Below are 56,207 nucleotides of genomic sequence, written 5' to 3'. Positions count from 1 at the left end.
CCGCCAGCAGATCGGCCGCCGGGCCGCTCAGCTTCGTACCGGCGGCGATGGGCCCTTCCTTCTCGGCCTTGCGCTTCTCGATCCGCTCGCGCAGTTCGCGCTGGGCGGCCAGCTCCGCCTCGGCCTCGGTGGGTGCCGCGGCAGCGGTGGCGTCGCCCCCGGTGCCCCCGTCCGCGGTGGCCTCCGCGGCGGCTTCCTCCTGGGGCGCGGGCCCGTCCGGCTCCTCCCCGGGTCCGTCGGCCGTCGCCTCGTCGGCACCGTCGTGGGCGGCCTCCGCCTGCTCGGCGGGTGCGGGCGCGGTGGCGGGCTCGTCCGCGACGACGCTGTCGTCGTCGGTGGCCGAGGGGCCGGGGGATTCCCCCCGGGGAAGCGCAGTCACAGCGTGCTCCAGTCCTGGTCGGGATAGCGGTGCACGGGCGCCGACACATCGTCGAGCGCCTGGCAGATCTCGTCAGGAAGACTAAGCGTCTCCACTGACAATGCCTCCGTGAGCTGCTGCGCGTTGCGCGCGCCGATGATCGGGGCCACCACTCCCGGCCGGTCCCGTACCCAGGCCAGGGCCACCTGGAGCGCCGTGGTGGCCAGCCCGTCGGCCGCCGTCGCCACCGCGTGCACGATGCGGCTCGCCGGGTCGTCGAGATACGGCTCGACGAACGGGGCCAGCAGCTCGGAGGCGCCGCGGGAGTCCGCCGGGGTCCCCGCGCGGTACTTGCCGGTCAGCACGCCCCGGCCCAGCGGGGACGACGGCAGCAGCCCCACGCCGAGGTCGAGCGCGGCCGGCAGTACCTCGCGCTCCACGCCCCGCTGCAGCAGCGAGTACTCCATCTGCGTACTGGCCAGCCGGGTCCGTACCCCGGGCGAGGCGAGCTGCCAGGTCGCGGCCTTCGCCAGCTGCCAGCCGCAGAAGTTGGACACCCCCGCATACCGGGCGCGGCCGCTGGAGACCGCGATGTCCAGCGCCTGGAGCGTCTCGTCCAGCGGGGTCATGGGGTCGAAGGCGTGGACCTGCCACAGATCCACGTAGTCCGTACCCAGCCGCGCCAGTGAGGCGTCCAGGGCGGCCAGCAGATGTCCGCGCGAGCCGTTGAACCTGCGGTACGGATCGGCCACGCTGCCGGCCTTGGTCGCGATGACCAGATCGTGCCGCGGCACCAGACCGGCGACGAGCTGTCCCAGCAGGTACTCGGCCTCCCCGCCGCCGTACACGTCCGCCGTGTCGACCAGGGTGCCGCCCACCTCCCAGAACGCCTTCAGCTGCTCGGCAGCGTCGTGCTCGTCGGTGTCCCGGCCCCAGGTGAGGGTGCCGAGCCCGATCCGGGACACTCGAAGGCCGGTGCGGCCGAGATGCCTCTGCTCCATGGGCGCTGAGGTTACTGGCCGGAGCCGCGCACATGGCAGGCCTGTGGACAACCGGGGCCCGGGTGGCCCCTGCCGCATCACCTTCCCGCGCGCTAGAGTCCGGAGCACAGGGACGTTACTGATCAGTAAGGGGAGCGGCTATGCGGCTCGGCATCAATCTCGGTTACTGGGGCGCGGGAATGGACGGCGACAACCTCGCCGTCGCGCAGGAGGCCGACCGGCTCGGCTACGACGTCTGCTGGGCGGCCGAGGCGTACGGCTCCGACGCGCCGACCGTGCTGTCCTGGGTCGCCGCGCAGACGGAGTCCATCGACGTCGGCTCCGCGATCATGCAGATCCCGGCCCGCCAGCCCGCCATGACGGCCATGACCGCGGCCACGCTCGACTCCCTCTCCGGCGGCCGCTTCCGCCTCGGTCTCGGGGTGTCCGGGCCGCAGGTCTCGGAGGGCTGGTACGGCGTCAAGTTCGACAAGCCGCTCGCCCGCACCCGGGAGTACGTCGAGATCGTCCGCAAGGCGATGGCCCGGGAACGGCTCTCGTACGAGGGACAGCACTGGACGCTCCCGCTGCCCGGCGGCCCCGGCAAGCCGATCAAGCTGACCGTGCACCCCGAGCGCGAGCACATCCCGCTCTACATCGCCGCGATCGGGCCGAAGAACCTGGAACAGACCGGCGAGATCGCCGACGGCGCCCTGCTGATCTTTCCGTCCGCGGAACATCTGGAGGACACCGCGATGCGGTACCTGCGGGCCGGGCGCGAGAAGGCCGGCAAGACCATGGACGGCTTCGACGTCTGCCCGACCCTGCCGCTCGCCGTGGGCGACGACGTCAAGGGCCTCGCCGACATGTTCCGGCCGTACACCGCGCTGTACGTCGGCGGCATGGGCAGCCCCAAGCAGAACTTCTACAACCAGCTCGCCCAGCGCATGGGGTACGAGAAGGAGGCCGCCGAGATCCAGGAGAAGTACCTGTCCGGCGACAAGGCCGGCGCCGCCGCCGCCGTGCCCCACCAGCTGATCGACCAGACCACCCTGCTGGGATCGGTGGAGCGGATCGCCGACCGGATGCAGGCCTACGCGGCAGCCGGTGTCACGACCCTGACCCTGGCCCCCGCGGGCTTCACGCTCGACGAGCGGATCGCCGCCCTGCGGGCCGGCACGGACGCACTGGAGCGGTCCGGGCTCGCCTAGGGCCTCTCGTCCGGGACCCGGCGGGGCTCGCCAGGTCCGGACGAAAGGCCACCGGTCCGTCTCCGCGACGGGCAGCACTACGGCCGTGGTGGGGGCTCGGGGATCCTCCCCGCCACGGCCGTCACCGGGAACAACGCGGGCGGGACGGTTGGGTTACGGGCCGTGCGGAAACCTTTCGCCAGTGGCGGGGCCGCGACGGGGCCGGTACCCCGTTCGGCCCAGTGCGGGAGCGCTCCTGTTGCCCGCCGGGACCGTGCGCATTTGACTGGCGCTCGGCAGACGCCGGCACGGAGGTGGCAGTGATGCTCTCGGCAAAGAACCTGTTCCAGGAGATGCTCGACGACGACGACGCGTTCCGGCTGTTCTGCTCGATCGCTGCCAGCGGGGAATCCCAGGGCGGCTGGGAGAACGGCCGCATCGCCGCGCTCGTGCCCGCGAGCCAGCGCGCGCTCGCCCCGAAGATCGCCAGGCACGGCGCCGACGAGGACAAGCACGGGCGGATCTTCAACGCCCTGCTGAGGAAGCGCGGTCTGACGGCGGTCCCGGTCCCGCACGAGACCGACTACACGATGCTGCTGGAGAAGCACGGCATCGGACTCGCCCACGAGCAGCTGGGGCGCGAGGAGCCGCTCACCGAGCGCGACATCATCACCTACCTCGCCCACAGCCGGGTCACCGAACAGCGCGCCTCCGAGCAGATGCGGCTGCTGCGCAAGCACTTCGCCGACCACCCCGAGCTGGGCCGCGCGGTCAGGATGATCTCCAACGACGAGGACAACCACCTCGCGTACTGCCACGAGGAGCTCCTGCGCTTCGCCGCGGCCGGGCACGGCCGGACCATCCAGCACATCCTGCGCGAGTGCGCCCTCGCCGAGATCGGGGTCTACCGCGATGTCAGCCTGGCCGTGATGGATCACATGGGCCGCGTCCTCGGATGGTCCCGGGCGAAGGCCGCGGTGCTCGCGGCGGGGATCCACGCCGTCCACGCGTACGAGCGGCTCGTCGGATGGCGGCGCATGGTCAGCCTGGCGCCTCCCGAGCGGCGGGACGCGCTGGGCGGGCCGGCCGTACCGGCACCCGAGTTCGCCTGAGCGGGCGGGTCCGTCCGCCCGGCCGTCAGAGCCAGCCGCGGCGCTTGAACTGGCGGTACAGGCCGATGACGGCGCCCGCCATCAGCAGGACGATCACCGGGTACGCCCAGACCCACCCCAGCTCGGGCATGTGCTCGAAGTTCATGCCGTAGATCCCCGCGACCATGGTCGGCACGGCCGCCATCGCCGCCCAGGCCGAGATCTTGCGCATGTCGTCGTTCTGCCGCACCCCCATCTGCGCGAGATGCGCCGACAGGATGTCCGAGAGCAGCCGGTCCAGCCCCTCCACCTGCTCGTTGGCGCGCGTCAGATGGTCCTGGACGTCCCGGAAGAACGGCTGCGAGTGCTCGTGGACGTACGGCACCCCCGCGCTTGCCAGCCGGGCCATCGGCGCCGCCAGCGGGACCGTCGCCCGGCGGAACTCCAGCACCTGGCGCTTGAAGGTGTAGATGCGGGCCGCGGTGTTCTTGGAATCGCCCGTTCCGCTCGGGGCGAAGACCTGCGTCTCCAGCTCCTCCAGGTCGACCTGGAGCTCACCCGCGACATCGATGTAGTGGTCCACGACCGCGTCGCTGATCGCGTACAGGACCGCCGTCGGCCCGTGCTTGAGCACATCGGCCTCGGCCTCCAGCCGGCGGCGGACCGCTGCCAGGGGCGCTCCCTCGCCGTGCCGGACCGTCACCACGAACGAATCGCCTATGAAGACCATCAGTTCGTCCGCACTGACCGTGTCGCTGTCGTGCTCGTACACGATCGGTTTGATCACCGCGAACAGCGAGTCGTCGTACACCTCCAGCTTCGGCCGCTGGTGCGCGGACAGCGCGTCCTCGACCGCCAGCGGATGCAGCCCGAACTCGCTGCTCACCAGGTCGAACTCCTTCTCCGTGGGCTCGTGCAGGCCGATCCACAGGAACGCGTCACCGCTGGCGCGCGCCTCGTCGAGGGCGTCGGAGAAGTCGGCGGGGCCCTCGGTGCGGCGTCCGTCCCGGTAAATGGCGCAGTCCACGATCACGCGCGCATTCTTCCCTGCTCCGGTCCCCGGCGCACCTTTGCGTACGCTGGCCGGTATGCCGACCCTGATCCTCGTACGCCACGGACGCTCCACCGCCAACACGTCCGGGGTGCTCGCCGGCCGCACCCCCGGTGTCGCACTCGACGAGCGCGGCACCGAGCAGGCCGCCGCGCTGCCCGGACGGCTGGCCGCCCTGCCCCTCGCCGCCGTCGTCAGCAGCCCCCTGCAGCGCTGCCGCGAGACCCTCGGGCCGCTCCTCGCGGCCCGGCCCGGACTGACGCTCCACACCGAGGAGCGGATCAGCGAGTGCGACTACGGGGACTGGTCCGGACGCAAGCTCGCCGAGCTCACCGACGAGCCGCTGATGAAGGTCGTGCAGCAGCATCCGTCCGCCGCGGCGTTCCCCGGCGGCGAGTCGATGCGGGCGATGCAGGCACGCGCCGTCGACGCGGTACGCGACTGGAACGCGAGGATCGAGGAGGAGCACGGCGAGGACGCCGTCTACGTCATGTGCTCCCACGGCGACATCATCAAGTCGCTGGTCGCCGACGCCCTCGGCATGCATCTGGACCTCTTCCAGCGCGTCCACGCCGACCCGTGCTCCGTCACCGCGATCCGCTACACCAGGCTCCGCCCGTTCCTGCTGCGCCTCGGTGACACCGGCGATCTGGCCTCCCTGGCACCCCGCGAACCGGCTCCCGACGCGAGCGCCGGGACGGGCGGCGGCGAGGAGGACGCGGCGGTCGGGGGCGGCGCTGGGGCACCGTGATCGCTCCGCGCAGTAGGGTGGACGCGCCGTAGGCGCCTTTCCGGGGGGACTCTCCCGGCCCGGCCCGGCCGACCCTCATATGCCGTCAATTTTCAAGGGAGACAGGACGTGTCCCGTCAGGTGTTCCTCTACGACCCCCCGGACCGTTTCGTGGCCGGCACGGTCGGGCTGCCTGGACGTCGTACGTTCTTCCTGCAGGCATCCTCAGGCGGACGTGTCACCAGCGTTGCCCTGGAGAAGACCCAAGTCGCCGCGCTCGCCGAGCGGGTCGACGAACTGCTCGACGAAGTGGTGCGGCGTACCGGCGGGAATTCGCCGGTGCCGGCCGTGGCCCCGATGGACGTCACCGACACCGCCCCGCTCGACGTCCCCGTCGAGGAGGAGTTCCGGGTCGGCACCATGGCGCTCGCCTGGGACGGCGAGGAACAGCGCATGATCGTCGAGGCGCAGGCCCTGGTCGAACTGGACGCGGACTCCGTCGAGGACCTCGCGGAGGCCGAGGAGCGGCTGCTCCAGGACGAGGAGAACGGCCCGCCGATGCTCCGGGTCCGGCTCAGCGGCGCCCAGGCCAGGGCCTTCGCCAAACGCGCCCTGGACGTCGTGAACGCCGGCCGCCCCCCGTGCCCGCTGTGCAGCCTGCCGCTCGATCCGGAAGGACACGTATGCCCGCGCCAGAACGGATACCGTCGCGGCGCCTGAGCGACGACGGGCTGATCACCCTGCTCGGCAAGGGGCAGCTCACGGTCCTCGGACAGGTCCGCGGGGCCTCCAACGCGGTGCTCTACTGCTCGGTCGACTACGAGGGCGAACAGGCGCACTGCGTCTACAAGCCGGTGGCGGGCGAGCAGCCCCTGTGGGACTTCCCCGACGGCACCCTCGCCCAGCGCGAGGTGGCCGCCTACGAGGTGTCCGAGGTGACGGGGTGGGGCCTGGTGCCCCCGACCGTGCTGCGGGACGGGCCGTACGGCCAGGGCATGTGCCAGCTCTGGATCGAGGCGGCGCCCGAGGACGAGGACGCCCCCGGCCTCCTCGCGCTCGTCGAGGACGAGGAGGCGGGCGAGGGCTGGAAACCAGTGGTCCTCGCCGAGGTGGGGGAGGGGAGGACGGCGCTGCTGGTGCACGCGGACGATCCCCGGCTGCGCCGCCTTGCGGTGCTCGACGCCGTGATCAACAACGGTGACCGCAAGGGCGGCCACCTGCTGCCCGCGCCCGACGGCCGGCTGTACGGCATCGATCACGGTGTGACCTTCAACGCGGACGACAAACTGCGCACGCTGCTGTGGGGCTGGGCGGGCGAGCCGCTGCCGGCGGAGGCCGTCGAGGTGCTGGACCGGCTGGCCGCGGAACTGGAGCCGGAGGCCGCGCTGGTCACCCGGCTGGGGGAACTGATCACCGCCGCGGAGATCGAGGCCCTGAGGGCCCGTGTGGCGGCGTTGCGGGGCACGGGGCTGCACCGCGAGCCGAGCGGCGAGTGGCCCGCCATCCCGTGGCCACCGGTGTGATCAAGCCCCGGTGACCGCCGCGGGGCCCCGGGAACCGCCGGGGCATGCATCTTCCGGGACGGGGCGCAAGAGTGCCTCTTCGGTCAGGATGCCCCCACCGGTTCGTATCCGGAAGCCGCGTCCGGTTACGCTCGTGGCATGCATGCCTGGCCCGCTTCTGAGGTCCCCGCCCTGCCTGGCAAGGGCCGCGACCTTCGGATCCACGACACCGCGACCGGCGGACGGATCACCCTTGACCCCGGTCCCGTCGCCCGCATCTATGTCTGCGGCATCACGCCGTACGACGCGACCCACATGGGTCATGCGGCGACCTACAACGCGTTCGACCTCGTTCAGCGCGTGTGGCTCGACACCAAGCGGCAGGTTCACTATGTCCAGAACGTGACCGACGTGGACGACCCGTTGCTGGAGCGGGCCGTGCGCGACGGACAGGACTGGACCGAGCTCGCCGAGCGCGAGACGGCCCTGTTCCGTGAGGACATGACTGCCCTGCGCATGCTCCCGCCGCAGCACTACATCGGAGCCGTCGAGGCGATACCCGGCATCGTGCCGCTCGTCGAACGGCTCCGGGACGCGGGCGCCGCCTACGAACTCGACGGCGATGTGTACTTCTCCGTCGACACCGACCCGCACTTCGGCGAGGTCTCGGGCCTCGACGCCGAAGCGATGCGGCTGCTCTCCGCCGAACGGGGAGGCGACCCGGACCGCCCGGGCAAGAAGAACCCGCTCGACCCGATGCTCTGGATGGCCGCCCGCGAGGGCGAGCCGAGCTGGGACGGTGCCTCCCTCGGCGCCGGACGGCCCGGCTGGCACATCGAGTGCGTGGCCATCGCCCTGGACCACCTCGGCATGGGCTTCGACATCCAGGGAGGCGGCTCCGACCTCGCCTTCCCGCACCACGAGATGGGCGCCTCGCACGCCCAGGTGCTGACCGGCGAGCACCCGTTCGCCCAGGCGTACGTGCATGCCGGCATGGTCGCCCTGGACGGCGAGAAGATGTCCAAGTCCCGGGGCAACCTGGTGTTCGTCTCGGTGCTGCGCCGCGACGGCGTGGACCCGGCGGCGATCCGCCTCGCGCTGCTCTCGCACCACTACCGCTCCGACTGGGAGTGGACCGACCAGGTGCTCGCCGACGCCGTGGCACGGCTCGCACGGTGGCGCGCCGCCGTCTCCCGGCCCGACGGGCTGTCCGCCGACGCCCTGGTGGAGGAGGTCCGGGCGGCGCTCGCCGACGACCTGGACGCCCCGGCCGCCCTGGCCGCCGTGGACCGCTGGGCCGAGCGGCAGACCGCCGGGGGCGGGACGGACGAGGGAGCGCCGGGACTCGTCTCGCGCACCGTCGACGCCCTGCTCGGTGTCGCGCTGTAACCGCCCGCCGTATTACGTCCGTTCACCGGCCCCGAACTTCTTGATGAAGTTCGGGGCCGGTTCCGTTTTGTCCATGGTCAAATGCTCGATGCTGCGCTAAAAGCGCTCTATGCAATCATCAACGCGCATCAGAGGGGCAGTAGTTGCAGCGCTGCTGGGCCTGCTCGCCGCGGTCTCGGGACCGGGCAGCGCACAGGCGGCGGACCCGGCCGAACCCGCCGGCACGACGGTCGGCGATCTCACCGGCTTCACGGCCGACGGACCGGTGTACCGGCTGAGTGCGGGGGCCGCGAAGGCCCGCGTCAGCTTCGTGTCCGAGGAGACCTTCCGTATCGAACTGGCCCCGGACGGCACGTTCGAGGACCCCGCGGGCGACGCCATCGTCCTGCCGCAGGGCGCACCGCCCCGCACCCGGTGGAAGGAGCGGAGCGACCGCTACGACCTCTCCACGGGAGACGTCACGCTGCGTGTCTACAAGTCGCCTCTGCGGTTCGCCCTGTACCGGGCCGACGGCAGCCAGGTCTGGTCCGAGGCGAAAGGGCTGAGCTGGGACGGCGACAAGACCACCCAGACGCTGGCCCGCGGCGCCGACGAGCAGTTCTACGGTGCCGGGATGCAGAACGGCCGCGGCAACACCTCGCACCGGGACAAGACCGTCGAGGTCGGCGTCGACTACAACTGGGACGACGGCGGGCACCCCAACTCGGTGCCGTTCTACCTCTCGTCGGCCGGCTACGGCGTCTTCCGCAACACCTTCGCGCCGGGCACCTACGCCTTCACCGACCCGGTGACCACAACCGAGCAGGAACAGCGCTTCGACGCCTACTACTTCGCGGGCGACAACGCCAAGGACGTCATCGGGCAGTACACGAAGCTGACCGGCAAGCCCTTCCTGCCCCCGGTGTACGGCATGGAGATCGGTGACGCCGACTGCTACCTGCACAACGCCAACCGCGGTGAGCGCCACACCCTGGACGCGCTGAAGGTCGCCGACGGCTACGTCGAGAACGACATGCCGAACGGCTGGATGCTCGTCAACGACGGCTACGGCTGCGGCTACGAGGACCTCGCCGAGACCGCGCAGGGCCTCCAGGACCGCGACATGCAGCTCGGCCTGTGGACCCAGGACGGCATCGAGAAGATCGCCGAGCAGGTCAAGGCCGGCCAGCGCGTCGCCAAGCTCGACGTCGCCTGGATCGGCGAGGGCTACAAGTTCGCCCTCGACGGATGCAAGGACGCCTACAAGGGCATCGAGGACAACAGTGACGCCCGCGGCTTCACATACGCCCCCGAGAGCTGGGCGGGCGCACAGCGCTGCGGTGTCCAGTGGTCCGGCGACCAGTACGGCACCTGGGACTACATCCGCTGGCAGATACCGACCTACGCGGGCGCCACGATGTCCGGCCTCGCCTACACCACGGGCGACGTCGACGGCATCTTCGGCGGCAGCGCCAAGACGTACACCCGTGACCTCCAGTGGAAGATGTTCCTCGGAACCACGATGACCATGGACGGCTGGGCCGCCAGCGACAAGCAGCCCTTCCGTTACGGGGAGCCGTACACCTCCGTCAACCGCGACTACCTCAAGCTCAAGGAGTCGCTGCTGCCCTACCAGTACTCCTACGCCCACGAGGCGACGAAGACCGGTGTCGGCATGGTCCGCCCGCTGGTGCTGGAGTACCCGGACGACCCGAAGGCCGCGACGGACGCCGCGAAGTACGAGTTCATGTCAGGCGAGGACTTCCTCGTCGCGCCCGTCTACCAGGACAGCACCGAGCGCGACGGCATCTACCTGCCGAAGGGCACCTGGACCGACTACTGGAGCGGCCGGACCTACCGGGGGCCGGTCACCGTCGACGACTACAGCGCCCCGCTCGACACGCTGCCGCTGTTCGTCAAGGGCGGCGCCAGTGTGCCGATGTGGCCGGGCATCCGCTCGTACAAGGACCGCACCGCCACCTCCCCGCTCGCCTGGGACATCTACCCGCAGGGCCGTTCCTCCTTCACGCTGTACGAGGACGACGGCGTGACCCGGCAGCACCGCGACGGCGCGTACGCCACCCAGCAGGCCGACGTCCGGGCACCGGTCGAGGGGGCGGGCGACGTCACCGTGGACATCGGTGAGAGCAAGGGGAAGTTCGAGGGCAAGCAGAGCAGCCGCCCGTACGAGTTCAGCGTGCACACCGGCTCCGCGCCCAGTGCCGTGAAGCTCGCCGGCAAGCTGCCCCGGCTGGACTCGGCCGCCGCCTACGCCTCGGCGAAGCAGGGCTGGTGGTACGACCGCGACGACCGCGGCGGCGTGGTGAAGATCAGGACCGCCCCGCTGTCCACGGGCAAGAAGTTCTCCGTGAAGCTGGAGAACACCAGCGCGGTCGGCGGCCGGAACGCGCCCGCGGCCGCCACTCTCTTCGCACCGCAGGGACAGGAGACCGGCGCCGGTGCCGCGAGCACCGTGGCCGTCGACGTCACCGCGGGCACGGCCGATGTGACGGACGCCGTGGTCTCGCTCGACGTCCCCGAGGGCTGGCGGGCCACGCCGGCCGCGGCCGTGGACCGGATTCCGGCGGGCACCACCCGGCGCGTCGAGGTGGAGGTCACCCCGGCGAAGGACGCCGAGGCGGGAGAGGCCCGGATCACCGCACTCACGCGCTACCGGTCGGCGGGCGAGTCCCGCACGGCCGTCCAGCGCTTCGCCACCGCCGTGATGCCGGCGCCGCCCACCGGTGAGGTGTGGGCGAGCGACCTCGAATGGCTGACCTCCGCCAACGGGTACGGACCCGCGGAGCGCGACCGCAGCAACGGAGAGTCGGGCGCGGCCGACGGACACCCGCTGACCCTGGCCGGGAAGGTGTACGAGAAGGGGATCGGCACCCACGCCGACTCCGACATCGAGGTCTATCTCGGCGGACAGTGCTCGAGGTTCACCGCCGACGCCGGGATCGACGACGAGATCAACGGCTACGGCGAAGTGGCGTTCTCCGTCGAGGCGGACGGCAAGGTGCTGTGGACCTCGCCGAAGGTGACGGGGGCCTCGGCGGCGGTGCCGGTCGATGTGCCGCTCGACGGCGCGCGGCATGTGCGTCTGAAGGTCACGGACACCAACGGGTCCAAGACCGGCGACCACGGGGACTGGGGCGCGGCGCGCTTCGTCTGTTCCTGAATGCCGGCAGCGACGCAGGGGAGCCGGGCGGGTACGCACCCGCCCGGCTCCCCGCTGCCCGGATCAGTCCTCCGAGGAGTCGTCCGGCGAGTCCTCCGACGAATCCTCCGGCTCCCCGCTGCCCGCGGAACCACCGGCCGGCGGGGAACCCCTCCCGGGGCCGGTCTCCGGCCTGGGCGGCTTCGGCGGCCTGGTCCGGCCGCTGCTCGACGGGTCCCGCAGGTACGAGCCGTCACCGCTCTCCGTGGCGTGCCCGCCCGGAGCCTGGCCGGGCCCGGGGTCCCGGCGCCGCAGATAGCGCTCGAACTCCCGGGCGATGGCCTCACCGCTCGCCTCGGGCAGCTCCGCGGTGTCCCGGGCCTCCTCCAGCGTCTGCACGTACTCCGCCACTTCGCTGTCCTCGGAGGCCAGTTGGTCGACCCCGAGCTGCCAGGCACGTGCGTCCTCGGGCAGTTCGCCCAGCGGGATGCGCAGCCCGATGAGGTCCTCCAGACGGTTCAGCAGTGCCAGCGTGGCCTTCGGGTTGGGCGGCTGGGAGACGTAGTGCGGCACCGCCGCCCACAGACTCACCGCCGGCACACCGGCGTGCGTGCATGCCTCCTGGAGGATGCCGACGATGCCGGTCGGCCCCTCGTACTTGGTCTCTTCCAGGTCCATGGTCCGCGCCAGATCCGGGTCGGACGTGACACCGCTGACGGGCACCGGCCGGGTGTGCGGGGTGTCGCCGAGCAGCGCACCGAGCACCACCACCATCTCGACGCCCAGTTCGTGGGCGAACCCCAGGATCTCGTTGCAGAACGAGCGCCAGCGCATCGACGGCTCGATGCCCCGGACCAGGACGAGATCGCGGGGCTTGTCGCCGCCGATACGGACCACGGAGAGCCTGGTGGTCGGCCAGGTGATCTTGCGTACCCCGCCGTCCAGAAAGACGGTCGGGCGGTTGACCTGGAAGTCGTAGTAGTCCTCGGCGTCCAGCGCCGCGAACACCTCGCCCTTCCACTCCCGGTCCAGATGCGCGACCGCCGTGGAGGCGGCGTCACCTGCGTCGTTCCACCCCTCGAACGCGGCCACCATGACCGGGTCGATCAGCTCGGGAACCCCCTCGAGCTCGATCACCCAGGCCTCCTTCCGAAGTTCCCTTGCGTACGGAACAACCTTACGGCTTCCGGCCACTCCCGCCGCAGCCCTTGCGCAGGGTGGGGCGAACCCGGCCGACGGGAAACGCGTCATTGGCCGCAGCGGGGTGTCGGTCTCGCCAGACATCCGAGCTGTGCGGGGTCAGTTTCCGCTCAACTCTGGACGTTGGGACCTTCAGGGCGCTATACATCGGATGACCACAGCAGAGGTCCGATGTTATTTCCCCTGGGGGCGCACATGAGTCAGACCGTCACGGACTTCGAGGTCCACGACATCCGTTTTCCGACCTCGGAACAACTGGACGGCTCGGACGCCATGAACCCCGATCCCGACTACTCGGCCGCCTATGTCGTGCTGCGCACCGATGGAGCGGACGGTGACGGCGGCGGCATCGAGGGGCATGGCTTCTGTTTCACCATCGGGCGCGGCAACGAGGTGATGGCGGCCGCCATCGAGGCGCTGCGGCCCTATCTGACCGGACGGCCGGTGCCCCGTACCGCGGCCGACCTCGGCGAGCTGTACCGGGACCTCACGCACGATTCCCAACTGCGCTGGCTGGGCCCCGAGAAGGGCGTGATGCACATGGCGGCGGGCGCGGTCCTCAACGCCGCCTGGGACCTGGCCGCCAAGCACGCGGGCAGACCCGTCTGGCAGTTCCTGGCCGGCATGACGCCCGAGGAACTCGTGTCCCTCGTCGACTTCCGCTACCTCACCGACGCCCTCACCCCCGAGGAGGCGCTCGCGATCCTGCGCGCCGCCGAGCCGGGCCGGGCCGAGCGCGCGGAGCGGCTGCGCGCCGAGGGATACCCGGCCTACACCACCTCGCCCGGCTGGCTCGGCTACTCCGACGACAAGCTGGTGCGGCTGGCGAAGGAGGCCGTCGCCGACGGCTTCACCCAGATCAAGCTGAAGGTCGGCGGTGACGTCGCCGACGACGTCCGCAGGCTCGCCCTCGCCCGGGACGCCGTCGGCGCCGGTGTACGGATCGCCGTCGACGCCAACCAGCGCTGGGACGTCGCCGACGCGGTGGAGTGGATGACCGCGCTCGCGCCGTACGACCCGCACTGGATCGAGGAGCCGACCAGCCCCGACGACATCCTCGGCCACGCCGCCGTGCGCGCCGGCCAGCCGGTCAAGGTCGCCACCGGTGAACACGTCGCCAACCGCGTCGTGTTCAAGCAGCTGCTCCAGGCCGGAGCCGTCGACTTCGTCCAGATCGACGCCGCACGCGTCGCCGGTGTCAACGAGAACCTGGCGATCCTGCTGCTCGCCGCCAAGTTCGGCGTGCCCGTCTGCCCGCACGCCGGGGGTGTCGGACTGTGCGAGCTGGTCCAGCACCTCTCGATGTTCGACTACGTGGCGGTCTCCGGCACCTGGGAGGACCGGGTGATCGAGTACGTCGACCACCTCCACGAACACTTCGTCGACCCCACCGTGATCGAGTCCGGGCGCTACACCGCTCCGGCGGCACCGGGCTTCTCCGCCCGCATGCACCCCGAGTCGATCGCCGCACACCGCTACCCGGAGGGCCCCGTATGGCAGGCCCGCCGCACCAACGAGGAGGACAGCCGATGACCGGCACACGCGACTTCGAGGGGATGAACGCTCTGGTGACGGGCGGCGCCTCCGGCATCGGGGCCGCCGTCGCGACCATGCTGCTGGAGCGCGGCGCGCGCGTCGCGGTACTCGACCGGGAGACCGCGGGGGCACCCGAGGGGGCCCTGGCCGTCAAGGCGGACGTCACCGACGACGCCGCCGTCCGCGCGGCCGTCGACGGGGCCGCCGCCGAACTGGGATCCCTGCACACGCTCGTGTCCAACGCGGGCATCGGCTCCATCGGCAGCGTCGAGGACAACGACGACGACGAGTGGGCCCGGGTCCTGGACATCAACGTCGTCGGCATGGTCCGCACCGCCCGGCACGCGCTGCCGCACCTGCGCAGGGCCGCGGCCGAGCGCCCCGGCGCCGTATCGATCACCCAGACCTGCTCGATCGCCGCGACCGCGGGGCTGCCCCAGCGCGCCCTGTACAGCGCGAGCAAGGGCGCCGTCCTGTCCCTGACGCTGGCCATGGCCGCCGACCACGTCCGCGAGGGCATCCGCGTCAACTGCGTCAACCCGGGCACCGCGGACACCCCGTGGATCGGCCGGCTGCTCGGTCAGGCGGGCGACCCGGCCGCCGAACGCGCGGCCCTCAACGCCCGGCAGCCGCTGGGCCGGCTGGTCTCCGCCGACGAGGTGGCCGCCGCGATCCTCTACCTCGCCAGCCCCGCCGCGGCCTCCGTGACGGGCACGGCCCTGGCCGTCGACGGCGGAATGCAGGGCCTGCGCCTGCGCCCCGCCGACAGCTGACCCGGGACGCGCGGTCCGGACGGGACGGTCGGGACCGCACCTCTCACAGCATCCGCACCACCTGTACCACGGACCCCCGCAACGCCGTCAGATCCTTCGAGCCGGTACTTCACAAAGGAACGGGACACCAATGAGAGTGCGTACGACGAGTGCGGCGGCCTGCGCCGTGCTGCTGGCCGTCACTGCCCTCGCGGGCTGCAACCGCGAATCATCGGACAAGGGCGCGGGCAGCGAGAAGATCGGCATCGACCTGCCGCGCAGTGACAGCGACTTCTGGAACTCCTACCAGAACTACGTCGAGAAGGGGGTGAAGGACGGAGACGTCAAGGCCCTGCCGCTGACCAACTCCCAGAACGACATCGGCAAGCTCGTCGCCAACGTCCAGACCTTCACCGACCAGGGCGCCAAGGCCGTGGTGATGGCCCCGCAGGACACCGGTGCGATAGCCGAGTCGCTCAACCAGCTGAACGACAAGAAGATCCCCGTCATCAGCGTCGACACCCGCCCGGACAAGGGCGACATCTACATGGTGGTGCGCGCCGACAACAAGGCGTACGGGACGAACGCCTGCAAGTACCTCGGCGAGCAGCTGAAGGGCAAGGGCAAGGTCGTCGAGTTCCAGGGAGACCTGTCCTCGATCAACGGCCGCGACCGGTCCGAGGCCTTCAAGGCCTGCATGGACAAGGACTACCCGGGCATCAAGGTGTTCGAGCTGGCCACCGAGTGGAAGGGCGACGTCGCGTCCGCCAAGCTCCAGTCCACCCTGGCCGCACACCCCGACATCAACGGCATCTACATGCAGGCCGGCGGCGTCTTCCTGCAGCCGACCCTCGCGCTGCTGGAGCAGAAGAAGCTGCTGAAGCCGGCCGGCACCCCGGGCCACATCACGATCATCTCCAACGACGGCATCCCGGAGGAGTTCGACGCCATCAAGGCCGGGAAGATCGACGCGACGATCTCCCAGCCCGCCGACCTGTACGCGAAGTACGCGCTGTACTACGCCAAGGCGGCCCTGGCCGGGAAGACCTTCAAGGAAGGCCCCACCGACCACGACTCGAACATCATCAAGATCCAGAACGGCTTCGAGGACCAGCTTCCCGCGCCCCTGGTGACCAAGGACAACGTGGACGACCCGAAGCTGTGGGCCAACCAGCTGGAGAAGAAGAGCTGATCATGGACCAGGCACCACCACCTGCCGTACAGGCGGAAGGCGTCGTCAAACGCTTCGGGCCGACCGTGGCGCTCGACGGGGTGAAGCTCACCGTTCAGCCCGGTGAGTCGCACGCACTCGTCGGACGCAACGGCGCGGGCAAGTCGACGCTGGTCAGCGTGCTGACCGGCCTCCACAAGGCGGACGCGGGCACGGTCACCTTCGGCGGGGAACCCGCGCCCGCCTTCGGGGACACCACGGCCTGGCAGTCGAAGGTCGCCTGCGTCTACCAGAAGTCCATGGTCGTCCCCGACCTGACCGTCGCGGAGAACCTCTTCCTCAACCGTTTCGACGAGAAGTCCCGCTGGATCAGCTGGGGGAGGCTGCGCAAACGCGCGGAGCAGCTCCTCGCCGATTACGGCGTCCAGGTCGACCCGAACACCCGGGCGCGCGATCTCGCCGTGGAGCAGCGGCAGTTCGTCGAGATCGCCCGCGCGCTGTCCTTCGGCGCCCGGCTGATCATCCTCGACGAGCCGACCGCCCAGCTCGACGCCCGGGGTATCGGCCGGCTCTTCGACAAGCTCCGGGAACTGCAGGACCAGGGAGTGGCGTTCCTGTTCATCTCCCACCACCTGCAGGAGGTGTACGAGCTGTGCACGGCGGTCACCGTCTACCGCGACGCCCGCCATGTCATGACCGCCCCGGTTGCCGACGTCACGAAGACGGAACTGGTGGCGGCCATGACGGGCGAGAAGTCCGCCGGTGCCACCGCCTGGCACGCGGCGGGCACCGCCACACCTCCCGACGCCTCGGCGGAGCCCATCCTGCGTACCGAAGGGCTCACCCTGGAAGGCCGGTTCGAACCGCTGGACCTCCAGGTACACCCCGGTGAGGTGCTCGGGCTCGCGGGCTCCGCGGCCAGCGGCAACACCGCGCTGGGCGAGGTGCTGGCGGGCATGCGCAAGGCGGACGGCGGCACGGTCCGGGTGCACGGCAAGGACGTGCGGTCGGGAAGCGTGCCGCACGCGCTGGACGCCGGGATCGGCTACATCCCCGAGGACCGGCACGACCAGGGGCTGGTCCTGGAGCGCAGCGTCGCCGAGAACGCCACGCTCACGGTTACCGACCAGCTCGGCCCATGGGGGACCGTACTTCCCTCCCGTACGCGGGAGTTCGCCCGGGGCATGATCGAGTCGCTGGACATCAAGACCCAGGGACCCGAGCAGCCCGTCTCCGGCCTCTCCGGCGGCAACCAGCAGAAGGTGGTGGTCGCCCGCGCACTGGCCCGCGAGCCCAGCGTGCTGGTGGCGGTCCGGCCCACCGCGGGAGTGGACGTCAAGTCCAAGGACTCGCTGCTCGGGGTCGTCCGGCGGGTCGCCGACGAGGGCAACGCCGCAGTCGTCGTCTCGGACGAGCTGGACGATCTGCGGGTCTGCGACCGGGTCCTCGCCCTGTTCCACGGCCGGGTCGTCGCAACATTCGCAAGTGGGTGGTCCGACGGGGAACTCGTCGCCGCCATGGAAGGTGTGGGGGAAAGGGAATGACCGGCACGATACGGCCGTCGACGGCCGACGACTTCAACGGGGCACTGAAGGGCGGTGCGGGCGACGACAGCCCGCTGAGCCGGCTCAAGCTGATCCGGTGGAGCGACTTCTCCCTGGTGCCGGTGATCCTGGTGCTGATGCTGATCGGCTTCATCGTCTCGCCGGTCTTCCTCACCTCCGACAACCTGATCAGCGTCGTCCAGCAGTCCTCCGAGCTGAGCCTGCTGGTCCTGGGCCAGGCGCTGATCCTCATCTGCGGCCGGATGGACCTCTCGCTGGAGTCGACGATTGGCATCGCGCCCGTCGTCGCCATGTGGCTGGTGCTGGACTCCGACGGCGGCCGCTTCGCCGGCCTCGGATTGTTTCCCAGCTGGTCGGCGATCCCGCTCTGTCTGCTGGTCGGACTCGTCATCGGAGCCATCAACGGCTTCCTGATGCTGAAACTGAGGGTCAACGGCTTCATCGCCACACTCGGCATGCTGACGATGCTGCGCGGCCTCCACATCGGCATCACCGAGGGCAAGTCCATCACCGACGTCCCGGAGTCCTTCCGCTACCTCGGAAAGGCCTCGTGGTTCGGTGCCCCGGCCGCCGTCTGGATCTGCCTGGTCCTCTTCGCGATCGGCGGCGCGGCCCTGGCCTGGCTCCGCCACGGACGCTCGCTGTACGCGATCGGCGGCAACCCGGAAGCGGCACGCGCCGCAGGCATCCGGGTCGACCGGATCACCTGGATCGTGCTCGCCATCGGCGGTCTGCTGGCAGCGTTCGCGGGCATCCTCTACACCGGCCACTACGGGGCGGTCGCCGCGACCCAGGGCAACGGCTGGATCTTCCAGGTGTTCGCCGCGGCCGTGATCGGCGGCATCAGCCTCAAGGGCGGCCGCGGCACGCTGTTCGGTGCGCTGACCGGCGTACTGACGCTGCAACTGGTGGTCAACGTGATGACGCTCGGCGGCGTCCCGGCGCTGTGGAACCAGTTCCTCAACGGCGCCATCATCATCGTCGCCCTGGTCATCTCCCGCTTCGCGAGCGGCGAGAAGCAGGACTGAACTTCTCGGTTCACTCACGCCGGACGGGCCATTCCAGCCCGTCCGGCGTTTGAGGACCGGGGTCCGGGGCGGAGCCCCGGTAGGCCCCGCACCCGCGGCTAAAGCGTCGACCGCAGCCACTGCTCCACGCTGGCGACGTGCACCGTCGCCCACGCCCGCGCAGCCTCCGCGTCGCGGTCCCGCAGCGCCGAGAGGATCGCCCGGTGCTCGTGGAGCGTGCGGCTCACCGCGTCCTCCTGGGTCAGACCGCGCCACACCCGCGCCCGGGTCGTCGGACCCGAAAGCCCGTCGAGCAGCGAGCAGAGCACCGAGTTGCCGGACGACTGCACGATGCCGCGGTGGAACTCCAGATCGCAGGCCACCAGCTCCTCGACCGAGGGGCGCTCGCCCAGCGCGTCCAGCTGGGCGCTCAGCACGTCCAGCTGCTCCTCACTGATCCGGGCCGCCGCCATGCCGGTCGCCGCCGGTTCCAGGATCCGGCGGACCGCCAGGAACTCCAGCACCGTGTCGTCGCGGTGGAAGTCCACCACGAAGCTCAGCGCCTCCAGCAGCAGCTGGGGGTCGAGACTGGTGACGTACGTACCGTCGCCCTGCCGTACGTCGAGAATGCGGATGAGCGACAGAGCGCGCACCGCCTCCCGCAGCGAGTTGCGGGACAGGCCGAGCTCCGCGGCGAGTTCGCTCTCCTTGGGGAGACGATCGCCGGGCCGTAGCGCACCCGAGACGATCATTCCCTTGATCTTCTCGATGGCCTCGTCAGTGACAGCCATGGGCGACCTCCAGACATCCGATGTATCGACCCATTATGCGTCCCCGAGGAGGGCCGTCGCGCCGTTCGGGCCGACCTTTGCCCTGCCTGTGCCGCGACGCCGAACCGCTTCGTCCGGTTCCGTGCGGCAGAGTCCGAAAGGCGCACGCGCGAACGGGGGCGGCGTCCGCCGGACGCCGCCCCCGTTCACCCGGGTCAGCCCTTCCGCTCGCCCAGCACCGACTCGACGCCGGCCCGGATCTCGTCCGTCGCCAGGCCCCGGATCGTCAGCGTCGTACGGCGCCGCAGCACGTCGTCCGCGGTCTCGGCCCACTCGTGGTCCCGCGCGTAGGCGACCTGCGCCCAGATCTCCGGTGCGTCGGGGTGGATGCGCTTCGCGAGCTCCGGGTTCTCGTTGGCCAGCCGGGCGATGTCGAAGGACAGCGAACCGTAGTGCGTGGCCAGGTGCCGTGCCGTGTCGGCGGACATCCGCGGCCCCGGCGTACCGCCGTCGACCAGCAGCCGGTGCGCCACCGCGTTCGGGTTGGCGATGCCGGGCAGCGGGAGCTTCCTCGGCAGCCGCGAGACCGGCTCCATGTCCTCACCGAGAGGATGTCCGGGGAGCGCGGCCAGCTTGTTCATCACCGTGCGGCCGATGTGGCGGAACGTCGTCCACTTGCCGCCCGCCACCGACAGCATCCCGCCGCGGCCCTCGGTCACCACCGTCTCGCGCTTGGCCTTGGACGTGTCACCGGGCCCGCCCGGCAGCACCCGCAGCCCCGCGAAGGAGTACGTGATCAGATCGCGCGAGAGCTGCTGGTCCCGGATCGAGAACGCCGCCTCGTCCAGGATCTGCGCGGTGTCCTTCTCGGTCACCGCGACGTCCGCCGGGTCGCCCTCGTACTCCTCGTCCGTCGTACCGAGCAGCAGCATGTCCTCCCACGGAAGGGCGAACGTGATGCGGTACTTGTCGATCGGCGTGGCCAGGGCGGCCTTCCAGGGGCGGGTGCGCTTGAGGACCAGGTGCGCGCCCTTGGACAGACGTATCGACGGGGCCGCGTCCGGGTCCTCCAGCTTCCGCAGGTGGTCGACCCACGGACCGGTGGCGTTCAGCACCAGCCGGGCGGTGACGCCGAACTCGGTGCCGTCCGTACGGTCCTCCAGGTCCGCACCCGTCACCCGGCCCCTGGTGAAACGCAGCCCGGTCACCGCCGCGTGGTTGAGGACGGTCGCCCCCGCCTCGACGGCCGCGCGGACCGTCATCAGCGCCATCCGCGCGTCGTTCATCTGGTCGTCGCCGTACACCGCGACGGCCTTCAGATTGTCCGTACGCAGCTCCGGCACATCGCGCTGCGCCTTCGCCGGGCTGATCACGTGGCCGACACCGTCACCGAAGGCGGACAGCGCCGAGTACGCGAACACGCCCGCGCCGAGCTTCGCCGCGCCGTGCGGCCCGCCCTTGTAGACGGGGAGGTAGAAGGTGAGCGGATTGGCCAGGTGCGGGGCCACCTGACGCGAGACCGCACGTCGCTCGAAGTGGTTCTCCGCGACCAGCTTCACCGCGCCGGTCTGCAGGTAGCGCAGACCGCCATGGAGCAGTTTGGAGGAGGCGGAGGAGGTGGCGCCGGCGAAGTCGCCGGCGTCCACCAGGGCCACCCGCAGCCCGGACTGCGCGGCGTGCCAGGCGGTGGAGATGCCCAGAATGCCGCCACCGATCACCAGGAGGTCGTACGTCGCCTTGGAGAGCTGCTCCCGTGTCTCGGCGCGGCTCGGAAGGGAGCCGGAGGCCGGGTGCGTCCCGAGGGCGGGGACGCTCTGCAGGGTGGTCATGTTTGTCTACTCCTCGTCGTCCAGCCAGCCCATGGTCCGTTCCACGGCCTTGAGCCAGCTCTTGTACTCGCGGTCGCGGGTGTCCGCGTCCATGCGGGGGGTCCACTCGGCGGCCCGGCGCCAGTTGGCGCGCAGCGCGTCGGTGTCGGGCCAGAAGCCGACGGCCAGGCCGGCGGCGTAGGCGGCGCCGAGGCAGGTGGTCTCGGCGACCATGGGCCGCACCACGGGTGCGTCCAGGAAGTCGGCGAGCGTCTGCATCAGCAGGTTGTTGGAGGTCATTCCGCCGTCGACCTTGAGCGCGGTCAGCTCCACGCCGGAGTCCTTGGTCATCGCGTCGCTGATCTCGCGGGTCTGCCAGGCGGTCGCCTCCAGTACGGCACGGGCGATGTGCGCCTTGGTGACGTAGCGGGTGAGACCGGCGATGACACCGCGGGCGTCGGGGCGCCAGTACGGGGCGAACAGCCCGGAGAAGGCCGGGACGAAGTAGGCGCCGCCGTTGTCCTCGACCGACGAGGCCAGGGTCTCGATCTCGGCCGCGGACTGGATGAGGCCCATCTGGTCGCGCATCCACTGCACCAGCGAACCGGTGACGGCGATCGAGCCCTCAAGGGCGTAGACCGGCTTCTCGTCGCCGATCTGGTAGCCGACCGTGGTCAGCAGCCCGTTGTAGGAGTTCACGGGCGTCTCGCCGGTGTTCATCAGCATGAAGGTGCCTGTGCCGTACGTGGACTTGGCCTCGCCCTCGGCGAAACACGTCTGGCCGAACAGCGCGGCCTGCTGGTCACCCAGCGCGGAGGCGACCGGCACGCCGTCGAGCACACCGCCCTTGGCGTTGCCGTACACCTCGGCCGAGGACCGGATCTCGGGCAGCAGGGCCGCCGGGATGTCCATGGAGGCGAGGATCTTGTCGTCCCACTCCATGCGGTGCAGGTTCATCAGCAGGGTGCGCGAGGCGTTGGTGACGTCGGTGACGTGGACGCCGCCCTCGGTGCCGCCGGTCAGGTTCCAGATGACCCAGGAGTCCATGGTGCCGAAGAGGATGTCGCCGCGCTCGGCGCGCTCGCGCAGCCCCTCGACGTTGTCGAGCAGCCAGCGGACCTTGGGACCGGCGAAGTACGAGGCGAGCGGCAGCCCGGTCTCGCGGCGGAAGCGGTCCTGGCCCACGTTGCGGCCGAGCTCCTTGCAGAGCGCGTCGGTGCGGGTGTCCTGCCAGACGAGGGCGTTGTGGACGGGCTCACCGGTGTGCTTGTCCCAGAGCAGCGTGGTCTCGCGCTGGTTGGTGATACCGATCGCCTTCACGTCGGCGGCGGTGATGCCGGCCTTGACGATGGCGCTCGCCACGACCTTCTGGACGTTCTCCCAGATCTCGGTCGCGTCGTGCTCGACCCAGCCCGGCTTCGGGAAGATCTGCTCGTGCTCCTTCTGGTCAACGGAGACGATCCGGCCGTCCTTGTCGAAGACGATGCAGCGGCTGGAGGTGGTGCCCTGGTCGATGGCCGCGATGAACGGCCCGGTGCCGTGGGTGCCGGTGGTGTGTGCGTCGGTCACGGTGTGCTCCCGGAAGTCTGTGTGGTCGTGGGGGTGACGGCTGTGAACCCTGCGGTTCACGCGAAGGCGAGGTTGTAGAGCCCGCCCGCGAGTGCGCCGCCGACGAGCGGTCCGACGACGGGGATCCAGGCGTAGCCCCAGTCGGATCCGCCCTTGTTCGGCAGCGGAAGCAGCGCGTGCACGATACGCGGACCGAGGTCGCGAACCGGGTTGATCGCGTAGCCCGTCGGGCCGCCGAGCGAGAGACCGATGGACACGACCACCAGCGCGGTGATCAGCGCGCCGAGCGTGCCGATCCCGTTGCCGTCGTTGTTGAGGCCCTGCGTGAGGATCGCCAGGACCAGCACCATCGTGGCGATGATCTCGGTGAAGACGTTCTGCACGGCGTTACGGATCTCGGGACCCGTGGAGAACACGCCGAGCACCGGTCCGGCCTTGGGGGCCGCGGCCTTGTCGACCATGCCCTCCTCACCCGTATGGGCGCTCAGGATCTCCGGATCGGTGAGATGGGCCCGGAACTGTCCGTAGTAGGCGAGCCAGACCAGCACCGCGCCGATCATCGCGCCGAACAGTTCGGAGACGAGATAGAGCGGTACGTCACTCCACTTGGTGCCGCCCTCGATCGCCAGACCGATGGTGACAGCCGGGTTGAGGTGCGCTCCGGATACGCCGCCGACCATGTAGGCGCCGGTGAGCACAGCGAAACCCCACCCGAAGGTGACGGCGAGCCAGCCGGCGTTCTGCGCCTTCGAGCGCTTGAGCGTGACGGCGGCACAGACACCGCCGCCGAGCAGGATGAGTACGGCGGTACCGATGGTCTCGCCGATGAAGATGTCGGAGCTGGACACCCGCGACTCCTTTGTCCTTCGTCCAGGGAAGCCGAACCCCGGGTCCCTCCGGTGGTCCGCGCCCTCATGTGAGGGCGTTGCCGGCCTTGGCTCTGCCACACCCTAACGCGTATTTCCGTTAGGCGTTCGACAATGCCGACCGATGAACGGCAGTGTTTCCCCCAGGTGAATGGGGCGTCAAGGGGTGTGTGTTCTATAACTCGATCGTTACCGATGATCCCGCAGGATGATCAGAAGCGCCTGGCGCCCAGATCCCGGGAGACCGCGCGGGCGCAGTCCCGTACCGCCGCCACCAGCTCCGGCCGCAGCTCCCCGTCCGCGCACACCCGCTCCACCGCGCCGGTCACGGCCACGGCTCCCACCGGCATCCGGCGCCGGTCGTGGATGGGGGCGGCCACCGCGGCCACGCCCTCCCAGGTCTCCTCCACGTCGGCCGCCCAGCCCCGCGCGCGGGTCAGGTCGAGCATCGACTCGAACTCCTCCGGATCGGTGACCGTGCGGGGCGTGAAGGACTGCCGCTCGGCCTCCAGGGCCTCCGTGTGGGCCACCGGGTCGTAGGCCGAGAGGACCTTGCCCAGGGCTGTGGAGTGCAGCGGCTGCATGGCCCCGACCTCCAGGACCTGGCGGCTGTCGTCGGGCCGGAAGACGTGGTGGACGATCAGTACGCCCTGCTGGTGCAGAACGCCCAGGTGGGTGCTCTCGCCGCTGGAACGGGCCAGGTCGTCCGTCCAGACCAGCGCCCGGGCCCGCAGCTCGTGGACGTCCAGATAGCTGTTGCCCAGCCGCAGCAGCTCGGCCCCCAGCTGGTAGCGCCCGGACGCTGCGTCCTGCTCGACGAAGCCCTCGTGCTGGAGGGTGCGCAGGATTCCGTGCGCGGTGCCCTTGGCCAGGCCCAGGGAGGAAGCGATGTCGGACAGTCCCAGCCGCCGCTCGCCGCCCGCCAGCAGACGCAGCATCGCCGCCGCCCGCTCCAGCGACTGGATGTTCTTGGCCATCGCGCCGTACTCCTCCACCTTGGTTCGACAATGCTGAACAGTATCGGTCGATGCCGACCCATGCTCGATCGCAAGAGAATTCTGCGGCACTCCGACACCCCGGACGAACGCCTGAACAGCATGCAGTCCGATTCGTGGGACAGAGTGACCGCCCGGGACGCCGCCCGGCTACCCTGGCCGGGTGCGCCTTCCGCCGAAGCCGCAAAGCCGACAGCCGTCGCATCCCAGGGAGTACATCCATGGCCTCGTCGCCGACCCCTTCCGCCGACAGCCGGAACCGAGCCGCAGCCCTCCGTGAGGCGCTCGCCACCCGAGTCGTGGTGGCCGACGGTGCCATGGGCACCATGCTCCAGGCACAGGACCCCACGCTCGAGGACTTCGAGAACCTCGAAGGCTGCAACGAGATCCTGAACGTCACGCGCCCCGACATCGTGCGCTCGGTGCACGAGGAGTACTTCGCCGTCGGCGTGGACTGCGTGGAGACGAACACCTTCGGCGCGAACCACTCGGCGGCCAACGAATACGAGATCGCCGACCGGATCGTCGAGCTTTCCGAGGCGGGCGCGCGCATCGCCCGCGAGGTCGCCGACGAGTTCACCGCGAAGGACGGCCGCCAGCGCTGGGTCCTCGGCTCCGTGGGCCCCGGCACCAAGCTGCCCTCGCTCGGCCACATCGCGTACGACGTGCTGCGGGACGGTTACCAGCAGAACGCCGAGGGCCTGCTCGCCGGCGGCGCCGACGCCCTCATCGTGGAGACCACGCAGGACCTGCTGCAGACGAAGTCCAGCCTCATCGGCGCGCGCCGGGCGATGGACGCCCTGGGCATCGACGTGCCGCTGATCTGCTCGCTCGCCTTCGAGACGACCGGCGTCATGCTGCTCGGCTCGGAGATCGGCGCCGCGCTGACCGCCCTGGAGCCGCTGGGCATCGACCTGATCGGGCTGAACTGCTCGACGGGCCCGGCCGAGATGAGCGAGCACCTGCGCTATCTGGCCCGGCACTCGCGTACCCCGCTGATGTGCATGCCGAACGCGGGCCTGCCCGTGCTGACCAAGGACGGCGCGCACTTCCCGCTCGGGCCCGAGGGGCTCGCGGACGCGCAGGAAGCCTTCGTGACCGACTACGGCCTGTCCCTGATCGGGGGCTGCTGCGGTACGACGCCCGAGCACCTGCGCCAGGTCGTCGAGCGGGCCCGCGACCTCACCCCCGCTGTCCGCGACCCGCGCCCCGAGCCCGGCGCCGCCTCGCTCTACCAGACCGTGCCGTTCCGCCAGGACACCTCGTACCTCGCGATCGGTGAGCGTACGAACGCCAACGGGTCGAAGAAGTTCCGCGAGGCCATGCTGGAGGCCCGCTGGGACGACTGTGTGGAGATGGCCCGCGACCAGATCCGCGAGGGCGCGCACATGCTCGACCTGTGTGTGGACTACGTCGGCCGCGACGGTGTCGCCGACATGAAGGAGCTGGCCGGACGGTTCGCCACGGCCTCCACCCTGCCGATCGTGCTGGACTCCACCGAGCTGCCCGTGCTGCGGGCCGGTCTGGAGAAGCTCGGCGGGCGCGCGGTCCTGAACTCGGTCAACTACGAGGACGGCGACGGCCCCGAGTCGCGCTTCGTCCAGGTCACCCGGCTCGCCGCCGAGCACGGCGCCGCGCTGATCGCCCTGACGATCGACGAGGAGGGCCAGGCCCGCACCGCCGAGCACAAGGTCGCCATCGCGGAGCGGCTCATCGAGGACCTCACCGGCAACTGGGGCATCCAGGAGTCGGACATCCTCATCGACTGCCTCACCTTCACCATCTGCACCGGGCAGGAGGAGTCCCGCAAGGACGGCATCGCCACCATCGAGGCCATTCGCGAGCTGAAGAAGCGCCACCCCGACGTCCAGACGACGCTGGGCCTGTCGAACATCTCCTTCGGCCTCAACCCGGCCGCCCGTGTCGTCCTGAACTCCGTCTTCCTCGACGAGTGCGTCAAGGCCGGTCTCGACTCCGCGATCGTGCACGCGTCGAAGATCCTTCCGATCGCCCGCCTGGACGAGGAGCAGGTCAAGGTCGCCCATGACCTGGTCTACGACCGCCGCGCCGAGGGCTATGACCCGTTGCAGCGGCTCATGGAGCTGTTCGAGGGCGTCAACATGAAGTCGATGAAGGAGGGCAAGGCCGAGGAACTCCTCGCCCTGCCGCTCGACGAGCGCCTCCAGCGCCGGATCATCGACGGCGAGAAGAAGGGCCTGGAGGCCGACCTCGACGAGGCCCTGCAGACCCGTCCGGCTCTGGACATCGTCAACGACACCCTGCTGGAAGGCATGAAGGTCGTCGGCGAGCTCTTCGGCTCCGGCCAGATGCAGCTGCCGTTCGTGCTCCAGTCCGCCGAGGTCATGAAGACCGCGGTGGCCCACCTGGAACCGCACATGGAGAAGTCCGACGCCGAGGGCAAGGGCACCATCGTGCTGGCCACGGTCCGCGGCGACGTCCACGACATCGGCAAGAACCTCGTCGACATCATCCTGTCCAACAACGGCTACAACGTCGTCAACATCGGCATCAAGCAGCCCGTCTCCGCGATCCTGGAAGCCGCGGACGAGCACCGCGCCGACGTCATCGGCATGTCAGGTCTCCTGGTCAAGTCCACCGTGATCATGAAGGAGAACCTCCAGGAGCTCAACCAGCGCAAGCTGGCCGCCGAGTACCCGGTCATCCTGGGCGGCGCCGCCCTGACCCGCGCCTACGTCGAACAGGACCTCCACGAGATCTACGAGGGCGAGGTCCGCTACGCCCGCGACGCCTTCGAGGGCCTGCGCCTGATGGACGCGCTCATCGGGGTCAAGCGCGGTGTTCCGGGCGCGGTCCTCCCCGAACTGAAGCAGCGCCGTGTGCCCAAGCGCGACACGGCCGTGCTGGAGGTCGAGGAGCCGGAGGAGGGCGTGCGCTCCGACGTCTCCATCGACAACCCCGTCCCCACCCCGCCGTTCTGGGGCAGCCGCGTCGTCAAGGGCATCCAGCTCAAGGAGTACGCCTCCTGGCTCGACGAGGGCGCGCTCTTCAAGGGCCAGTGGGGCCTCAAGCAGGCCAGGGCCGGTGACGGACCGACGTACGAGGAACTGGTCGAGACCGAGGGCCGCCCGCACCTGCGCGGCTGGCTCGACAAGCTGCACACCGAGAACCTCCTCGAAGCAGCGGTCGTCCACGGCTACTACCCCTGCGTCTCCAAGGGCGACGACCTGATCCTGCTCCACGAGGACGGCTCCGAGCGCACCCGCTTCACCTTCCCGCGCCAGCGCCGCGGCCGCCGCCTGTGTCTCGCGGACTTCTTCCGCCCCGAGGAGTCCGGCGAGACGGACGTCATCGGCCTCCAGGTCGTCACCGTCGGCTCGAAGATCGGCGGCGAGACCGCCAAGCTCTTCGAAGCCAACTCCTACCGCGACTACCTGGAGCTGCACGGCCTGTCCGTCCAGCTCGCCGAGGCACTCGCCGAGTACTGGCACGCCCGGGTCCGCTCCGAGCTCGGCTTCGCGGGTGACGACCCGGCCGACGTCGAGGACATGTTCGCGCTCAAGTACCGCGGCGCGCGCTTCTCCCTCGGTTACGGTGCGTGCCCGGACCTGGAGGACCGGGCGAAGATCGCCGACCTGCTCCAGCCCGAGCGGATCGGGGTCCACCTGTCGGAGGAGTTCCAGCTCCACCCCGAGCAGTCCACCGACGCGATCGTCATCCACCACCCCGAAGCCAAGTACTTCAACGCGCGGTAGGACTCCGTTCGACGCGCGGTAGCAGCACGAGTCGTACACTGGTCGGTCCAGTGCAGGCCGGTCGCCCTCCTCCGGGAAAGGCGGCCGGCCTTCTCGTCCCTCATGGAAGGTGTGCCGGATGACCAGTACGATCCCCGCGTCCCCGACCCGTACGGCCGAGGGCGCTGCCCTGCAGGCCGTGTTCCTCGACATGGACGGCACACTGGTCGACACCGAGGGCTTCTGGTGGGACGCCGAGGTGTCGGTCTTCGCCGATCTGGGACACCGTCTCGACGAGGCGTGGAAGGACGTCGTCGTCGGCGGTCCGATGACCCGCAGCGCCGGATACCTCATGGACGTCACCGGGGCGGACGTCACCCTCGACGAACTGACCGTGCTGCTCAACGACCGCTTCGAGAAGCGCATCGCCGACGGTGTGCCGCTGATGCCGGGAGCGGCCCGGCTGCTCGCCGAGCTCGCGAGACACGAGGTTCCCACCGCGCTCGTCTCCGCCTCGCACCGCCGGATCATCGACCGGGTCCTGGACTCGGTGGGCCGCCACCACTTCGCGCTCACGGTCGCGGGCGACGAGGTCACCCGCACGAAGCCGCACCCGGAGCCCTACCTCACGGCCGCGAGCGGCTTCGGGGCCGACCCCCGGCTCTGTGCCGTCATCGAGGACACCGCGACCGGCGTGGCCGCGGCGGAGGCCGCGGGATGCCGGGTGGTCGCCGTGCCGTCCGTTTCGCCGATCGCACCGGCCGCCGGCCGGGTCGTCGTCGGATCGCTCGAAGAAGTCGATCTCGCGTTTCTCCGGGGCCTGGTCACCGGAATGCGGTGATGTGCGCACCGAGAGTATTTCTGTGAATGTACGGAAAAGCTCTCGCGAAAAGGCGTGCGTTTTATGTCGCACCATGGTGTCGATAAGGCGGGGACACGTCAAAGCGGAAGCGTGTCCGCCGCGTGACTTTCGTCACTCATCGGATGGCCGGGGGGTGGCTGAAATCTGCCGGGCCGCCCACCGGGCGTACCCAAGTGTCCTGATTGATGAATCCGTGTACGAATCATTCCGGGAGATTCCGGGAGCGGGAAATTTACTCGCCGTTGACTTCCCGGGCTCTCTGATTGTCCGGGCCGCGGAACCGGTCCGGCCCCATCGGCGGCGGCTACTAATGTCGTTTTCTCCATGACCGCATGAGGGAGAACGTCCACGATGAACCGCAAGACTCTGGTGCTGCCGGCCGTCGTCGGCCTGCTCGCGCCCGTACTCGCCGCCTGTGGCGCGTCGGACGGCGGGAGCGGTGGCAACGGTGCCATCGTTGTCGGCACTACGGACCAGTTCGTCGCCTCCGAGGAAGCCCCGGCACCCCTCGACCCGGCCATCGGCTACGAGGCGGGCGTCTGGAACGTGCTGCGGCAGACGGTCCAGACCCTCATGCATGTCCCCCGGGGCGGCGGTCTGCCGGTGCCCGAGGCGGCCGAGAGCTGCGCCTTCACGGACACGGCCAACGAGAGCTACCGCTGCAAGCTGCGCGCGGGACTCGAATTCGCCGACGGCAGAGCGGTCACCGCCGAGGACGTCAAGTACTCCATCGACCGCGTCGTCCGGATCAAGTCCACCAACGGACCCGTGTCCCTGCTCAACAACATCGACACCGTCGAGACCAAGGGCGACCGAGAGGTCATATTCCATCTCCGGACCTCGGACGCGACCTTCCCGTACAAACTCTCCACGCCGCCCGCCGGAATTGTCCAGAAGGACAAATACCCGGCGACCTCCGCGCGCAGCGGTTTCCAGGTGGACGGTTCCGGCCCGTACACCATGAAGCCCGAAGTGAAGAACGATCAGGTCGTGAAAGTCGTCTTCACCAAGAACCCCCGTTACAAGGGCGACCTGAAGGTGCTGAACGACAAGGTCGAACTCGATCTCTTCCCCGACGCCACCGCCATGGGCAAGGCGCTCGACGAGAAGAAGATCGACATGATGACCCGCACCATGTCGCCCGGGCAGGCCCAGCAGATGCTGGAGAAGCCCAAGGAAGACGTCAAGCTCACCGAGATGCCCGGCCTCGCGATCAGCTACCTCGGCTTCGACACCGAGGACCCCGCCGTGAAGAACAAGGCGGTCCGCCAGGCCATGGCCCAGATCATCGACCGCGGTCAGATCGCGAGCGAGGTCTACGGGACGACGGCCGAGCCGCTGTACTCACTGATCCCGTCCAGCATCACCGGGCACACCAACTCGTTCTTCAACAAGTACGGCGAGCCCAGCGCCACCGAGGCCGCCGCCATCCTGAAGGACGCCGGGATCCACACGCCGGTGAAGTTCACCCTCCACTACACGACCGACCACTACGGCGAGGCCACCGCCGCCGAGTTCCGGACACTGAAGAAGCAGTTCAACGACACCGGACTGTTCGACATCACCATCGAAGGCACCCCCTGGGCGAAGTACCGCCCGGCCGAGGTGCGCGGCGACTACGCCGCCTACGGCATGGGCTGGTTCCCCGACTTCCCGGACCCCGACAACTACACGGCGCCGTTCCTCGACAAGGACAACTTCCTCAACTCGCCCTACCGGTCGACCGTGGCCCAGAAGACCCTCATCCCGCAGTCCCGCCGCGAGGACGACCGCAGCGCCGCCACCAAGACCTTCCAGCAGCTCCAGGACATCGTCGCCGAGGACGTCCCCGTCCTCCCGGTCTGGCAGGGCAAGCAGTACGTCGCCTCCCGCGAGGGACTCACCGGCGTCGAATGGGCGGTCAACTCCTCCGCCGACCTCCAGCTGTGGGAGCTCGGCCGCAGCTGACACGCGATGCCGCCCCGGCCCCGGCCCCGAAGGGTCACTGGGCGCCGGGGCGCACCAGTCCGCTCTCGTACGCGTACACCGCGGCCTGGACCCGGTCGCGCAGCCCCAGCTTCGTCAGCACATGACCCACATGCGTCTTGACGGTGGTCTCGCTGACGAACAGATCGGCGGCGATCTCCGCGTTCGACAGGCCGCGTGCCACCAGCTTCAGGACCTCCACCTCACGGTCCGTGAGCGTGTGCAGGGTGTCCGGGACCGGCTCCTCGCCGGACGGCAGATGGTCCGCGTACTTGTCGAGCAGCCGGCGCGTGATGCTCGGCGCGAGCATCGCCTCGCCACCGGCGACCACCCGGATCGCCTGCACCAGCTCATTGGCCGGGGCGTCCTTCAGCAGGAAGCCGCTGGCGCCGGCGCGCAGCGCCTCCACCACGTACTCGTCGAGATCGAACGTCGTCAGCACCAGCACCTTCGCCGGGCCGTCCCGGCCCGGACCGGTGATCTGGCGCGTCGCCTCGACGCCGTCCATCCGCGGCATCCGGATGTCCATCAGCACCACATCGGGCTGCAGCGCCCGCACCTGGTCGAGCGCCTGGAGACCGTCACCGGCCTCGCCCACCACCGCGAGGTCGCCCTCCGCCTCCAGAATCATCCGGAAGCCGGTGCGCAGCAGCGGTTGGTCGTCGACCAGTAGGACGCGGATTGCCACGGAATCTCCTCAATGTCCTTCAAGGGCACCGGGCCGGCCGGTGTCAGCCCGGACCGGGTCCATTCTGCCCTGGACATCCTGCGTCGACTCCGCCGGGCGCACCGACAGCGGATACACCGGGGGAGTCCCACCGAATTCGGGACAGAGTGCCTGATGGTCGCACCAGCCGCACAGCTTCGTCGGCCGCGGCCGCCACTCGCCCGTCTCCGTCGCCAGCGAGATCGCGTCCCACAGCGCCAGCAGCTTGCGCTCCACCCGCTCCAGGTCCGCCACCACCGGGTCGTACGTCATCACGTCGCCGCTGCCGAGGTAGACCAGCTGGAGCCGGCGCGGCACCACGCCCTTGAGCCGCCAGATCACCAGCGCGTAGAACTTCATCTGGAAGAGCGCGCCCTCCGCGTACTCCGGACGCGGCGCCTTCCCCGTCTTGTAGTCCACGATCCGGACCTCGCCCGTCGGCGTCACGTCGATCCGGTCGATCACCCCGCGCAGCCGCAGACCGGACTCCAGCTCCGTCTCGACGAACATCTCCCGCTCGGCCGGCTCCAGGCGCGTCGGATCCTCCAGCGAGAACCAGCGCTCCACCAGCCGCTCCGCCTCCGACAGCCATCGCGCGAGCCGCTCGCCCTCCGGGTCCTCGGCGAACAGCTCCGCCAGCTCCGGCTTCGACTCCAGCAGCCGGTCCCACTGGGCCGGGATCAACGAGGTGGCCCGCCCCGGCGTGCGCTCCGGCGCGGGATTGTCGAACAACCGCTCCAGCACCGCATGCACCAGCGTGCCCCGGGTAGCCGCCTCGCTGGGCTTCTGCGGCAGCTTGTCGATGACCCGGAAGCGGTACAGCAGGGGGCACTGCATGAAATCGCTCGCCCGCGACGGCGAAAGGGACGAGGGCGGCTGAGGCGGCCGCGGTACTGAGGTCATGACGAAGACCCTACGACCCGCCACTGACACCGATCGGCATACCATCGACCACAGACCCTCGAACACTGCATGATCGTGCCGAAACGGCACCGACCGAAGGGACCTCGTGGACGAGAGCGGCAACAGCGGGCGGCCGCAGCCCGGCCCAGGGGGTACGGGCCCCGGCGGCGGCCCCGACAAGGGCGCCCCGGGACACAAGGAGGATCCGGGAGGCGGCATCCTCATGGGCCGCCCCTTCGGAGTGCCCGTCTACGTGGCGCCCAGCTGGTTCGTCGTGGCGGCCCTGATCACCTGGGTCTTCGGCGGCCAGCTCGACCGTGTCCTGCCCGACCTCGGCGCGGCGCGCTACCTGGTCGCCCTCTTCTTCGCGATCGCGTTCTACGCCTCGGTGCTCGTCCACGAACTCGCCCACACGGTCGCCGCCCTGCGCTACAAGCTCCCGGTCCGCCGGATCCAGCTCCAGTTCTTCGGCGGCGTCTCCGAGATCGAGAAGGAATCCGAGACGCCCGGCCGCGAATTCGTCCTCGCCTTCGTCGGTCCGCTGCTCTCCCTGGTCCTGGCGGGCGTCTTCTACGTCCCGATGAAGTTCGTCGAGGCCGGCACCGTGCCCGGCGTGCTGCTCGGCGGACTGATGATCTCCAACCTCATCGTCGCCGCGTTCAACCTCCTGCCCGGCCTCCCGCTCGACGGAGGCCGGATGCTCCGCGCCGTCGTCTGGAAGATCACCGGCCGCCCGATGAGCGGCACCGTCGCCGCCGCCTGGGTCGGCCGCGCCCTCGCCGTCGTCACCCTCGTCGGCCTGCCCCTCCTCACCCACACCGACGTCCTCGGGAGCGGCAACCGAGAGATCAGCGGCATGGACACCGTCACCGACGCCCTGCTCGCCGCGATCCTCGCCGCCATCATCTGGACCGGCGCGGGCAACAGCCTGCGCATGGCCCGGCTCCGCGAACACCTCCCCGACCTGCAGGCCCGCGCCCTCACCCGGCGCGCCGTCCCGGTCGAGGCCGACACCCCGCTCTCCGAGGCCCTGCGCCGGGCCAACGAGGCAGGAGCCCGCGCCCTGGTCGTCGTCGACGGAACCGGCGAACCCCAGGCCGTCGTCCGGGAGGCCGCCATCGTCGCCGTCCCCGAACACCGCCGCCCCTGGGTCGCCGTCAGCGGCCTCGCCCAAGACCTCACCGACGGCATGAAGGTCTCCGCCGAACTGGCCGGCGAGGCCCTCCTGGACCGCCTCAAGGCCAGCCCCGCCACCGAGTACCTCGTCGTCGAGGACACCGGTGAGATCTACGGAGTGCTCTCCACCGCCGACGTCGAGCGTGCGTTCGTCGCCGCCATGGCCCGCCCCGCCGCCTGAAGGCCGTAGCCCCCGCCGGGGCGGGCGGTCGGAGGCCCCGCAAACACCGGTACGCTGGTCACATGTCTGAACCGACCGGTGCCGCCCGCCGACGTGGGCCCTTCAAGGTCGGGGACCAGGTCCAGCTCACCGATCCCAAGGGACGCCACTACACCTTCACGCTCGAAGCCGGAAAGAACTTCCACACCCACAAGGGTTCTTTCTCGCACGACGAGCTGATCGGTGCTCCCGAGGGCAGTGTTGTCCGTACCACGGGAAACGTCGTCTACCTGGCGCTGCGCCCCCTGCTCCCCGACTACGTCCTGTCCATGCCCCGCGGCGCCGCCGTGGTCTACCCCAAGGACGCGGGTCAGATCCTGGCGTTCGGCGACATCTTCCCCGGCGCCCGCGTCGTGGAAGCCGGCGTCGGATCCGGCGCACTGTCCACCTTCCTGCTCCGCGCCATCGGCGAGCAGGGCATGCTGCACTCCTACGAGCGCCGCGAGGACTTCGCCGAGATCGCCCAGCAGAACGTCGAGCGCTACTTCGGCAGCCCGCACCCCGCATGGCAGCTCACCATCGGCGACCTTCAGGACAACCTGACGGAGACCGACGTGGACCGCGTCGTCCTGGACATGCTCGCGCCCTGGGAGTGCCTGGACGTCGTCTCCAAGGCGCTCGTCCCCGGCGGCATCCTCTGCGCGTACGTCGCGACCACCACCCAGCTCTCCCGGACGGTCGAGTCCATCCGCGAGATCGGCTGCTTCGCCGAACCGCAGCCCTGGGAGTCGATGATCCGCAACTGGCACGTCGAGGGCCTCGCCGTGCGCCCGGACCACCGCATGATCGGCCACACCGGATTCCTGGTCACCGCCCGCCGGCTGGCCGACGGAGTCCAGCCCCCGCCGCGCCGCCGCCGCCCCTCCAAGGGCGCCTACGGCGATGACTACACGGGCCCGGGCAGCCAGAGCGGCTCCGCGACCCGCGACTGAGACCGCCCGCAGATCTGAGCCGGGGTGTGCCTTCGGCGCGCACCCCGACGTACCGGCGCCGCCGCCGGGTTCCCGGACCGACCCGGGAACCCGGCGGCGGCGCCTTTTCGTTGCCCATGAGTGCGCGTTGAACGCCGGGCGGGATCCGTGGCGACCCCACCGTTCCACTGCCGTGTGAGGTGTGGCACGATGCTGGCCACCCCCACCCCGCCGCCGACGTCCCGCCGACGGCACTGCCTTTCCGGCATTCCGCACCACAGGAACCACAGGAGACATCCCGCGTGCAGACCTCCGCGCTCCCGGACCTCGCGCACACCGACACCACGCCGATGCACTGGCTCGCCACGGCAGCAGCCATGGCCGCCGTCGTCGCGGCAGCCGGTCTGCTCCAGCCCGACGCGAGCGCCTCGGCCTCCACCCCCCACCGCACCGTGGCACAGCACGGCGCGTCCCCCGCCCTCGCGCCGCCCGACCCGGCGCATGCGGACTTCCCCCTCGAATGCGGCGGGGCAGGCCACACCGTGGCCAAACAGGCTCCCGGCGACCTCGACGGCGACGGCCGTCCGGAAACCGTCGCGGTGGTCCACTGCGCGGCCGGATCCGGTACCCCGCCCAGCGGCGTCTACGTCCTCACACAGGGAAACGGGGCCGCACCACGGATCGTCGCGACCCTGGTGGACCCCGTCCAGAAGATGAGCGTCGGTGACTTCGCGGTGCGTGACGGCGTCGTCTCCGCCACGCTCCTCGGCTACTCCTCGCCCTCGGTTCCCTCCTGCTGCCCGGACGAGCAGGAGCAGGTCACCTGGCAGTGGCGGAACGGCGCCTTCGTGCGCAGCAGCCGGCCGCAGGACCCCGCAGGCGCCGGAGTCTGACCGCCGGCACCCGGTGAGTCCGCCGCCCGGGCCGGCGGCCGGGCGGCCGGCACCGCGCGGTCAGGCCGCGTCGGGACCGAAGACCTCGACCCTGTCCGAAACGCGCCGTACATGAATACAGTCGCCAGGGCACTCCTTGGCCGAGTCGACCACGTCCTGAAGGATCGGCAGCGGGACCCGCGTGGTCGCGCCCTTGTCCTGGAGCAGCTCGTCCTGATCGCTCTTCACATACGCGAGTCCGTCGATGTCCAGCTCGAACACCTCCGGCGCGTACTGCACGCAGATGCCGTCCCCCGTGCAGAGGTCCTGGTCGATCCAGACCTCCAGATCCTGAGTCCCGCTACCGGTGGGAGCGTCCTGCTGCACGGTCATTTCTCCTGCCGTTCCTGCGTATCCGAACCAAAAAAAGCCACCCCTGACGGGTGTTGAACACTTCGACGATACAACCGGCCGCTTTCGGAGGTTGAAGGGTGGGTATTCACCTGACACGAGGGAGAGAGCGCAAGGGTGAAGATCGGACACGCCCCACAGTCTTTGTGATCTAGGGGTTTCAATCATCACCCACCCAGGTAGGGTCAGGAAGCGTCCAGCTCCCCTTGGAGGAGGTGAGGACCGTGGCAGCCCACGACGACGACATCAACCGCGGCATCCGGCCCGGGCGGGGGTCCGATGACCCAGCCGGCCAGGTCGCCTATCTTGAGCAGGAAATCGCCGTCCTGCGACGTAAGCTCGCCGACTCTCCGCGTCATACGAGGATTCTCGAAGAGCGGATCGTCGAGTTGCAGACCAACCTCGCAGGCGTGTCCGCACAGAACGAGCGGCTCGCCGGCACACTCCGAGAGGCCCGCGACCAGATCGTGGCCCTCAAGGAAGAGGTCGACCGGCTCGCACAGCCGCCGGCCGGCTTCGGTGTGTTCCTGCATGCGAACGAGGACGGTACCTGCGACATCTTCACCGGGGGCCGCAAGCTCCGGGTGAACGTCAGTCCCAGCGTTGAGCTCGAAGACCTCCGGCGCGGCCAGGAAGTCATGCTCAACGAAGCGCTCAACGTGGTCGACGCCATGGAATTCGAGCGGGCCGGGGACATCGTCACCCTCAAGGAGATCCTTGAGGACGGCGAACGAGCCCTGGTGGTCGGGCACACCGACGAGGAACGGGTGGTGCGGCTCGCCGAGCCGTTGCTGGACATCACCATCCGCCCCGGCGACGCCCTGCTGCTCGAACCCAGGTCCGGCTACGTCTACGAAGTCGTCCCCAAGAGCGAGGTCGAAGAGCTCGTCCTCGAAGAAGTCCCGGACATCGATTACAACAAGATCGGTGGCCTGGGCGACCAGATCGAGCTGATCCGCGACGCGGTCGAGCTCCCCTACCTCCACCCCGACCTCTTCAAGGAGCACGAGCTCCGGCCGCCGAAGGGCATCCTGCTCTACGGCCCACCCGGCTGCGGCAAGACACTCATTGCCAAGGCCGTCGCCAACTCCCTTGCCAAGAAGGTCGCCGAAGTGACCGGCCAGCCGGCCGGGAAGAGCTACTTCCTCAACATCAAGGGTCCGGAGCTCCTCAACAAGTACGTCGGCGAGACCGAGCGCCACATCCGCCTGGTCTTCCAGCGTGCCCGCGAGAAGGCGAGTGAGGGTACCCCCGTCATCGTCTTCTTCGACGAGATGGAGTCCCTCTTCCGCACCCGCGGATCCGGTGTCAGCTCGGACGTGGAGAACACCATCGTCCCCCAGCTGCTCGCCGAGATCGACGGTGTCGAGGGCCTGGAGAACGTCATCGTCATCGGCGCCTCCAACCGCGAGGACATGATCGACCCCGCGATCCTGCGCCCCGGCCGCCTCGATGTGAAGATCAAGATCGAGCGTCCCGACGCAGAGGCCGCGAAGGACATCTTCGCGAAGTACCTCACGCCCTCGCTGCCCCTGCACGCGGACGATCTGGCCGAGCACACGGGCTCCAAGGAGGCCGCGGCCCACGCGATGATCCAGTCGGTCGTCGAGCGGATGTACACCGAGTCCGAGGAGAACCGCTTCCTCGAGGTCACGTACGCCAACGGCGACAAGGAAGTCCTGTACTTCAAGGACTTCAACTCCGGCGCGATGATCCAGAACATCGTCGACCGGGCCAAGAAGATGGCCATCAAGGCCTTCCTCGAGCAGGGCCAGAAGGGCCTGCGCGTCTCCCATCTCCTCCAGGCCTGCGTGGACGAGTTCAAGGAGAACGAGGACCTGCCGAACACCACCAACCCGGACGACTGGGCCAGGATCTCCGGCAAGAAGGGTGAGCGGATCGTCTTCATCCGCACACTCGTCACCGGAAAGCAGGGCGCGGACACCGGTCGCTCCATCGACACGGTGGCGAATACCGGGCAGTACCTCTAGAACGCAGACCGGCTGCGGATGCCCGGCCGGGCATCCGCAGCCGGTTGCTTTCCGGACAGCTCCCACGACACCGCAGTAATGACGTAATTGATCTCCCCACCGGCACAGAGGCGCTCTAGGCTCTGGCGTACCGCCCGGTCGCGCAGTGCGGGAACGGGCAAACCGCGCACGCACCGGAAAAGCAGCGGTACTTGAGCGCCGCCCCGGAAGGGAGCGTCGCCGGGCAAGGAGGGCCGCATGACCGTACGGCGAGTAATGGGCATCGAGACCGAGTACGGGATCTCCGTGCCAGGTCACCCCAACGCCAATGCCATGCTCACCTCGTCCCAGATCGTCAACGCCTACGCGGCGGCGATGCACCGGGCGCGCCGCGCCCGCTGGGACTTCGAGGAGGAGAACCCGCTGCGCGACGCGCGAGGCTTCGACCTCGCCCGCGAGACCGCCGACTCCAGCCAGCTCACCGATGAGGACATCGGCCTGGCCAATGTCATCCTCACCAACGGCGCACGGCTCTACGTCGACCACGCGCACCCCGAGTACAGCTCGCCGGAGATCACCAATCCCAGGGACGCGGTCCTGTGGGACAAGGCCGGCGAACGGATCATGGCCGAGGCCGCCGAGCGTGCGGCCCAGCTCCCGGGCGCCCAGCCGATCCATCTGTACAAGAACAACACCGACAACAAGGGCGCCTCGTACGGCACCCACGAGAACTACCTCATGAAGCGCGAGACGCCGTTCTCCGACATCGTCCGCCATCTGACGCCGTTCTTCGTCTCGCGCCAGGTCGTCACCGGTGCGGGCCGGGTCGGAATCGGCCAGGACGGCCACGAGCACGGATTCCAGATCAGCCAGCGCGCCGACTACTTCGAGGTCGAGGTCGGTCTGGAGACCACCCTCAAACGCCCGATCATCAACACGCGCGACGAGCCCCACTCCGACGCCGAGAAGTACCGCAGGCTCCATGTGATCATCGGGGACGCGAACCTCTCGGAGATCTCCACCTACCTCAAGCTGGGCACCACCTCACTGGTCCTCTCCATGATCGAGGACGGCTTCATCAATGTCGACCTGGCCGTCGACCAGCCCGTGCGCACCCTCCACCAGGTCTCCCACGACCCGGACCTCCAGCAGCTGATCACGCTGCGCAGCGGCCGGACACTCACCGCTGTCCAGCTCCAGATGGAGTACTTCGAGCTGGGCCGCAAGTACGTCGAGGAGCGCTACGGGGCGGACGCCGACGAGCAGACCAAGGACATCCTGGTCCGCTGGGAGGACACGCTCAACCGGCTGGAGAACGATCCGATGAGCCTGTCCCGCGAGCTGGACTGGATCGCCAAGCGGGAGCTCATGGAGGGCTACCGCCGCCGCGACAGCCTGGACTGGGACGCGCCCCGCCTGCATCTGGTGGACCTGCAGTACGCCGACGTACGGCCCGAGAAGGGCCTCTACAACCGCCTGGTGGCCCGGGGCAGGATGAAACGCCTGCTGGACGAGAACGAGGTCGAGAAGGCCCGTACGGCGCCTCCGGAGGACACCAGGGCGTATTTCCGCGGTCGCTGTCTGGAGCAGTACGCGGACGACGTGGCCGCGGCCTCCTGGGACTCGGTCATCTTCGACCTGCCGGGCCATGACTCGCTGCAGCGGGTGCCCACCATGGAGCCGCTGCGGGGCACCCGCGACCACGTCAAGGCCCTCCTGGACCGATGCCGTACGGCGGAAGAGCTGGTCCGGGTGCTGCAGGGCGGCTGAAAGGGCCGTCGACTGGGAATCATTCCGATGACCTCCGGACGTTGAGACAAGTACCGGGCCAATGTCGGACCCCGTAGGTAGGGTCTGATCAAGTGCTTCGAACCGAGCGGGGTGAGCTATATGGCGACCAAGGACACCGGCGGCGGACAGCAGAAGGCGACGCGCTCCACCGAGGAGGCCGAGGAGCAGGCCCAGGAGGCGCAGGGCTCCGAGGACCTCAAGGAGCGACAGGAGAAGCTGAGCGACGACGTGGACGACGTCCTCGACGAGATCGATGACGTCCTCGAGGCCAATGCCGAGGACTTCGTTCGCTCGTTCGTCCAAAAGGGCGGGGAGTAACCGGCCCGGCGCCTTCACCGGTGACCGGCGTGCGGCACGGGCTTCGGCCCGTGCCGCACGACCGCCGGCTTCATTCGCGGGCTCGGACCGTGATCGATCCGAATGCCTCCGCCACACATGTGGATCACCGGCCCGGGGCGGGTAGGGTCCGTGGCATACGGTGCTTCAACTGCAATTCGGCCGTAGGCAAGTTGGGAGATGATCCTGACACCTTGCGCAGGGCCATCGCTTACCTGGAGGGAAACGCGTGGAAGCCAACACTCGTAGCACCGGGCGTCTACCAGCTGCCTTCCTGACGCCCGGGTCCTCTTCGTTCATGGACTTCCTGTCCGACCAGTCGCCCGGGATGCTCCCGGGCAATCGGCAGCTGCCGCCCATGAAGGGGGTCATCGAGGCGCCGCACGGCACCACGATCGTCGCGGCCGCCTTCCCCGGCGGTGTGGTCCTGGCCGGTGACCGGCGGGCGACCATGGGCAACATGATCGCGCAGCGCGACATCGAGAAGGTCTTCCCGGCCGACGAGTACTCGGCGGTGGGTATCGCCGGTACGGCCGGTCTGGCCGTGGAGATGGTCAAGCTCTTCCAGCTGGAGCTGGAGCACTTCGAGAAAGTCGAGGGGGCCCAGCTGTCCCTGGAGGGCAAGGCGAACCGGCTCTCCACGATGATCCGGAGCAACCTGGCGATGGCCATGCAGGGTCTCGCCGTGGTGCCGCTCTTCGCCGGCTACGACGTCGACCGCGAGCGGGGCCGGATCTTCAGCTACGACGTCACCGGCGGCCGTTCCGAGGAGCACGGGTACGCGTCCACCGGCTCCGGTTCGATCTTCGCCCGCAACTCGATGAAGAAGCTCTACCGCGAGGACCTGACGGAGGAGCAGACGCTCACGCTGGTCGTACAGGCGCTGTACGACGCGGCGGACGACGACTCGGCGACCGGTGGACCGGACGTGGGCCGTCGTATCTATCCGATCCTCACCGTCATCACCGACGAGGGCTTCCGGAAGCTGACCGAGACGGAATCCTCCGAGATTGCCCGCTCGATTCTGGAACGCCGGCTGGAACAGCCCGACGGCCCGCGCGCCGCGCTGCTCTGACCATCCGTTCCGAGGCTTCTTCGATGCTCCTGCCACTGACAGAAAGGGACGGATAGCCGGTGTCGACGCCGTTCTATGTCTCACCTCAGCAGGCCATGGCCGACCGGGCGGAATATGCCCGGAAGGGCATCGCCCGTGGTCGCAGCCTGGTTGTGCTGCAGTACGCCGACGGCATTGTGTTCGTCGGCGAGAACCCGTCCCGTGCGCTGCACAAGTTCAGCGAGATCTATGACCGGATCGGTTTCGCAGCCGCCGGCAAGTACAACGAGTACGAGAATCTCCGCATCGGCGGAGTGCGTTACGCCGATCTGCGTGGATACACCTATGACCGCGACGATGTGACGGCGCGTGGTCTGGCGAACGTCTACGCGCAGACGCTCGGCACCATTTTCTCCAGTGCGGCCGAGAAGCCGTACGAGGTGGAGCTGGTGGTCGCCGAGGTCGGCGACGGGCCCGAGGGCGACCAGATCTACCGGCTGCCGCACGACGGATCGATCGTGGACGAGCACGGCTCGGTCGCGGTCGGCGGCAACGCGGAACAGATCAGCACCTTCCTCGACCAGCGCCACCGGGACGGGATGTCGCTCGCCGAGGCGCTGAAGCTGGCGGTGCAGGCGCTGTCCCGCGATCCCAACGGCAGCGAGCGGGAGATCCCCGCGGAGCGGCTGGAGGTCGCGGTCCTGGACCGTACGAGGCCGCAGCAGCGCAAGTTCAAGCGGATCGTCGGCCGGCAGCTCGCCCGGCTGCTGGAGGCCGACGGCGCCGGTGCGACGCCGACGGACGCCCCTTCGGACACCGAGGACGCCGAGGGCGCGGACACTTCCGCGGCCACGACGGACACGGGCAAGCCGGGCGGGAAGAAGGCCGCGCCGGATTCCTCCGGTGCCGGAGACTCCACCGACTCCGGCGGCGACGTCGAGTAGCCGGTTCCGCGTGTTCCTCCTGTGCCCCGGTCCGCCTTCCCGGCGGGCCGGGGCACAGTCATGCGGTGGGGCCGGCGGGCGGCGGCGCGCTGGAGCCTCGCACGACGAGGTGTACGGGCAGGCTGCCGGGCTCGGCCTGCCGGCCTTCGAGTACGGCCAGCAGGGCGCTCATGCCCCGCTCGCCGACCTGCTCGGCGGGCAGCCGCACCGTGGTGAGTTCCGGCTCGACCGCCGTGGCCAGGGCCAGGTCGTCGAAGCCGGTGACCGAGAGGTCGTCCGGAACGCGCAGCCCGAGCCGGCGGGCGGCCTTGCAGGCGCCCGCGGCCAGGATGTCGTCGTCGCAGACGATGGCGGTGGGACGGGGCCCCGGGAGGGCCAGCGCGTGTTCCGCCGCCTCGCGGCCGGCCCGTACGTCCAGCGCGGCGGGCACGGTCCGGATGTGGGCGCCCGGGACGCCGCGCAGGGCATCGTGGAGGGCGCGGGCACGGACCGCGAAGGTCCAGGAGTCGACGGCCGAGGCGAGGTGGAGGAAGCGGCGGTGGCCGAGGGCGAGCAGGTGAGCGGCCACCTGGCGCATCCCGTCGGCGATGTCGAGGTTGACCATGGCCGCGGGGCCCGGCGCCGCGGGGTCGCTGTCGAGCATGACCAGGGGGAGCCCGGCGCCGCGCAGGGCTCCCAGGGCGTCGGCGGCCATCGAGGAGGCGATCACCCCGTCCAGGGCGGCGCGTGCCGAGGCGAAGGGGTCCCGGGCCGGCCCCGTGCCGTCGGGTGAGGGGTACAGGACGACGCCGAAGCCGTGCTCCGCGGCGACCGCGGCGGCGCCGGTGTAGACCCGGGCGAAGAACTCGTTGGTCAGGGCGGGGACGACCAGCAGCGCGGTCCTGGTGTGGCCGAGGCGCAGATTGCGGGCGGCGAGGTTGGGCCGGTAGCCGAGGTCGCGGGCGGCGTCGCGCACCCGGCCGGCGGTGCTCTCGGAGACCCGGCCGCGCCATTTGTCGCCGAGGACCAGGGAGACGGTGGCCTGGGAGACGCCTGCGGCCCGTGCCACGTCGCGGCTGGTGGGCCGGGGCGGGCCGGGTGGTGCTGGGCTGGTCACGCGGGCCTCCGGGCCGGTCGGGCAGGCGCGACGATGTGGACCTGCGGACTGGGCTCATGGTACGTATGAACCTGGAAGTTATACGTAAAACCTCGGGTGGCCGGAACGGCGCTCCAAGGAGAGGGGCGGGACATGGCCGCGGGATATCTGGACATCCTCCGGGCGCGGCATGCCGCCCGGCTGCTGACGGGCACCCTGGTGGGCCGGCTGCCGAACGGCACCGCGCACATCGCCATCGTGCTGTTCACCCGCGCGGAGGGCGGCAGCTACACCCTCGCCGGTGCGCTCGCCGCCGTGTACGGGCTGGCCACGGCGGTCGGACAGCCGCTGCTGGGCCGTGCGGTCGACCTCTATGGCCAGCCCCGGGTCCAGCTCCCCGCCGCCGTCCTCTCGGCGCTCGGCATGGCCCTGCTCGCCGTGGCGGGTTTCGGATCCCTGCCGCTCGCCTACGCGGCGGTGGTCGTGGCCGGAGTGTTCACGCCGCCCCTGGAGGGCGGCCTGCGGGCCCTGTGGCCGAGCGTGCTCGGGAGCGAGGACCGGGTGCACCGGGCCTATGCCATGGATGCGGTGGCCCAGGAGGTCATGTTCACGATCGGACCGCTGCTGGTGACCCTGCTGGTGTCCCTCTGGTCGCCGGCCGCCGCGCTGCTCGTCATCAACGCGATCGGGGTCCTGGGGGCGCTCTCCGTCGTCCTGTCCGAGCCGTCCAGGACCTGGCGCTCCGCGCCGCGCGAGGCGCACTGGCTGGGTGCGCTGCGCTCGCGCGGGCTGCTGGCGCTGCTCGGCTCGTTCTTCTTCGTCGGGATGGCGCTGGGCTCCATCACCGTGGCCGGTGTGGCGTACGCCGACGACCACGGCCGGGAGTCCGTCTACGGCTGGCTGATGGCGGCCCTGGGCCTGGGCGCGCTGATCGGGGGAGCGCTGTACGGGGCCCGGCAGTGGTCCGGGCCGCCCGAGCGCAGGCTCCGGGTGATCGTGGCGCTGCTGGCGCTGGGCTATCTGCCGCTGATGCTGACGCCGGGCGTGGTGGCGATGACCGTGCTGGCCGCCGTCGCCGGGGTGTTCCTGGCCCCGGCCATCGCCTGCTCGTTCATCGTCGTCGACCGGCACGCGCCGCGGGGCACGGTGACGGAGGCGTTCTCCTGGCTGGTGACGACGTTCGGCGTGGGCGCTGCGGCGGGAACGGCGGTGGCGGGCCCGGCCGTGGAGCTGGGCGGGACGGCTTGGAGCTTCGCCGTGGCGGGGGCCGGAGGCGTGGCCGCGCTGATCGTGCTGCTGTCCACCGGAAGGGTCCTCGCGGTCCCCGGGCACAGCGCTGTCGCGGTCCGCGGCCCGGGGGGCGACCGGGACGACGCCGTCGAACCCGGCTTGGGCCAGGGCCGGCAGGCGTGACGGAAGGCGCCGTGGCCGTGCGGGCGCGCCGCGGCCCCGCGCCGCGACGACGCCCTCGCGAGGGCCGGTGGAGTGGTGGCGCCGCCCGCTTCGCGGGCCACCGGAAAGGTCCTCGCAGCTCCCGGGCGTAGTGCTGTTGTGGTGCGAGGATCGGAAAATGATCGAAACGGTGCCGTCGAACCCGGTTTCAGCTCGGTCCATCAGGCGTAATGTTCAGTCATGGACCGCCGCATTTTCGGGCTGGAGAACGAGTACGGCGTCACGTGCACGTTCAGGGGACAGCGCCGACTGTCTCCTGATGAAGTGGCGCGCTACCTCTTCCGCCGTGTTGTGTCATGGGGCCGCAGCAGCAATGTCTTTCTGCGGAACGGCGCCCGCCTCTACCTCGACGTGGGATCGCATCCGGAATATGCAACCCCCGAATGCGACAACCTGACCGAACTGGTCACCCACGACAAGGCCGGCGAGCGCATTCTCGAAGGCCTGCTTGTCGACGCCGAACGCCGTCTGCACGAGGAGGGAATCGCAGGCGACGTCTATCTCTTCAAGAACAACACCGACTCGGCGGGAAACTCCTACGGATGTCATGAGAACTACCTCGTGGCCCGGCACGGAGAATTCTCCCGGCTCGCGGACATCCTCATTCCCTTCCTCGTCACGAGGCAGCTGATCTGCGGCGCCGGCAAGGTGCTGCAGACCCCGCGGGGCGCCGTCTACTGCGTCAGCCAGCGTGCCGAGCACATCTGGGAGGGCGTCAGCTCCGCGACGACGCGTTCCCGTCCGATCATCAACACCCGCGACGAACCGCACGCGGACGCGGAGCGCTACCGGCGCCTCCACGTCATCGTCGGCGACTCCAACATGTCCGAGACGACGATGCTCCTCAAGGTCGGCGCCACCGACCTGGTGCTCCGCATGATCGAGGCGGGCACGGTGATGCGGGATCTGACCCTGGAGAACCCGATCCGGGCGATCCGCGAGGTCAGCCACGACATCACGGGGCAGCGCAAGGTCCGCCTCGCCAGCGGCCGCGAGGCGTCCGCCATAGAGGTGCAGCGCGAGTACTACGAGAAGGCCGTGGACTTCGTGGACCGCCGCGGAATCCGCACGGGCAACGTCGAGAAGGTCCTCGAACTGTGGGGCCGCACCCTCGACGCGATCGAGGCCGAGGACCTCGACCGGATCGGCACCGAGATCGACTGGGTCATGAAGTACAAGCTCATCGAGCGGTACCGGGCCAAGCACAACATGACCATGTCGAATCCGCGGGTCGCCCAGATAGACCTCGCCTACCACGACATCCACCGCCGCCGGGGCCTGTACTACCTGCTGGAACGCAAGGGGCAGGCCGCCCGTATCTGCAACGACCTGAAGATCTTCGAGGGCAAGTCGGTGCCCCCGCAGACGACCAGGGCGCGGCTGCGGGGCGACTTCATCCGGCGGGCCCAGGAACAGCGGCGGGACTTCACCGTCGACTGGGTCCATCTGAAGCTCAACGACCAGGCGCAGCGCACGGTGTTGTGCAAGGACCCGTTCCGATCCGTCGACGACCGAGTGGAGAAGCTGATCGCGGGTATGTGAGCCGGCGCAGGACGCGCCTCGGCTCTCGTGCGACTCGGGCCCCGTACGTTCCTCGTACGGGGCCCTGCGCACGCCCTAGAGTGTCGGGGACCCCTGGGCTGTGTCCCAACAAATGTGCCGTCTGAGATCTGAGGAACCAGTGCGCCGAATTGCCGGCCTTCTCGTCGTCCCCCTGCTGCTGGTGTCAGCGGCCTGCGGCAGCGACGACAAGGGCTCCGACTCCGCTTCCGCCTCCGCTTCCGCCTCCGCCCCCACGGAGGGCGGATTCCCCGCCATCACCGCGGGCGCGAAGTTCGGCGAGAAGCCGACCCTGGCCAAGGGCACGGGAACCCCGCCCAAGGAGCTGAAGACCAAGGTCGTCAGTGAGGGCGACGGCGCGACGCTCAAGAACGGCGACGCGATCCAGGTCAACTACCTGGGGCAGGCCTGGGACTCCGACAAGCCGTTCGACAACAGCTTCGACCGCAAGCAGCCGTTCGATCTCACGCTCGGCGCAGGCATGGTCATCCAGGGCTGGGACAAGGGTCTGGTCGGGCAGAAGGTCGGCAGCAGGGTCGAACTCGTGATCCCGCCGGAGCTCGGTTACGGCGCGCAGGGCCAGGGCGACATCAAGGCGAACGCCACCCTCGTCTTCGTCGTCGACGTCCTGAAGGCGAAGCAGATCCCGGCGTCGGCCAAGGGCACCCCGGTCGCCCAGGACAACACCGACCTGCCGAAGGTGGGAACGAACACCGACGGCAAGGCGCCGACCCTCACGATCCCCAGCAAGGTCACCCCGCCCAAGAAGCTGGTCTCCAACTACGTGCTGGAGTCCAAGGGCGAGGTCGTCAAGGAGACCGACACGGTCGTAGTGAACTACGTGGCCAAGCTGTGGAAGGACGGCAAGGAGTTCGACAACACGTACACGACGGGCAAGACCGCCTCCTTCCCGCTGGCCCAGGTCACCCTCAAGGGCCTGAAGAACGGCCTGATCGGCAAGAAGATCGGCAGCCGCGTGCTGCTCGTCATCCCGCCGGACCAGGGCCTCGGTGACAAGGCGCAGCAGTCCATTCCCGCGAACTCCACGCTCGTCTTCGCCGTGGACATCCTCGCGAAGATGTAAGACTGTCCCGGTTGCCCAGTTCATCATTTAGAGGAGCAAGTCAGTGAGCATCGAGAAGCCCGAGATCGACTTCCCGGGTGGCGAGCCGCCGGCCGACCTGGAGATCAAGGAGATCTGGGAAGGCGACGGCGCCGTGGCCCAGGCCGGCCAGACGGTCTCCGTCCACTACGTGGGCGTGGCCTTCTCCACCGGTGAGGAGTTCGACGCCTCCTGGAACCGCGGTACGCCGCTCAAGTTCCAGCTCGGTGCCGGTCAGGTCATCAAGGGCTGGGACCAGGGCGTGCAGGGCATGAAGGTCGGCGGCCGTCGACAGCTGACCATCCCCGCGCACCTCGGCTACGGTGACCGCGGCGCCGGCAGCGCGATCGCCCCGGGCGAGACGCTGATCTTCGTCTGCGACCTGATGGCGGTCTGATCCAGCGCCCCTGCGCTCCGAGGGCCCGTACCGCAAGGTACGGGCCCTCTGCCGCGGCAGGCGACGTTTGCCCCGTCGCGACGCCCGGCACGCACTCTCGCCGCACCGGTCGAAAGCCCGGGTACGTCCAGTACGCGGACTTCCGGCCGGCACACCGAGAACACGCACCGGACGCCGCTCCTTCACGGGCAAACGTTGCCCGCCGCGGCACGAGCTTTTGTCCGGACACCCCGGAGCGGTACGGTCGAGGGTCGTAGAGCAAAACAGAAAGGGCGTCGATGGCGATTGCCAAGGCCGAGCGGCTGATGAACCTGGCACTGTGTCTGCTGGGGACCCGGCGCCCGCTCAGCAAGCGCGAACTGCGCGGTTCCATCGAGGCCTACCTCGAGGCGGGATCCGACGACGCCTTCAACCGGATGTTCGAGCGCGACAAGGACGATCTGCGCGAGCTCGGTCTGGTCATCGAGACCGTGGAGAACCTGGACGGGGACACGGGCTACCTCGCCCGCCGTGACAGCAACCGCCTGCCCCCCATCACGCTGGACGCCGAGGAGGCCGCCGCCCTCGGGCTGGCCGCCAAGGTCTGGCAGCAGGCCCGCCTCGCCGGCGCCGCCAGCGGAGCCCTGCAGAAGCTGCGGGCCGCGGGCATGCCGGAAGCCGAGGACGCCTACGAGGTGCACAGCGCCCTCGAACCCCGCATCCCCGTCCACGAGGCCGCGTTCGAGCCGCTGATGCTGGCCTGCCGCGACCGCCGGCCGGTGACCTTCGACTACCGCAAGGGCAACGCGGCACGCCCCGAGCAGCGGCAGGTCGAACCGTGGACGCTGGAGTGCTGGCGCGGCCACTGGTACCTGGCCGGCTGGGACCGGGAGAGGGGTGCCGAGCGGGTGTTCCGGCTCTCCCGGATCACGGGCAAGGTGCGTTCGCGCGCCGGAGCCTTCACCGCCGAGGTCCCCGACGTGGTCACCGTCCGCGAGACCGTCGAGAGCTGGGCGGGCGAGACGGCGACGCGTACCGCGCTGATCCGGCTGCGGGCCGACTCCGGCTACCCGCTCCGGGCCCGGGCGATATCGGTCCGGGAACTCGGGGACGGGTGGGAGGAGTTGGAGATTCCGTACGGACACGGCCTGGACGCCTGGCTCGTCGAGTTCGGACCGGACGTCGTCGTCAGTGAACCTGCGGATCTGCGGGCCGACGTGGTGGACCGGCTGCGCGCCGTGGCCAAGGACTGAGGGGACCGTATTCATGGCCACGAACGCCATCGACCAGACCCGCCGGATGCTCTCCCTGGTGACGTATCTGCGTGAGCGCCCCGGCGCCCATGTCCAGGACGTCGCGCGGGCCTTCGGGATCACCGAGGACGAGCTGATCTCGGACCTCGACGTCCTGCCCATGTGCGGGACGAGCTTCCGCGGCGGTGATCTGCTCGACATCGACACCGACGGCGACCGCATCTGGTGGCACAACCCGGACGACGTCGCGGAGCCGCTGCGGCTCGCGGCCGACGAGGCGACGGCCCTGCTCGTCGCCGCCCGCGCCGTCGCGACGCTGCCCGGACTGCGCGAGAGCGACCGGCAGGCCCTGCTGCGGGCCACCGCCAAGCTGGAGGCCGCCGCCGGTGAGGTGGGGGCCGCCAGTTCTCGGCTCTCGGTCACCTTCGAGTCCGAGGGCGGCGTCTTCGCCGATGTGGACCGGGCGATCTCCGAGCGCCGCCGCCTCTGGCTGCGCTACTACTCACCCGCGCGCGACGAGCTCACCGAGCGCGAGGTGGACCCGATCCGGCTGTTCGCCGTCGGACACACCTATATGGAGGCCTGGTGCCGGTCCTCCGAGGACCGGCGCACCTTCCGCCTCGACCGGGTCGCCGAGATCCGGCTGCTCGACGAACCGGCCGCGCCGCCGGAGCTGGAACTCCGGGATCTGTCCGAGGGGCTGGTCCAGCCTGCCGCGGAGGACCCGGAGGTCGTGGTCGAGGTCGGTCCCGGCGGACGCTGGGTCGCCGAGTACTACCCGCACGACAGCGCCGAGGAACTGCCCGACGGCGGCCTGCGGATCACTCTGCGCACACCCGACCCGGCATCGCTCCGAAGACTCGCGCTTCGGCTAGGCGGGGAGGGCCGCATCGTCTCGCCACCGGAACTGGCGCACAGCGCACGGACCGCGGCCCGTGCGGCGCTCGCCGCGTACGACGGCCTGGCCTGAGGGGATACCCGAGGAGATATGGGCAATATGTCTGTAGTGTCCGGTGTTTCGGATGTGCCGACCGTGGTCGTTCCCGATTCTGTGCGGTTCAAGGCCGCCTGTCCGGATTGCCGGGCGCGGTTCGAACTGGCGGCGGCGGAGTTCCGGCTGGCGATCGGCGCGAGCAGCCGGACCACCTTCTACTCCTTCACCTGCCCCGCGTGCGGCGTGTCCGTCCGCCGGCCCGCGGGGGAGCGGATAGTGGAACTCCTCACCGGCGGCGGCGTGCGGACGCTCCGCCTGCACACGGGTGCCTGAGGCATCACTCCGGACCTCCGGGACCGTCGGAACCTTCGGACACGAGACACATCGAGGCACTGCGCATGTTCTGGCCCATGCTCGCCATCGCCCTGGGATTCCTCGGGATCGCCGTTCTGGGCGTGCTGGCCGTCAAGGTCTTCATCGAGGCCCAGCGCCTCGGCCATCAGGTGACAAGCACCACTGAGCGCATCAACCGGGCAGCCGAGGACCTGGAGCGCGCCGCCACGAACCTCACGGCCACGGGCGAAACCCTGCGCTAGGACCGCTGTTTGATCCGCCCGGGCGCGGCCTCCTCTTTCATAGTCTCGGGGGGTACGCTGCTGGTGACGGCCCTGGTGGAGGTGCGGGCCGCAGCGAAAGTATGCATAGGCATTGCCTCGCGTTTACTCCCGCGGGTTACGATCGCTCCCAGCGAAATGGTCGGACGTGTGTCCGGTCCAAGGGCAGCGAGCCCACCTCCAGCCGCCTCAGCGAGAAGGAAGCACATCATGGGCAATCTGAAGCCTCTCGAGATCGTTCTGATCATCGCTGTCATCCTGCTGTTGTTCGGTGCCAAGAAGCTTCCCGACATGGCGCGTTCCCTCGGCAAGTCGGCCCGCATCCTCAAGAGCGAGGCCAAGGCGATGAAGAAGGACGACGAGCCCGCGGCCACGACGGACACGGTCGCCGACCAGGCTGCCCAGCAGCCCGCCGCCGCGCGCACGATCCAGGCCGCTCCCGGCGACGTGACGAGCTCCCGCCCGGTGAACGAAGCGAAGCCCACCACCCAGAGCTGATCGCTGACGGGTCCTCCCGACAGCTGTCGCACGAGACGAGGGAAGTGGGTTGCTCAAGTCTGCCCGCAAGCAGGAGAAGGACGGCGAGGGGCGGATGCCTCTCGCTGATCACCTGCGTGAGTTGCGTAACCGACTGCTGATCGCGGTCGTGGCGGTCATCGTGATCACGTCGATCACGGCCTTCTTCTACAAGGACCTGATCGATTTCCTGATCCGGCCCATCCTGGAGTCGGTCGGCTGCACCGACGGCCGGAAGGTGCAGGACAACGGCAAGCCCTGCGCCGAGATGACGGTGAACGGTCTGGTCGCTCCGTTCTCCATCGCCCTCAAGGTCTCCCTCATGGCGGGTGTGCTGTTCTCCACGCCCGTCTGGCTCTACCAGCTCTGGGCGTTCCTGGCTCCGGGTCTCCACAGGAACGAGAAGAAGTACGCACTGAGCTTCGTCGGCGCCGGTGTGCCGCTGTTCTGCGTGGGTGCTGCGCTCGCGTACATCCTGATGCCCCAGACCGCGGCGGTGCTGCTCGACTTCACACCGGACAACACGACGAACCTGCTGCCCGTCGACGACTACCTCGACATCGTCACGCGCATGGTGATCGTGTTCGGTCTCGCCTTCGAGCTGCCGCTCCTGCTCGTCCTGCTGAACTTCACCGGCGTCCTCACGGCCAAGCGGCTCGCGTCCTGGTGGCGCGCCATGGTCATGGGCATCACGGTCTTCGCGGCAGTGGCGACCCCGACCGGTGACCCGCTGACGATGATCTCGCTGGCGGCGCCGATCGTGCTGCTCTACTTCATCGCGCTCGGCATCTGCATCGCCAACGACCGGCGGAGGCGTCGCAGCAACCCCGACGCCGACCTCGACGACGACGAGGCGTCGGACCTGGATCTCACGCCCGGGGACATCGGCGAGATGGAGAACGTGTCTGCCTCGCTGCCCGCACAGGCGGACGGGGAACAGGACGGCGGACGATCGTCCCGGCGAGACGGTTACGACGACATCACCTGACCTTGTAAGGTCCCCCGGGTGACCAGCGAGATCACCCTTTTCGTCAATCCCACCGCAGGACGCGGCCGGGGCGCGCACGCCGCGCAGCCGGCCGCTTCCGCGTTGCGGGACGCCGGATTCTCCGTCCGTACGGTGCTCGGTGAGGACGCCGACGACGCGTTGCGGCGGGCCCGGGAGGCGGTGGCCGCGGGGACGGGCGCGCTCATAGCCGTCGGCGGCGACGGGATGATGTCCCTCGCCCTCCAGGCGGTAGCCGGAACCCTGACCCCGCTCGGCGTCGTCGCCGTCGGCACGGGCAACGACTTCGCCCGCGCCCTCGGTATGCCGATACGGGATCCGGCCGCGGCGGGGCGGCTGGCCGCCGAGGCGCTCAAGGGCGGTGCCCTCCGTGAGATCGACCTCGGACGGGTCGGTGAGCGCTGGTTCGGTTCCGTGCTCGCTTCCGGCTTCGACTCCCGAGTCAACGACCGCGGCAACCGGATGCGCTGGGTCGGCGGCCGGTTCAAGTACGACCTGGCGATCCTCGCCGAACTCGCCGCCTTCAAGCCGATCACGTACCGCATGAGTCTGGACGGCGGACCGTTCCGAGAGATCGAGGCGACGCTCATCGCCGTCGGCAACGGCTCGACCTACGGCGGCGGCATGCGGATCTGCGCGGACGCAGTCATGGACGACGGTCTCTTCGACGTGACCGTCGTCGGTGACTGCAGCCGCGCCACGCTCCTCAAAGTGTTCCCCAAGGTCTACAAGGGAACGCACCTCGGCCACCCCGTCGTCACCGTGCACCGGGTCTCCTCCGTCGCGCTGGAAGCGGTCGGTGTCACCGCGTACGCGGACGGTGAACCACTCGGCGCGCTCCCGCTGACCGCCACCTGTGTACCGGGCGCCGTCCGGGTGCTGGGGGCTCGTTCCACCACGGGCGATTAAAGATCGAGTGACTGTCGGAGGCGGCGGGTAGGCTCGTGGACAAGATGACAGAGGACCTCTCACCAGCTGAGCGATACCAGGCTTCCCGGATCCGAGCCGCCGAGCAGGCGACCGCGCTCGGACCGTTCCGAGAGATGTACGAGTTCGATCTGGACCCCTATCAGATCGAGGCCTGCAAGGCGCTGGAGGCCGGCAAGGGCGTGCTCGTCGCGGCCCCGACGGGTTCGGGCAAGACGATCGTCGGCGAGTTCGCCGTGCACCTCGCCCTGGCCCAGGGCCGCAAGTGCTTCTACACCACGCCGATCAAGGCCCTCTCGAACCAGAAGTTCGCCGACCTGGTCAAGCGCTACGGCGCGGACAAGGTCGGCCTGCTGACCGGGGACAACAGCGTCAACGCCGATGCGCCGGTGGTCGTCATGACCACCGAGGTGCTGCGGAACATGCTGTACGCGGGCTCCCCGGCGCTGACCGGCCTCGGCTACGTGGTGATGGACGAGGTGCACTACCTCTCCGACCGCTTCCGGGGCGCCGTCTGGGAGGAAGTGATCATTCACCTCCCCGAATCCGTCACCCTGGTGTCGCTGTCGGCGACCGTGTCCAATGCCGAGGAGTTCGGCGACTGGCTGGACACCGTCCGCGGCGACACGCAGGTGATCGTCTCCGAGCACCGGCCTGTGCCGCTCTGGCAGCACGTGCTGGCCGGCCGCCGGATGTACGACCTCTTCGAGGAGGAGAGCGACCACGGCGGCCGCGGGTCCGGACGCCGTGAGGTCAACCCCGACCTGGTCCGGCTCGCCCGCATGGAGAACCAGCGCGGATACAACCCGCGCGAGCGCCGCCGCGGGAAGATGGTGCGCGAAGCGGACCGGGAGCGCGAGCGGCGCCAGCGCAGCCGGATCTGGACTCCGTCGCGGGCCGAGGTCATCGACCGGCTCGACGCCGAGGGACTGCTGCCCGCCATCACGTTCATCTTCAGCCGGGCCGGCTGCGAGGCCGCCGTGCAGCAGTGCCTGCACGCCGGACTGCGGCTCAACGACGAGGACAAGCGCCGGCTGGTCCGGGAGATCGTCGAGCAGCGCACGGCGTCCATCCCCACCGAGGACCTTCACGTCCTCGGGTACTACGAGTGGCTCGAAGGCCTGGAGCGGGGCATCGCCGCACACCACGCCGGAATGCTGCCGACGTTCAAGGAGGTCGTCGAGGAGCTCTTCGTACGCGGGCTCGTCAAGGCGGTCTTCGCGACGGAGACCCTCGCGCTCGGCATCAACATGCCCGCACGCTCGGTGGTCCTGGAGAAGCTCGTCAAGTGGAACGGCGAGCAGCATGCCGACATCACTCCCGGCGAGTACACCCAGCTGACCGGCCGGGCAGGCCGGCGCGGCATCGACGTCGAGGGCCACGCCGTCGTGCTCTGGCAGCGCGGTATGGACCCGGGCGCGCTGGCCGGACTCGCGGGCACACGTACGTATCCACTGCGCTCCAGCTTCCGGCCCTCGTACAACATGGCCGTCAATCTGGTGCAGCAGTTCGGGCGGCACCGTTCCCGTGAGCTGCTGGAGACCTCCTTCGCCCAGTTCCAGGCGGACCGCTCGGTCGTCGGGATCTCCCGCCAGGTCCAGAAGAACGAGGAGGGCCTGGAGGGCTACAAGGAGGGAATGACCTGCCACCTCGGTGACTTCGAGGAGTACGCGCAGCTGCGTCGCGACCTCAAGGACCGGGAGACCGAGCTCGCCAAGCAGGGTGCCTCGCACCGGCGAGCAGCGGCCGCGGCGTCCCTGGAGAAGCTCAAGCCGGGCGATGTCATTCATGTGCCCACCGGCAAGTTCGCCGGTCTCGCACTCGTCCTCGACCCGGGGCTGCCGGCCGGGAGGACCAACGGGCACGGGCACCGGGGGATGGAGTACCACGACGGGCCGCGGCCCCTGGTACTGACGGCCGAGCGCCAGGTGAAGCGGCTGGCCTCGATGGACTTCCCGGTTCCGGTGGAGGCGCTGGAGCGGATGCGCGTCCCGAAGTCGTTCAACGCGCGCTCGCCGCAGTCACGTCGGGACCTGGCGTCCGCGCTGCGCACCAAGGCCGGGCACATCGTGCCGGACCGGCACCGCCGGGACCGGTCCGTCGCCGCCGACGACCGCGAGATCGCCCGCTACCGGGCCGAGTTGCGCGCCCACCCGTGCCACGGGTGCGACGAGCGCGAGGACCACGCGCGATGGGCCGAGCGGTATCACCGGCTGCAGCGGGACACACAGCAGCTGGAGCGGCGGATCGAGGGGCGGACGAACACGATCGCCCGCACCTTCGACCGGATCGTGGCGCTGCTCACCGAGCTCGACTACCTCCGGGGCAGCGAGGTCACCGAGCACGGGCGGCGGCTGGCCCGGCTGTACGGCGAACTGGACCTGCTGGCGAGCGAATGCCTGCGCGCGGGCGTGTGGGAGGGCCTCAGCCCGGCCGAACTCGCGGCGTGTGTCTCGGCGTTGGTGTACGAGGCGCGACAGGCCGATGACGCGGTGGCCCCGAAGCTGCCGTCCGGTCCGGCGAAGACCGCGATGGGCGAGATGGTCCGCATCTGGGGGCGCCTCGACGCCCTGGAGGAGGACTTCAAGATCAACCAGGCGGAAGGGGTCGGTCAGCGTGAACCCGATCTCGGCTTCGCCTGGGCGGTGTACATGTGGGCCTCAGGCCGGACGCTGGACGAGGTGCTGCGCGAGGCGGAGATGCCGGCGGGGGACTTCGTGCGGTGGTGCAAGCAGGTGATCGACGTGCTGGGGCAGGTGGCTGCGGCGGCTCCTCGTGAGGGGAGTTCTGTGGGGCGGAATGCGCGGAAGGCGGTTGATGAGGTGTTGCGGGGAGTGGTGGCCTACAGCTCCGTGGGGTGAGGTCCTGTGGGGTGAGGCCCTTTGGTGC

The 56,207-nt window shown here is 69.8% G+C and carries 47 protein-coding genes and 2 pseudogenes; 36 read left to right on the top strand and 13 right to left on the bottom strand.

What is annotated here, in order from left to right:
* Together JGS39_RS12855 and JGS39_RS12850 are read right to left on the bottom strand one after the other, a co-directional pair.
* Positions 1-379, bottom strand: a pseudogene (locus JGS39_RS12855) (DNA helicase RecD); the annotation flags it as partial.
* Positions 376-1,359, bottom strand: coding sequence for an aldo/keto reductase (locus JGS39_RS12850; RefSeq protein WP_219568997.1), 984 nt, complete (start codon positions 1,357-1,359; stop codon positions 376-378). The gene JGS39_RS12850 and the pseudogene JGS39_RS12855, both read right to left, overlap by 4 nt.
* A 140-nt stretch (positions 1,360-1,499) precedes the next feature.
* On the opposite strand from JGS39_RS12850, the gene JGS39_RS12845 reads away from it, so the two are divergent.
* Both JGS39_RS12845 and JGS39_RS12840 read left to right on the top strand, forming a co-directional pair.
* A complete protein-coding gene (locus JGS39_RS12845) occupies positions 1,500-2,549 on the top strand; it encodes an LLM class F420-dependent oxidoreductase (RefSeq protein ID WP_219568996.1) in 1,050 nt (349 codons plus the stop codon).
* A gap of 302 nt (positions 2,550-2,851) precedes the next feature.
* Entirely contained in the window at positions 2,852-3,640 is a 789-nt protein-coding gene (locus JGS39_RS12840; RefSeq protein ID WP_219568995.1) for a ferritin-like domain-containing protein, read from the top strand.
* Between the two features lie 25 nt (positions 3,641-3,665).
* Here JGS39_RS12840 and corA read toward each other — a convergent pair whose 3' ends face one another.
* Entirely contained in the window at positions 3,666-4,652 is a 987-nt protein-coding gene (gene corA / locus JGS39_RS12835) for a magnesium/cobalt transporter CorA (protein WP_219568994.1), read from the bottom strand.
* A 55-nt stretch (positions 4,653-4,707) separates the two neighbouring features.
* On the opposite strand from corA, the gene JGS39_RS12830 reads away from it, so the two are divergent.
* The 5 genes from JGS39_RS12830 to JGS39_RS12810 all read left to right on the top strand — a co-directional run bounded on the left by JGS39_RS12830 (position 4,708) and on the right by JGS39_RS12810 (position 11,451).
* Positions 4,708-5,421, top strand: coding sequence for a histidine phosphatase family protein (locus JGS39_RS12830; RefSeq protein ID WP_219568993.1), 714 nt, complete (start codon positions 4,708-4,710; stop codon positions 5,419-5,421).
* A 108-nt stretch (positions 5,422-5,529) separates the two neighbouring features.
* Complete coding sequence (locus tag JGS39_RS12825; RefSeq protein ID WP_020207450.1) at positions 5,530-6,120, top strand: DUF3090 domain-containing protein; 591 nt, start codon at positions 5,530-5,532, stop codon at positions 6,118-6,120.
* Positions 6,084-6,923: an SCO1664 family protein gene (locus JGS39_RS12820; protein ID WP_219568992.1), complete on the top strand. Its 840-nt coding sequence runs from the start codon at positions 6,084-6,086 to the stop codon at positions 6,921-6,923. The genes JGS39_RS12825 and JGS39_RS12820 overlap by 37 nt, the downstream gene beginning before the upstream one ends.
* A 138-nt stretch (positions 6,924-7,061) precedes the next feature.
* Positions 7,062-8,291: a cysteine--1-D-myo-inosityl 2-amino-2-deoxy-alpha-D-glucopyranoside ligase gene (gene mshC, locus JGS39_RS12815; RefSeq protein ID WP_219568991.1), complete on the top strand. Its 1,230-nt coding sequence runs from the start codon at positions 7,062-7,064 to the stop codon at positions 8,289-8,291.
* Positions 8,292-8,400: 109 nt separating this feature from the next.
* The gene (locus JGS39_RS12810) at positions 8,401-11,451 is read left to right on the top strand and encodes an NPCBM/NEW2 domain-containing protein (protein ID WP_219568990.1); all 3,051 of its coding nucleotides are present in this window, start codon (positions 8,401-8,403) and stop codon (positions 11,449-11,451) included.
* A 63-nt stretch (positions 11,452-11,514) separates the two neighbouring features.
* On the opposite strand, the gene JGS39_RS12805 is transcribed toward JGS39_RS12810, so the two are convergent.
* Complete coding sequence (locus JGS39_RS12805) at positions 11,515-12,567, bottom strand: PAC2 family protein (protein WP_219568989.1); 1,053 nt, start codon at positions 12,565-12,567, stop codon at positions 11,515-11,517.
* A gap of 258 nt (positions 12,568-12,825) precedes the next feature.
* Here JGS39_RS12805 and JGS39_RS12800 point away from each other — a divergent pair, with 258 nt between their 5' ends.
* From JGS39_RS12800 to JGS39_RS12780, 5 genes are all read left to right on the top strand, one after another.
* A complete protein-coding gene (locus JGS39_RS12800) occupies positions 12,826-14,163 on the top strand; it encodes an enolase C-terminal domain-like protein (RefSeq protein ID WP_219568988.1) in 1,338 nt (445 codons plus the stop codon).
* A complete protein-coding gene (locus tag JGS39_RS12795) occupies positions 14,160-14,939 on the top strand; it encodes an SDR family NAD(P)-dependent oxidoreductase (RefSeq protein ID WP_219568987.1) in 780 nt (259 codons plus the stop codon). Before JGS39_RS12800 ends, JGS39_RS12795 begins: the two co-directional genes overlap by 4 nt.
* A 130-nt stretch (positions 14,940-15,069) precedes the next feature.
* A complete protein-coding gene (locus tag JGS39_RS12790) occupies positions 15,070-16,110 on the top strand; it encodes a sugar ABC transporter substrate-binding protein (protein WP_219568986.1) in 1,041 nt (346 codons plus the stop codon).
* Positions 16,111-16,112: 2 nt separating this feature from the next.
* Positions 16,113-17,633, top strand: a complete 1,521-nt coding sequence (locus JGS39_RS12785; RefSeq protein ID WP_219568985.1) for a sugar ABC transporter ATP-binding protein — start codon at positions 16,113-16,115, stop codon at positions 17,631-17,633.
* Complete coding sequence (locus JGS39_RS12780) at positions 17,630-18,682, top strand: ABC transporter permease (protein ID WP_219568984.1); 1,053 nt, start codon at positions 17,630-17,632, stop codon at positions 18,680-18,682. Before JGS39_RS12785 ends, JGS39_RS12780 begins: the two co-directional genes overlap by 4 nt.
* A 98-nt stretch (positions 18,683-18,780) precedes the next feature.
* Here JGS39_RS12780 and JGS39_RS12775 read toward each other — a convergent pair whose 3' ends face one another.
* The 5 genes from JGS39_RS12775 to JGS39_RS12755 form a co-directional block, all read right to left on the bottom strand.
* Positions 18,781-19,452, bottom strand: coding sequence for a FadR/GntR family transcriptional regulator (locus JGS39_RS12775; RefSeq protein ID WP_219568983.1), 672 nt, complete (start codon positions 19,450-19,452; stop codon positions 18,781-18,783).
* Between the two features lie 194 nt (positions 19,453-19,646).
* Entirely contained in the window at positions 19,647-21,260 is a 1,614-nt protein-coding gene (locus tag JGS39_RS12770) for a glycerol-3-phosphate dehydrogenase/oxidase (RefSeq protein WP_219568982.1), read from the bottom strand.
* A gap of 6 nt (positions 21,261-21,266) precedes the next feature.
* On the bottom strand, positions 21,267-22,808 hold the full coding sequence (gene glpK / locus JGS39_RS12765; protein WP_219568981.1) for a glycerol kinase GlpK: 1,542 nt from the start codon (positions 22,806-22,808) through the stop codon (positions 21,267-21,269).
* 56 nt (positions 22,809-22,864) lie between these two features.
* A complete protein-coding gene (locus tag JGS39_RS12760) occupies positions 22,865-23,656 on the bottom strand; it encodes an MIP/aquaporin family protein (RefSeq protein WP_219568980.1) in 792 nt (263 codons plus the stop codon).
* Between the two features lie 230 nt (positions 23,657-23,886).
* Positions 23,887-24,651, bottom strand: a complete 765-nt coding sequence (locus tag JGS39_RS12755; protein ID WP_236063397.1) for an IclR family transcriptional regulator — start codon at positions 24,649-24,651, stop codon at positions 23,887-23,889.
* A gap of 239 nt (positions 24,652-24,890) precedes the next feature.
* Between JGS39_RS12755 and metH the strand changes: the two genes are divergently transcribed.
* The 3 genes from metH to JGS39_RS12740 all read left to right on the top strand — a co-directional run bounded on the left by metH (position 24,891) and on the right by JGS39_RS12740 (position 31,191).
* Entirely contained in the window at positions 24,891-28,403 is a 3,513-nt protein-coding gene (gene metH / locus JGS39_RS12750) for a methionine synthase (RefSeq protein ID WP_219568978.1), read from the top strand.
* A gap of 118 nt (positions 28,404-28,521) precedes the next feature.
* Positions 28,522-29,223: an HAD family hydrolase gene (locus JGS39_RS12745; protein WP_219568977.1), complete on the top strand. Its 702-nt coding sequence runs from the start codon at positions 28,522-28,524 to the stop codon at positions 29,221-29,223.
* Between the two features lie 372 nt (positions 29,224-29,595).
* The gene (locus tag JGS39_RS12740) at positions 29,596-31,191 is read left to right on the top strand and encodes an ABC transporter substrate-binding protein (protein ID WP_219568976.1); all 1,596 of its coding nucleotides are present in this window, start codon (positions 29,596-29,598) and stop codon (positions 31,189-31,191) included.
* A gap of 34 nt (positions 31,192-31,225) precedes the next feature.
* Here the strand turns inward: JGS39_RS12740 and JGS39_RS12735 are convergent, their stop codons facing one another.
* Together JGS39_RS12735 and JGS39_RS12730 are read right to left on the bottom strand one after the other, a co-directional pair.
* Positions 31,226-31,897, bottom strand: coding sequence for a response regulator (locus JGS39_RS12735; protein WP_148016141.1), 672 nt, complete (start codon positions 31,895-31,897; stop codon positions 31,226-31,228).
* Between the two features lie 9 nt (positions 31,898-31,906).
* On the bottom strand, positions 31,907-32,752 hold the full coding sequence (locus tag JGS39_RS12730) for a RecB family exonuclease (RefSeq protein WP_236063405.1): 846 nt from the start codon (positions 32,750-32,752) through the stop codon (positions 31,907-31,909).
* A gap of 172 nt (positions 32,753-32,924) precedes the next feature.
* On the opposite strand from JGS39_RS12730, the gene JGS39_RS12725 reads away from it, so the two are divergent.
* The 3 genes from JGS39_RS12725 (at position 32,925) to JGS39_RS12715 (ending at position 36,018) form a co-directional block, all read left to right on the top strand.
* Entirely contained in the window at positions 32,925-34,175 is a 1,251-nt protein-coding gene (locus tag JGS39_RS12725) for a site-2 protease family protein (protein ID WP_219568974.1), read from the top strand.
* A 62-nt stretch (positions 34,176-34,237) separates the two neighbouring features.
* A complete protein-coding gene (locus tag JGS39_RS12720; RefSeq protein ID WP_219568973.1) occupies positions 34,238-35,146 on the top strand; it encodes a tRNA (adenine-N1)-methyltransferase in 909 nt (302 codons plus the stop codon).
* Positions 35,147-35,427: 281 nt separating this feature from the next.
* Positions 35,428-36,018: a hypothetical protein gene (locus JGS39_RS12715; RefSeq protein ID WP_219568972.1), complete on the top strand. Its 591-nt coding sequence runs from the start codon at positions 35,428-35,430 to the stop codon at positions 36,016-36,018.
* 60 nt (positions 36,019-36,078) lie between these two features.
* On the opposite strand, the gene JGS39_RS12710 is transcribed toward JGS39_RS12715, so the two are convergent.
* Positions 36,079-36,390 carry a ferredoxin gene (locus JGS39_RS12710; RefSeq protein WP_219568971.1) on the bottom strand — a complete coding sequence of 104 codons (312 nt, stop codon included), beginning with the start codon at positions 36,388-36,390 and terminating at the stop codon, positions 36,079-36,081.
* Positions 36,391-36,632: 242 nt separating this feature from the next.
* Here JGS39_RS12710 and arc point away from each other — a divergent pair, with 242 nt between their 5' ends.
* From arc to prcA, 6 genes and pseudogenes are all read left to right on the top strand, one after another.
* Positions 36,633-38,399, top strand: coding sequence for a proteasome ATPase (gene arc, locus JGS39_RS12705; protein WP_219568970.1), 1,767 nt, complete (start codon positions 36,633-36,635; stop codon positions 38,397-38,399).
* 237 nt (positions 38,400-38,636) lie between these two features.
* Positions 38,637-40,148 (top strand): depupylase/deamidase Dop, encoded by a 1,512-nt coding sequence (gene dop / locus JGS39_RS12700; RefSeq protein ID WP_219568969.1) that lies wholly within the window; start codon positions 38,637-38,639, stop codon positions 40,146-40,148.
* Between the two features lie 120 nt (positions 40,149-40,268).
* Positions 40,269-40,487 (top strand): ubiquitin-like protein Pup, encoded by a 219-nt coding sequence (locus JGS39_RS12695; RefSeq protein ID WP_219568968.1) that lies wholly within the window; start codon positions 40,269-40,271, stop codon positions 40,485-40,487.
* A gap of 104 nt (positions 40,488-40,591) precedes the next feature.
* Positions 40,592-40,783: pseudogene (locus JGS39_RS12690) on the top strand (endonuclease domain-containing protein); the annotation flags it as partial.
* On the top strand, positions 40,735-41,580 hold the full coding sequence (gene prcB, locus JGS39_RS12685; protein ID WP_219568967.1) for a proteasome subunit beta: 846 nt from the start codon (positions 40,735-40,737) through the stop codon (positions 41,578-41,580). The pseudogene JGS39_RS12690 and the gene prcB, both read left to right, overlap by 49 nt.
* Positions 41,581-41,639: 59 nt before the next feature.
* Positions 41,640-42,503 carry a proteasome subunit alpha gene (gene prcA / locus JGS39_RS12680; protein WP_306081579.1) on the top strand — a complete coding sequence of 288 codons (864 nt, stop codon included), beginning with the start codon at positions 41,640-41,642 and terminating at the stop codon, positions 42,501-42,503.
* A 58-nt stretch (positions 42,504-42,561) separates the two neighbouring features.
* On the opposite strand, the gene JGS39_RS12675 is transcribed toward prcA, so the two are convergent.
* Positions 42,562-43,599, bottom strand: coding sequence for a LacI family DNA-binding transcriptional regulator (locus JGS39_RS12675; protein ID WP_219568966.1), 1,038 nt, complete (start codon positions 43,597-43,599; stop codon positions 42,562-42,564).
* Positions 43,600-43,731: 132 nt separating this feature from the next.
* Here JGS39_RS12675 and JGS39_RS12670 point away from each other — a divergent pair, with 132 nt between their 5' ends.
* The 12 genes from JGS39_RS12670 (at position 43,732) to JGS39_RS12615 (ending at position 56,179) form a co-directional block, all read left to right on the top strand.
* Positions 43,732-44,991: an MFS transporter gene (locus JGS39_RS12670; RefSeq protein ID WP_219568965.1), complete on the top strand. Its 1,260-nt coding sequence runs from the start codon at positions 43,732-43,734 to the stop codon at positions 44,989-44,991.
* Between the two features lie 219 nt (positions 44,992-45,210).
* Complete coding sequence (pafA, locus tag JGS39_RS12665; RefSeq protein WP_123468669.1) at positions 45,211-46,572, top strand: Pup--protein ligase; 1,362 nt, start codon at positions 45,211-45,213, stop codon at positions 46,570-46,572.
* A gap of 139 nt (positions 46,573-46,711) precedes the next feature.
* Positions 46,712-47,674 carry an FKBP-type peptidyl-prolyl cis-trans isomerase gene (locus JGS39_RS12660; protein WP_219568964.1) on the top strand — a complete coding sequence of 321 codons (963 nt, stop codon included), beginning with the start codon at positions 46,712-46,714 and terminating at the stop codon, positions 47,672-47,674.
* A gap of 43 nt (positions 47,675-47,717) precedes the next feature.
* A complete protein-coding gene (locus JGS39_RS12655; RefSeq protein WP_219568963.1) occupies positions 47,718-48,089 on the top strand; it encodes an FKBP-type peptidyl-prolyl cis-trans isomerase in 372 nt (123 codons plus the stop codon).
* A 278-nt stretch (positions 48,090-48,367) separates the two neighbouring features.
* Positions 48,368-49,321, top strand: a complete 954-nt coding sequence (locus tag JGS39_RS12650) for a helix-turn-helix transcriptional regulator (protein WP_219568962.1) — start codon at positions 48,368-48,370, stop codon at positions 49,319-49,321.
* Positions 49,322-49,334: 13 nt separating this feature from the next.
* Positions 49,335-50,291, top strand: coding sequence for a helix-turn-helix transcriptional regulator (locus JGS39_RS12645; protein WP_219568961.1), 957 nt, complete (start codon positions 49,335-49,337; stop codon positions 50,289-50,291).
* Between the two features lie 18 nt (positions 50,292-50,309).
* Positions 50,310-50,588, top strand: a complete 279-nt coding sequence (locus JGS39_RS12640; RefSeq protein WP_219568960.1) for a CpXC domain-containing protein — start codon at positions 50,310-50,312, stop codon at positions 50,586-50,588.
* Between the two features lie 65 nt (positions 50,589-50,653).
* The gene (locus JGS39_RS12635) at positions 50,654-50,851 is read left to right on the top strand and encodes a hypothetical protein (protein ID WP_219568959.1); all 198 of its coding nucleotides are present in this window, start codon (positions 50,654-50,656) and stop codon (positions 50,849-50,851) included.
* A 225-nt stretch (positions 50,852-51,076) separates the two neighbouring features.
* Positions 51,077-51,367 carry a Sec-independent protein translocase subunit TatA gene (gene tatA, locus JGS39_RS12630; RefSeq protein WP_219568998.1) on the top strand — a complete coding sequence of 97 codons (291 nt, stop codon included), beginning with the start codon at positions 51,077-51,079 and terminating at the stop codon, positions 51,365-51,367.
* A gap of 49 nt (positions 51,368-51,416) precedes the next feature.
* Positions 51,417-52,373 carry a twin-arginine translocase subunit TatC gene (tatC, locus tag JGS39_RS12625; protein ID WP_219568958.1) on the top strand — a complete coding sequence of 319 codons (957 nt, stop codon included), beginning with the start codon at positions 51,417-51,419 and terminating at the stop codon, positions 52,371-52,373.
* A gap of 18 nt (positions 52,374-52,391) precedes the next feature.
* A complete protein-coding gene (locus JGS39_RS12620) occupies positions 52,392-53,300 on the top strand; it encodes a diacylglycerol kinase (protein WP_219568957.1) in 909 nt (302 codons plus the stop codon).
* A gap of 44 nt (positions 53,301-53,344) precedes the next feature.
* The gene (locus JGS39_RS12615; protein WP_219568956.1) at positions 53,345-56,179 is read left to right on the top strand and encodes a DEAD/DEAH box helicase; all 2,835 of its coding nucleotides are present in this window, start codon (positions 53,345-53,347) and stop codon (positions 56,177-56,179) included.
* Positions 56,180-56,207: the final 28 nt, after the last annotated feature.

The sequence above is a fragment of the Streptomyces poriferorum genome (assembly GCF_019399235.1).
Taxonomy (GTDB): domain Bacteria; phylum Actinomycetota; class Actinomycetes; order Streptomycetales; family Streptomycetaceae; genus Streptomyces; species Streptomyces poriferorum.
The sequence above is the reverse complement of the archived record's forward strand: the minus strand, read 5'-3'. Positions and strand labels throughout refer to the sequence as shown.

Bases quoted from the DNA above. Each gene is read 5' to 3' on its own strand.
- JGS39_RS12850 (WP_219568997.1), bottom strand. From the start codon at position 1,359: ATGGAGCAGAGGCATCTCGGCCGCACCGGCCTTCGAGTGTCCCGGATC.
- JGS39_RS12845 (WP_219568996.1), top strand. From the start codon at position 1,500: ATGCGGCTCGGCATCAATCTCGGTTACTGGGGCGCGGGAATGGACGGC.
- JGS39_RS12840 (WP_219568995.1), top strand. From the start codon at position 2,852: ATGCTCTCGGCAAAGAACCTGTTCCAGGAGATGCTCGACGACGACGAC.
- JGS39_RS12830 (WP_219568993.1), top strand. From the start codon at position 4,708: ATGCCGACCCTGATCCTCGTACGCCACGGACGCTCCACCGCCAACACG.
- JGS39_RS12820 (WP_219568992.1), top strand. From the start codon at position 6,084: ATGCCCGCGCCAGAACGGATACCGTCGCGGCGCCTGAGCGACGACGGG.
- mshC (WP_219568991.1), top strand. From the start codon at position 7,062: ATGCATGCCTGGCCCGCTTCTGAGGTCCCCGCCCTGCCTGGCAAGGGC.
- JGS39_RS12810 (WP_219568990.1), top strand. From the start codon at position 8,401: ATGCAATCATCAACGCGCATCAGAGGGGCAGTAGTTGCAGCGCTGCTG.
- JGS39_RS12800 (WP_219568988.1), top strand. From the start codon at position 12,826: ATGAGTCAGACCGTCACGGACTTCGAGGTCCACGACATCCGTTTTCCG.
- JGS39_RS12795 (WP_219568987.1), top strand. From the start codon at position 14,160: ATGACCGGCACACGCGACTTCGAGGGGATGAACGCTCTGGTGACGGGC.
- JGS39_RS12790 (WP_219568986.1), top strand. From the start codon at position 15,070: ATGAGAGTGCGTACGACGAGTGCGGCGGCCTGCGCCGTGCTGCTGGCC.
- JGS39_RS12785 (WP_219568985.1), top strand. From the start codon at position 16,113: ATGGACCAGGCACCACCACCTGCCGTACAGGCGGAAGGCGTCGTCAAA.
- JGS39_RS12780 (WP_219568984.1), top strand. From the start codon at position 17,630: ATGACCGGCACGATACGGCCGTCGACGGCCGACGACTTCAACGGGGCA.
- JGS39_RS12775 (WP_219568983.1), bottom strand. From the start codon at position 19,452: ATGGCTGTCACTGACGAGGCCATCGAGAAGATCAAGGGAATGATCGTC.
- JGS39_RS12770 (WP_219568982.1), bottom strand. From the start codon at position 21,260: ATGACCACCCTGCAGAGCGTCCCCGCCCTCGGGACGCACCCGGCCTCC.
- JGS39_RS12755 (WP_236063397.1), bottom strand. From the start codon at position 24,651: ATGGCCAAGAACATCCAGTCGCTGGAGCGGGCGGCGGCGATGCTGCGT.
- metH (WP_219568978.1), top strand. From the start codon at position 24,891: ATGGCCTCGTCGCCGACCCCTTCCGCCGACAGCCGGAACCGAGCCGCA.
- JGS39_RS12745 (WP_219568977.1), top strand. From the start codon at position 28,522: ATGACCAGTACGATCCCCGCGTCCCCGACCCGTACGGCCGAGGGCGCT.
- JGS39_RS12740 (WP_219568976.1), top strand. From the start codon at position 29,596: ATGAACCGCAAGACTCTGGTGCTGCCGGCCGTCGTCGGCCTGCTCGCG.
- JGS39_RS12730 (WP_236063405.1), bottom strand. From the start codon at position 32,752: ATGCAGTGCCCCCTGCTGTACCGCTTCCGGGTCATCGACAAGCTGCCG.
- JGS39_RS12720 (WP_219568973.1), top strand. From the start codon at position 34,238: ATGTCTGAACCGACCGGTGCCGCCCGCCGACGTGGGCCCTTCAAGGTC.
- JGS39_RS12710 (WP_219568971.1), bottom strand. From the start codon at position 36,390: ATGACCGTGCAGCAGGACGCTCCCACCGGTAGCGGGACTCAGGATCTG.
- dop (WP_219568969.1), top strand. From the start codon at position 38,637: ATGACCGTACGGCGAGTAATGGGCATCGAGACCGAGTACGGGATCTCC.
- JGS39_RS12695 (WP_219568968.1), top strand. From the start codon at position 40,269: ATGGCGACCAAGGACACCGGCGGCGGACAGCAGAAGGCGACGCGCTCC.
- JGS39_RS12670 (WP_219568965.1), top strand. From the start codon at position 43,732: ATGGCCGCGGGATATCTGGACATCCTCCGGGCGCGGCATGCCGCCCGG.
- pafA (WP_123468669.1), top strand. From the start codon at position 45,211: ATGGACCGCCGCATTTTCGGGCTGGAGAACGAGTACGGCGTCACGTGC.
- JGS39_RS12650 (WP_219568962.1), top strand. From the start codon at position 48,368: ATGGCGATTGCCAAGGCCGAGCGGCTGATGAACCTGGCACTGTGTCTG.
- JGS39_RS12645 (WP_219568961.1), top strand. From the start codon at position 49,335: ATGGCCACGAACGCCATCGACCAGACCCGCCGGATGCTCTCCCTGGTG.
- JGS39_RS12640 (WP_219568960.1), top strand. From the start codon at position 50,310: ATGGGCAATATGTCTGTAGTGTCCGGTGTTTCGGATGTGCCGACCGTG.
- JGS39_RS12635 (WP_219568959.1), top strand. From the start codon at position 50,654: ATGTTCTGGCCCATGCTCGCCATCGCCCTGGGATTCCTCGGGATCGCC.
- JGS39_RS12615 (WP_219568956.1), top strand. From the start codon at position 53,345: ATGACAGAGGACCTCTCACCAGCTGAGCGATACCAGGCTTCCCGGATC.